This window comes from Williamsia sterculiae, assembly GCF_900156495.1.
In the GTDB taxonomy this organism is placed as follows: domain Bacteria; phylum Actinomycetota; class Actinomycetes; order Mycobacteriales; family Mycobacteriaceae; genus Williamsia_B; species Williamsia_B sterculiae.
Genome location: NZ_FTNT01000014.1, coordinates 57,672 through 115,342 on the forward strand (window position 1 = coordinate 57,672; position 57,671 = coordinate 115,342).

Consider the following 57,671-nt stretch of genomic DNA (forward strand, 5'->3'; position numbering starts at 1 on the left):
CGAGACAGCGATCGAGGGCATCGCCGACCTTGTCTACCGCGACGGCAGCGACCTGGTCATCGCCGACTACAAGACCGACCTGGGCGTCTCCGCAGCAACCGTCGATGCGTACTTCACCCAACTCGGCATCTACGCGTCGCTGCTGTCGAAGGCGACGGAGGTGCGGGTGGTTAGGGTCGAGTTGATCTTCTGTCGACGACAAAGTGCGGATGTGGTTGTGCGGCGATGAGTTGAGAGTGCGGTGAAGACCACGCAATCTGAATTTACACAGCGGCCTGAGTCATCTTTATCGAAGCCTCGGTCGCAAAGTGCGATGTCAGACCCCACGAACATACTGCTCTTGGTCTGGTTGACCCTCGGCCAGGCAGCATTGCGATGATCCAGTCTATTACAGGAGTGAGTATGCCCGTGTTGTTAACGATAGCTCCGCCACGTCGCTACTACTGGTGGTATCGAGTAGGCGCATACTTTCTCGCTCTTCCTGTGGCCTGTCTCGTTTTTATGTTTGGCTGGTGCTTCCTGGAGATGACGGGTCTGCTGGGACCAACTTCTGGAGTTGGACTCGTCGGAAACGCCCTATGGCTAGAGATGCGACTGTGGGTAATCGGGGCCGCGATCCTGTCGTGTTCTGGTTACTACTCCCTTATGGTGCACTCAATTGAATCCTTTCATAGGCCTGCAAGTATGATTAGATCTACAATACGGCTCGCCCCGCTACGCTTTGCCCTCGCTTTGATCGCCACGCTCGTCGTCATAAGACCCATTACTCTATTGAATAATGGTTACGTTGTTCTCGCCTGCCTCGCGTTTGGCTCAGCGGGCAGCGTGTGGTTCTGGCTACGGTTCCACAATGAATTAAGAGCTTCGTTCGCGGATAAAGTCGGAGTCACACGCTATCCGGATCCAACCACAACAGTTCCCGCGGACACCTGCGAGAAATGGCGGCGACACCAACAGAAGTATGGTAACGAATGGGACCTGCCGCAATGCATAAATGACCGCCAGACACTTACGCTGTACGCACGTGCAGCACACCACGTTGCGATGGTGCGGAAATTTTCCGGGATTGCGGCACAGATATTTTTTGGCGCTGTATTCGCATGGTGCTTTAATTCTTTTATGCATGCAAGCGCCGACGACGTTAAGTTCAAAATTATTCCAGTAACGATTGTTCTAGGCGTATTGATCGCAGCACATGAGTATCAGGGCTCGTGGAAGAAGTACTCACGTCTAGAGAAGAAGTATCGCAAACGTATTGATAAGCTGTAGGGCTTGCTTGAGGCTATCGCGCAGACGTACCCGACTTACTTCCTGTCCCCCAACCAACCGACACCCGCCCTGGCGCGAGCCGATGGCGATCGACATCATCGAACGGGAGACGAACGATGACGAGGGGTGAGCCAAGTGGACTTCACGCAGGAGCGCGCAGCGTTCTTCGCCGGCTACGGTCAGCCCGAGGAGCTACTTGAGGCTCTCCGCGACCAGACCCTGTACGTCCCGCTCGACGTCAACGACGAGTTCTTCACCCTCGTGGTCGACGACGTCCCGTGGAGCGTCGCATTCACCACCTGGAAGCGGGCCCAGGACTTCGCGCATGCCGCGGGTCGCGACCTGGCATCTGTCAAGGCTTACGAAGTGACCGGGGGTGTGTTCGTTGCTAGCGTGGTCACCCAGGGTCCGGTCCCTACGGGGCTGGTCGTGGACGCACACCAAGCAGACGTGATGGTGTTTCCACCCGACGTACTGAAGGGGATGTGATGGACGTCGATGTACAGCCCGCCGTCCTCAAACAGGCGGCTGACGGCATCAACGGGGTCATCGGCGGCTTGTCGGGGGCGCCGGTCATCGGCTCCTACACCGGTCAGACGGGCCGCGGCTTCAGTGAGCTCCAGCTCACCGGCGAGCAGATGAGCCGTCCGAACGCCAAGGCGGCGATGGACGACTTCTGTCAGCGGTGGGAATGGGGTATGCGTGCCCTGGTCAGGGCGGCCAACGACATCGGCCACGCCCTGCACCTCGGTGCCGGCATGTACGAGACCCAGGACAAATACGCCAGCGACACCTTCAAGGACTTCGCGAACGACCTGGTCGGCGACCCAAGCCTGCAGAAGGAAAGCGTCACGGACGACGCAGGCAACATCATCACCAGGGGCACCGACGACATGTCCGCAGGCCAGCTGCTGAACCACAACGTCGACAAACTGACTCATCCCGACATCTCGCCGGAGTCGGTCCTCGCTGTCCGGGGCGACATCGAGAACAGCCTGACCTCCATGGGTGACTCGCTGCAGAAGGGGTACGAGACGAGCCTCGGTGGCCAGGCGATCAACACTGTCGCCGCCGCGTCGAAGTAGTCCGTGGGCCTCTTCGACAACATCGTCGACGCCGGGGAGGACCTTGTCCACTCCGGCGAGAAGGTGCTCGGAAAGGCCGTTGACGGCGCGACCGATCTCGTCGGTGATGGTCTCCGGGACGTAGGTCTCGACGGGGCCGCGAACGCCGTCGAAGACTTCGGCGATTACGTGGCCGACCAACTCGGGGCCACTCCCGACGAGAAGTCGCTCGACGAGACCGACGACCCCAAGGAACTCGTCCACGGCGACCCCGGTGCGCTCCACGACCGGGCGTCGTCGTTGACCTCGATGTCGGGATCGCTGGAACAGGGTGGTTCGGGTCTCCGTGGCATCTCGGTGGGGAACTGGTCGGGCGACGGCGCCGAGGCCTACCACCAGAAGACGGCGACCGAATTCCCCAAGTGGTTCACCGCTGCCGACGCCTGTGACGCAGCCTCCGGCGCCCTGACCGCACTTGCCGGTGCGGTGGAGGCCGCCCAGAAGCAGGCCGCCGAGGCCGTGCGTCTGTGGAAAGAGGCCCAGCGCCAACACGATGCGTGGGCGGCCGACGTCACCACCCGGACCAACTCGTACAACACCGCGGCCCGCGCATATAACGCCCGCGTCACCGACGTCCGGCCGACCGCGCCGATCTTCGGACCCGACCCCGGTCCCGCGTTGAAACAGCAGGCAAACGACGTCCTCAAGCGTGCGCGTGATCAGCGGAACGCCGCGGCCGACGACGCAGCGGGTGCGCTGCGCGGCGCTGCCGGACAGGCGCCACCGATGCCCGCCGCCGGTGAACGTCTGACCGACTCACTCGGGGATCTCTACACGGCCGGCAACATCGCATCGGGTCACTTCTCGGCCGGCGCGCTGGGCGTGGTCACCGACACCGTCAAGATGGTGCGCACCCTGAGTCCGCAGGATCCTTACAACGTCAGCCATCCCGCTGAATACGCCAGGAACTCCACCGCTCTCGCGGCCGGTCTGGTCAAGGTCGCGTCGGATCCCAAAGAACTGGGAAAGGCGTTCATCGGCACCGGTTGGAGTAAGGATCCCGCCCAAGCCATGGGTGCGCTGACCGCCAACGTCGCCTCACTTGCCGCCCCCGGACCCAAAGGTGCCGGCGCGCTGTCGGGTGCGGCGCGCGCCGCCTCCGGCGCCGGTCGTGAAGCGACCTCGATGGCCGGAAACGCGGCTCGCGAGGGGGCGACCGCAGGAGTCCGTGACGCGGCATCGGCAGCCGGCCACGGATTGTCGGACGCGCGCCCTACGGCGCCACACATCGGCGAAACCCCATTGGGGCAGGGACATGTCGCCACGGCGTCACACGAGACCCCACGCACCGAGACTCCGGTGAGTGAGGTGCACGACGGTCCACCGCCGTCACAGGCCGGCCACCCGGGACAGCCCGAGCCGCAACGCGTCGATGCGACCCCGCACGACTCCGGCCCACCGGGCCGCGACCCCTCCGGTTCGCCCGACGGACCGGCGACAACCGACCACGGTCCATCCGACCGGACTCCGCCGACCGACACCACTCCGCCCGCGCGTGATGGTTCGCCCCACCATGATCCGAGCGACCCGCCTGGTGCTCACGACGCTCCTGAGTCCAAGTCACCCGTCGGTGACCCGTCACCGACACCTCATCACGACGTCCCACCGGAACGCGAGACCCCGAACCCTGTTCGGGACGACGGACCGGATCCCGAACCTCACGACAGCTCCCGCGCGCCGGAGGACGGTGGCGCGCCGCCGCACGGACCCGATGGTCCCGGTGGGCCGCATGACCGGCCATCGCATACCGAGCCGCACGATCCACGCGCACCCGGTGATGTGACGAAACCGGACGCTCCCGACCGAACGCCCACACCCGACCGTGATGTCGACACCGCTCCGGCGCGGGACACACCCACCCCGCAACCATCGCACGCGCCAGAACCGCCACGCACGCCGGTCTCACCGACGGAGGCACCACCCCTCGCCGCGGCCACGCCCCATACCGGAACACCGGTGGGACCACCGCACACCGCGCCGGCCAACTCGTCGCCCGCGGCCGACGCCAGGGCGCCCGAGACGCGCGGACCGGTCCAGGCTTCGCGTGCGGACGCGGCACCCTCGAATCCTGCCAGTGCGCCACGAGCCGCCGACTCCGGTTTGCCCGAATACAGTTCCGGGGCACGGCCGGATGCGGTGTCCAGCACCCCGGGCTCTGGCGCTGCAGGTCGTGTCGCCGATGCTGCGGTGTCGGCGACACCTCGCATGGACCAACCGGCCGCCGGCATAGTCGGCAAGGCACCCGAACCGGTCGTCGCCGCACCGACGCGAGCAGCCGACACGGGCGGTGCCATTCCGCGCGACGCCACCACAGGCGGCACGCCGCACGGCGCCGGCGGTGGTGAGCACCCAGTCTACGAACCGACTGATCCGCACGTACCCGATGACCCTATCGATCACGAGCGCCCGCACGCGTCCACCGACCGCGAGTTGTGTACGGCCAGGGGCGAACCGGTCGACGTGGCGACCGGCGAATACTTCCTGCCCGCAATCGATGTCGACCTACCCGGCATTCTGCCGCTGCTGCTGGTGCGGACCCACCGCTCGCAGTTCCGGGGCGGGCAGTGGTTCGGACCGTCGTGGTCAAGCACGCTGGACGCGAGGGCTGTTGCCGACGACGACGGCGTCACCACGGTCGATCCCGACGGAGTGGTCCTGCGGTTCCCACCCGTCACCGAGGGTGAGACCGCGGTTCCGGAACGCGGGAGCCTGTGGCGCCTTGCACGCACACCCGTGGGCGGCTACGTCCTCACCGACCGTACCGGCGACCGTCACTACTGGTTCGACCCCAAACCCCAGCTCGGTGGCGCCGACATCGACGCCGGTGCCTTCACGGTCTCCGCCATCACCGATCGCAACCGCAACCGAATACTTTTCGGCTATAGCGACAAGGGTGTGCCGATCAGCGTCGAGCACTCGGGCGGTTACCGCATCTCCATCGACACCGTCGACGGTCGCGTCACTCGGTATCGCGCGATCACCGTTGACGCAATGGGTGTCACGTCGACCACCTTGCGCGAATTCGGTTACACGGAGGGTGATCTGACCTGGATCACCGACGCCGCCGGTGCGACCACGTCGTTCGGTTATGACGATCATCGCATGGTCCGGTGGACCGACTCCATCGGCCAGACGTATGAGAACACCTACGATGACGCCGGTCGCGTGATCTATCAGACCGGCACCGACGGGGTGTGGGCCGGGCGGTTCGACTATCGCGACCTGCCGGACGGGACCGGCACCGTCACCGCGTTCACCGACGCGGTGGGCGCCACCACCTACTACGCCATCGACGTGGACGGCCGACCGCAACGCGTCATCGACCCGGTCGGACGGGAGACCGTGACCCGCTGGGACCTGCGGCGCAACCCCATCAGCAGCACAGATCCGTCTGGCGCCACAACATCATTCGACTACGACGGCCGCGGTGACCTCGTGAGCGTGACCGGTCCCACGGGAGGCTCCACGTCGATGGCGTACGCGGCCCAGGGTCTGCCGTCGCGCATCACCCACCCGGACGGCACCACCGAGACCATCCGATATGACGAACGCGGCAACGCCGTGTCGGTTACCGATGCCGCGGGCAGCACCAGCAGCGTCGAACGAGCGCCTACGGGTGCTCCGGCTGCGCAATTGGATACCGACGGGCGTCGCGTCACCATGGATTCGAACGCCGCCGGTTTGCCGACACGGGTCGAGGACGCGATCGGATACGCCACGCAGATTGAGTACGACCCGCTCGGCCGGCCCGTGCGCGTGATCGCCGCGGACGGCGGGATCACGCAGCGCCGGTACGACCCCGAAGGTCGGCTGCTCGCGGAGGTCGCGCCCGACGGCGCCGAACAGCGCTGGACCTACGACGGTGAGGGTAATCGGCTGTCGCACGTCGACGCGGTGGGATCCGAAACACGTTGGTACTACGGCTTCTACGACCTGCCGGTGACGCGTATCGACGCCGACGGTGCGATAACCGTGTTCGAGTACGACAGCGCTCGACGGTTGATCGGTGTGGTGAATCCGCTGGGTCAGCGGTGGGGCTACGAGTACAACCCTGATGGACGGGTCGTCCGCGAGGTCGACTTCTCCGGTGCAGCAACGATGTTCGGGTACGACGAGGTCGGACGGTTGGCATGGAAGATCAACGGTGCAGACCAACGGATCGACTACACCTACGACGTCTCGGGCTGTCTGGTGGGGGAGCGCTCGGACGAGGAGATGGTCACCTACGAGCGTGACCCTCTCGGTCGGATGGTCGCCGCGCAGAACAGCTTCGGACAGACTGAATTCGAGTACGACGCGGTCGGTCGGCTGGTGTCGGAGTCGTGGGATGGCGCCGCGGTCCGTTCGGTGTGGAGTGCGAGCGGCACCCTGCTGAGTAGATACACACCCGCAGGCGCGTCGACGGGCTACACCTACGACATTCGCGGTGCGGTGGCTGGGATCGACGTCGACGGACGGTCGATCGATCTCTCGGTGGATGCGCTCGGCCGTGAGACTCGACGTGGCTTCGGCACGGTGGCCATCGACTCATCCTGGGACGCCTCCGGTCGGTTGGCTCGTCGATCCGTGGTGGGTGGTGTGAAGGATCCGCGGCGGCTCGATCTCGGGATGGGTGTTCAGCAGACCGAACGTCTGTCCGCGTCGAGTGCGTTTGCGTACCGGCCCGACGGTGCACTACAGGCGGTGACCGGTGAGGGCCCGGCACGCGAAGGACTGGGGAAGACCGCACGGTTTGACCTGGATGCGCTGGGACGGGTCACGTCGGTGTCCGACGTCGACGGGGCTGCCCGGGAGTCGTTCGACTACGACAGCGGGAACAACATCGTCGCCGAGTCGGTGGCGGGGGAGCGACGCGGGTGGACCTATCGCGATGGTCGTCTCGCCGATGACGGCAGGTGTTCGTACTCGTACGACGGGGCCGGTCGTGTGGTGCAGGTGGTGCGGCGACGGCTGAGTCGTAAGCCCGATGTGTGGGAGTACGGCTGGGACGCGTGGGATCGTTTGCGGTGGTTGGTGGATCCGGCGGGACGTCGTTGGGGGTACGAGTACGACCCGCTGGGGCGTCGGGTTGCGAAGGTCGCGGATGACGGCTCGAGGGTGGTGTTCCGGTGGTCGGGGACGCAACTGGTCGAGCAGGTAGATGAGGCGACGGGCGCCGTGTTGTCATGGGTGTACACCCCGGGCGGCCTCGTCCCGGTGGGACAACTGGCGGGCAGTGTTGGCGATACGGCGGCCGGTGGCCTACTGAATCTGACCGATGAGGACGACCCGGTCAATGCGCGGCCGCAGGACGAGATCGACCGACAGTTCTTCGCGATCGTCGCCGACCAGATCGGTATGCCTGTCGGTCTCCTGGACCCCGACTCGGGTGCACTGGTCGGCCGCGCCACGACGACGCTGTGGGGTCAGTCATCGTGGTCGGGCGAGTCGACCCCGCTGCGATTTCCTGGCCAGTACGCCGATGAGGAGTCGGGCCTCTTCTACAACCTGATGCGCTACTACAGCCCTGACACCGGTCGCTACCTGACACCGGACCCGCTCGGCCTCGCACCCGCCCCCAATCCGTATGCGTACCCGATGAATCCGACGGTGGTGGCGGATCCGCTGGGGTTGATGCCCGTGGATTGCGATAGCTTCCCGGGGGGATCGCTGCAGGCGCATGAAGATGCGGGTGGCCACGCCATCGAGAGGCATGTTGGTAAGAGTGACGAGTACCTGAGAAGTCGATTCGTTGGAGCGAGACCGTCAATGCAGGCGGCATCTACCTTCTTTGATCTGCCGACGGCGGAGGCGGCGGTGAAGTCTTTGCTACGTTCACACAGTACGGATATTGAGACTTGGCTTGACAGTGGAAAGCCTCAGCTACGTCTCGAGGGTGATGTGGGAGATATTGTTGGCAGAACCCTATTCCGTAACTCGGGCAATACGATAAATGTATCACAAATACGCGTTATTCTCCGACCTGGGGGAATAGAAGATCTCGGCTACTACGTGGCTACCGCATTCCCTGCAATTCCGAGATAAAGCGGTGTATATCTTATCCAACAGATCGGAGGAGATTATGAATTATCTCGAAGAATTGGCCAAAGGTTACCTACACCAAGACTACGACATCTATGGTGGCGACGTTTGGGATGCGTTACAAGCGTTCCTTGATGACAACGGCGGGCGCGCGGCCGCGGTCGGTCTCACAAGGGAGATCGACGAACTTTTCCGTCGCACTGCAAATGACGACGGCCGAGTCGCGGCGGAGCTGCTTGCTCTAGGGATACAAGTCGGGCCTACATCGGAGGAAGAGACTTTTACGCAATTCTTGCAAGGGATTAGGAAACGCGCGATACGCGTTGCATCTGATTGAGGTCGGCGTTTAATGTAATGACTTTGGTGTCAACCCTGAGTCCTGCTCCCTGAGTCGGTCAACGTGCGCAGATCGTGAGTCGTGACGGAGGCTGGGACATCCGAGTGCGGAACGACGCGGGCAATTATCTCGATGAGTACGGCAACGTCGTGCAGCCCAGCCTCGCGCACGGAATTGAGGTCATATCCAAATGATATCTTCGGGGCTCATTGATATTCAGAAGGCCCTTACCGCCTTGGATCATCTTTCTGAAGGTCTTCTCAACCATTTTGAGTTCGTCAACAATGGTTATTCGGTCTTGCTCGCTTTCGGAGTGTTCTCTCGCCCAGCGAGCGGGCCGTATGCAGATGTGAGCGAGATGTGGATCTGCCTTGACGCAGTAATGCGGCTGAGATTCGAAGGTGCACTGACCAATACGATGGTACGGGCACCCGACCGTATCGATGCAGGACTTACTGAAGTCGCGCTCGTGACCGTCGATCCAGTCGACGGCGCTGTGGTGCTTCGCTGTCAATGGGAAGGGGCACGCGAGGTCGAGATTCACAGCGCAAGGGTTTGGGTCAGTGACTCATACAATGAGCTGAAGGAAGTTGTGCAACTATGATTTCTTGCGAGGCAACGTCACTGGCCAGGTTCGGTCGGTGATGGAGGCGGTGTTATTGGATCAACGCCTTCTCCCCAAGCGATTCAAGTATCCTCCGGAGTTGTTGCGTCTGGCCGAGCTCGAACTGCTCTTCTTTGATCCCTGGGACACCATGACCGGCGAGTCGCTTGAAGTTCGAATGAGTGGTCTCGCTGACCGTTATCCCGACCGAAATCTTGTCCCCTTCGCGAGGCGAGAGGACAACGATGACGTGGCTTGCTTTGAAATTCTCAATGACCGACAGATTGTGGTCTTAATTCATGACTTCGCATCCCCTGGTTGGGAGGGGAGGCGCGAATTCGACAGCTTTCGCGAGCGGTTTCATATCGCAGTCGAAGAAATGTTCGACTCCTCTGAACTGAACCGTGTGATCTTGCCGCGCGCGAATGCCGGCGACCTGCTGACGAAATTTAGCATCAACGGTTCATACTTCAACGCCCCGATAACTGTGGTTACCTCGACGCATGTACGCGAAACGCTCCACCCGGTCCGACGCAACCAGCGCGGTGTGACCCGTGCCGATCACCATCCCGCCTGATCCGCAGTTCGTCACCGGTAGCGAGGAAGCGGTGTGGAAGCGGTTGCATCAGCAACTGATGGACGAGGATCTGCTGATCAGCGGTCAGCGGGTCACCGACCGCGACAAGGATCACGAGATCGACTTCGTGGTCGCCATCGAAGGAGCCGGCATCGTGTGCCTCGAGGTCAAGGGCGGGGACGTGTGGCACGACGGCACCACTTGGCGGCAGGGGTATCGAGGCAACCACAAGTCGATAGACCCCGTCACCCAGGTGCGCGGCAGTTGCTATGCACTGCGCAGCTTCGTCGAGTCCGATCCCCGGTGGACGCAGGGTCGCGTGCGGTGGACGCACATGGTGGTGCTGCCCTACGCCGAGATCGAGGATGACTTCGAACTTCCCGACTGCCCGCGGTGGAAGGTGATCGACCGCAACCAACTCGACCAGTTGCTGCCGCTGATCCGGGCCGTGTCGCTCAAGCAGGCCGGCGGCCTGCCCCATCTGAGCACCCGAGGTATCACCCAACTCCAGACAGTGCTCGGCGGACGCGGCCTCCCGCAACTCGACGTGGTCGCCCGCGCACTGGAGCACAGTGACACCGCAGACGCCCTGACCGCTCAGCAGTCGGTGATCCTCAGTGCAATCCGCGAGCTCAAGCGAGTCGAGATCAGGGGAGGAGCGGGTAGCGGCAAGACATTTCTGGCCGTCGAGCAGGCGAGACGACTGACCAAGAGTGGTCTACGGGTTGCGCTGATCTGCTATTCCCACGGACTTGCCTCCTACCTCGAACGCGTCACCGCTGGACTGCCTCGCAAGGAACGACCGGCGTACGTTGGCGAATTTCACGAGCTGGGTAAGCGGTGGGGTGCCGCCGACGGGCCAGACGAGAGCATCCGTGACTCGACGTCGGCGAATTTCTGGGAGCATCAACTACCCCGGCAGATGGCCGATCTGGCTGAGGAGTTGGCCCCGGGACAGCGGTTCGACGCCGTTGTCGTCGACGAGGCGCAGGACTTCGCCGACGAGTGGTGGAAGCCGACGCTGGCGTGTCTGAAGGACCCCGACGACGGCCGGGTCTATGTGTTCAGCGATGAGGGACAACGGGTATTCGACAGGCACGGGTCGCCACCCGTTGATCTGGTTCCGCTGATACTGGACAACAACATTCGCAACACCCGGCAGATCGCCACCGCATTCAAGCCGCTCGTCGGGCACAGCATGCAGGTCAAGGGATCCGACGGACCCGAGGTGCGGTTCGTCGCATGTTCTGTCGACGACGCGTTGGACGTGGCCGACGAACAAGTTGATCCACTGCTGGACGAAGGGTGGCGGGTTGAGGACATCGCGCTCCTGACGACGGGGAGCCGACATCCCGTGCAGGTGGAACGCCAGGCGGCGGGTAACGAATCGTATTGGAACACGTTCTGGCAGAACGACGACATCTTCTACGGTCACGTGCTGGGCTTCAAAGGCCTCGAGCGCAACGTGGTGATACTGGCGCTGAACGAGACCAGTGGCCGCGATCGGGCGCGTGAACGACTGTACGTGGGGCTGTCCCGTGCTCGCGATCAGTTGGTGGTGTGCGGCGACCCGCAGTTCATCCGCGATGTGGGGGGACAGGATGTTGCAAAGCGGCTGGGCGTGTGAACATCGCGGCCGCGAGGCTCATCACCGATCTCCATGCCCATGCGCCCCCATGTCCGGAGAGCCGCCCATCATGCGGAGCATCCCCACACCGCCCGTGCGAACGAACCGTACGACGAGCACGGCGGCCACCACCGCGGCAACGATGTTGAGCCACGTGGTGTAGTTCCAGCTGATTCCGGCGTCGCCGGTGAACGCGTGCCCGGGCGCGGGCACGAGGTGCAGGAGTCTGAACAGTCCCTCCACGACGTAGCCTCCGGCCACCATGCTGAGGTAGAAGGCCGCGACGATGCGCAGGGTGACCGCCCAGCCGTAGTACTTCCGGTAGATGGCGATGATCGGCAGAATCAACAGGTCGGCGAACAAGAACGACACCACCCCGCCGAAGCTGATGCCGTCGTTCCAGAGGACGGCGGCAAGTGGAACATTGCCGATGGAGCAGACGAAGCTGGCGATCGCGATGATGGGGCCGACGATTGGTCCCCAGAACACCGACAATGCGGGGTGACTACTGAGAAACAGACTCTGCCAAAATGTCTCAGGTACCCATGCGGCGACCGCGCCGGCGATCACCAGTCCGATGACGATGTCCCGCAGGACCGCTGCCCACTCCATCACGAAGATGTGACTGACGGATGTCAACCCACGCCCGCTGAACAATCGTGACCAGATCGACCCCGCGCCACTCACGGACATGTCCATGGCGGCATGGCCTTCCATCGACCCGGCCACCCCTTTGTCAGCTTGCGCGCGGGCGTCGGCGATCAACCTCTCGCGCAGGACCACACGAAATGCCAGAGCCACCAGAACGATGATGATTCCTCCGCCGGCGAACTCGGCGAGCGTGAACTGCCACCCGAGCAGCAGCGCCAGGATGATTCCGAGCTCGACGACGAGGTTGGTGGACGAAATCTCGAACACCATCGCGGACGTGAAGCTCGCGCCCTTGCGAAACAGGGACCGGGCCAGGGCCACCGCGGCATAGGAACAGGATGACGAGGCCGCACCGAGGCCGGCCGCTTTGACTATCGTGGCCGGCCGGTCGTCGCCGAGCGTGCGCGATACGCTATCGCGCCTCACGACGGCCTGGACGACCGACGCGAGAAGAAACCCGAGGACCAATGACCAGCCGATCTGCCACGCCATCGTCCCGGTCATCCGCAGCGCGTCGATGACTGCGTTCACCATGGCTGCACGTCCCCTTCTCAGTTGGCAGCCGTCATCTCGTCCTCGACAACCCACTTGTGGTTCTTCATCGTCATGCCGTCGGACTCGTAGTCGACGACGTACACGGTCTGGTCTGTCGAACTGTCGATGGTGGCGGCTGCCCCGTCCATGCCGTCCATGTGGTCGGCCGTGAGGACAACTTTCGTACCGTCGGCGAGACGCCGGGGACCGGCGTCCCGAATCTCCTGCTGCACCACCCATTTGTGGTCGACGATCTCTGCGCCGCCGGTGGTGGGGGTGAAATCCACCGCGTAACTGTAAGTGGAGTAGGCGCCGACCACCGTCGCCGGCGCACCGTCCATGCCGTCCATGTGGTCGGCGGTCAGCGTCACCTTGCTGCCGACCGGGAACTTGGGGTTCGACGCCGTGCTGATCCCGGCCGGAACAGGGCCATCGTCGGTGCGGTGTTGCATGGACGTCGACGACCCCATTTGCTCGTGACCCGCGGCGGTGTGGGAGGCGTCGTTGTGGTCGTCGGAACCACTGGAACAGGCCGTCATCGTGGCGAGACACAACGCCGCGGCGCCCAGAGTGAGTCGGCGCACGCGGGGCTGATGTCGGATGCTCATGGCACCACCCTATACCCCTAGGAGGTACCCGTACATGTCTGGATTACCCCAGGATCGTCTTCCGGTCGGTGTGAAAGAAAGTCACCAGTGTGGTGACACCACAGAGGGCCGCCGCGGCGAACAGGACGTATCCGCCACCGACGAAAGTTCCGATGATGCCGCCCACGACGGCTCCGCCGATGAACCCGGCGTACAGGAGCGCATACCCGAGCCAGTCGTAGACCGTTCCGCCGCCACGGGCGTGGCGTTCGATTCCCTGCCCGAGCTTGACCAGCGTGCCGGTCACGTAGCTCAGCGGGATGGAGACCTCACCGTTCTTCACGAACGCGGCGTTGAGGGCGCCGACGGAGAACGCGACGATGATGATGGGCACATAGGTGACGTCGTTGGCATCGAATCCGTTGAGCGCCAGGTCCATCGCGCCGGCGACGAACAAGCCGATGGTCGTCAACACCGTTGTCCCGTGCGGGTGGTTCGACCAGAAGCGACGTCGGCAGTACATGGCGACGGCGACCCCGGCCACGAACGCGACGATCAAGAACCCCGCATTCAACGCCGTCGGCCCGATGATGCCGCGGTCCTTGGTGGTCCCGAAGCCTTGGAGAGCCGCACGTTCGGTGTTGCCGGTCATGAACGTGACGAAATAACCCTGGGAATCGAGGAATGCTGCCGCACCGATCATCCCGGCCACGCCGGCGAGAAGCCACGAGAGTCGGGCCTCGGGTCCGACGGCGTCTGCTCTGGTGATACGCATATTGCACAGTAAACGAGTAGTAAAGAAACCGCCGCGCACCTGGGTTCGGGATGGCGGCTATGACCGAATGCGAGAACAGTGGCCGACTGCATCTGCTGGTCACGGCGCTGTGGTGATGCTCGACACACTGGCTGGGGACCGGCGTCAGCCGGAGGGGCGGGTGCCCTTGTGCTTGGTGGTCTTGTCAGGAGGATTCGGTGCCGCCTCCATGTCGCGCACGAGGTGAAAAGCGGCCAGCAGGCTGTGGGTGAGCGTTCTCCACGTCTCGGCCTCCCGCTGATGGGCGAAGTACTCGAGAGTGTCGTCGTTGGCGCCGGCAGTCTTGGCGGTCTTGACGTAATGCGCATAACGCCGTGCAGAAGCCTTGACGTGCTGCAACACGGCGTGCGAGTCGTACCCACACAGCATTGCGATCTCCTCGACGTCGAGCCCTACGCCGTACGGCGCCTTCTTGAGGAGCAGTGCCAGCGTGTCGTGTATTGCGTTCAGGCTCTTCTTGCGGCCCTTGGCAGTACGATGCTTGATCTGACGACGGATCATCGGTACGTCGTTGCAGAAGGCGAGCCAGGTGGCCACCGCGGCGTCCAGATGGCAGTGATGAAAAACGCCCAAGGTGACGCGCATCCGTGCGATCACCTGTCCGTGGTCGAGGCACAGATTGATGTCGGGCCATCGGTTGGATTGGTGGATCAGGTACTCACCTGCGGTGGTGAGGTCCGAGACCGAACCGAGAACGACGGCGGAGAACTCGATGGCCGGCCCCGTATGGGGCACGATCATCCGTCCTTCGACGTGCATTGTCGGAAGAGAGATGTCTCCCACCGAGTTGACCTCCGGGTCGAAGCCCAAGATGTCAGGCATGGCCCCGAGTACCAGACCCAGTAGTTCGTCCCGGTCTTGGGGACAGACGCCGAGCTCGAATGCTGATTCTGGCCGGGGCCGAGGCGTCAGCGGGTCATCAGAGCCGTCATTGCACGTCAGAAAGGCCGGGTCCACGGCTCCCCACGCCTCGCGGAATACCCGAACGGTGGCGACAGCGATCTCGTCGGCGCGTTGTCGTACGGCACCGAGGATGTAGACGCCGCGGTTGGTGGGCTTCCAGCCTGCGACGAACAACGTTCGCACCTGGGGTGCCCAAACGTCGAACTCGGTCGGTAGATCGTCACCGTCGACGGTGGCGCGAACACGACGCGAGCTGGTGAACGTGAACGTCACCACGCCGTGCGGACCGCTGCCGGAGTCGGCCTGCTCGACCCGGAGCTCGACGCCGCGTCCGAGCGTGGCCAGGCGGTCGGCAAGACGGATGCGGAAATCGCGCCAGGCGCGTTCCACGGCGTCGTCGAAGGGATCTGTATCCATTGCTTCGTCCTCGCGGTGCTGAGGGGAGCCGATGGGAAGGGCTCGACCCTGGGAAACGCAGCGTACGAGGAGGGTGTGACATCGCCCGGATCGCGCGGCGACGTCAACACGCGGTACAGATACAGGTGTGAACATCGGAGCGGACAGGATGAGCCGATGGCTGCGCAGTGTGTTCACCGGATCGCAGTTGCCCACCGCGCATCCCGTGGATGACAGCGGGGAGGGTGCCGAGAGCCTGATCGGCTTCGTGATCGCTGCCGCGGTGGTCGGCGCGCTGACGGGACTCGCGGCCGCGAGTTTTCGGATCATGCTCGACGACGCTTCGGCCTGGCGCAGCTCGCTCGCCTCGTGGGCGCACGGCAGCTGGTGGGGTCTGCTCGTGTTGGTGGTGACCTGCTCGGTGTCCGTCACCGCGGCTGCTGCACTGGTCCGGCGTCTGGAACCCCACGCCGAAGGGAGCGGCATTCCGCGAGTCGAGGCCGTCGTCGCTGGACGGGCTGAACCGGATCGGTTCCGGATTCTTCCGATCAAGTACGCCGGCGGACTTTTGTCGATCGGCTCGGGATTGGCCCTAGGTCGGGAGGGTCCGTCGGTTCAGATGGGTGGCACGATCGCGGTGATCGTTGCCACCGTGACGCGGCGCCCGCTTGCCGATCTGCGGATCCTTATGGCGGGCGGTGCCGCTGCCGGATTGGCGACTGCGTTCAACGCACCCATCGCCGGCGGGGTGTTCGTCCTCGAAGAGTTGGTCAAGAGATTCGATCCACGCACCACGGTGGCCACACTGGTCGCCTCGGCATCCGGGTTCGCGGCTGCATACCCGTTCACCGGTTCTGGCACAGACTTTCATATGCCACCGTTGCACGATCCGCACATGGCAAACGCCGGTTGGGTGTTGGCGGTGGGCGTTGCGACTGGACTGTTGGGTGTGTTCTACAACAAGGCGGTCATGATCGGGCTGTCGATCGCCGACGCGAGCCGACTGCCCGCGGAGGTTCGTGCCGCATTCATCGGAATAGTTGTGGGCGTTGTGGTCTGGTGTGCACCGGATCTTGCAGGTGGCGGCGACAACCTCACTCAGCACGCGCTCCTCGGGCACGGAACCATCTGGGCTGTGACCGGTGCGCTGGCGTTCAGGTTCGTATTCGGAGTCGTGTCCTATGCAGCCCTCACTCCCGGTGGCCTGTTCGCCCCGATGTTGGTCCTGGGCGCGGACGTCGGTCTGATTGTCGGGCTGGTGGCGAGAGACCTGGCGCCTCATAGTGCTCCGGACCCGGCTGCGCTCGCACTGATCGGCATGGCAGCGTTCTTCACCGCGAGCGTGCGTGCTCCCGTCACGGGCCTCATCCTTGCCACTGAGCTCACCGGGACCACGAATCAGCTCCTGCCCATGCTCGGCGCGTGTGCCGTCGCGATGCTGGTCGCGCTCACGCTCCGGTCTCGCCCGATCTACGACCTGCTCACCGACCGGGCGGCGAAGAGCGGCGCGAGTCGTTCTCCCTGAGGCATGTTCGTTGTGTGGCCACGCGATGGATGTTCAGAACGGTGGTGGGTCGGTCGTGTCGTCTTGTTCCCGTGCGCAACGGTTGCGTTCGCGTTCGGTGCGGCGTCGGACGTGTTTGTCTTCCAGGCGGGGTCGGCGTCTGGTGGGTGGCTCCGGCGTCGATGGTGGTGGCCCGTTGGGTGGGGCGGTGAATTCGATGTGGTCGAGTTGCGGGTGCAGGTCGAAACCGGTGTGGGCGGGCCCGTCGACGGTGACCCCTTCGGGGGTGGTGATGGTGACCTCGGGGCGCCCGTGGTCGTCGATGGTCTGGTCGTCGAGGAACTCGGAGAACGTCTTCACCCCGTGATGGAACGGGCACTTGGAGTTCATGTCCTCCGGGGTGGTCTGACCGCCCCGCTCGGGGTTTGTGTGGTCGTATTCGGTGACGTGGTCGGCTTCGCACCGGATGGCGGGCTGGTTGCAGCCGGGCCACACACAGTAGTGGTCGCGTATCCACAGGAAACGTTGCAGCGCAGCTGATGGTCGGTACGGGTCGGCCGGTTGCGCTGCTGGTGCTGTCGTCGGGAGGGGTCGGATGATGGTGTCTGGCCGCTTGACGAGGTCGCGGACATGCTCGGCGGAGACGACGCCATGACCGGGCATGAATCCAGGCTTACCGCCGTGCTTGAGGTGGGCGGTGGTGTCGGCGACGACGTGCACGACCACCGAGGTGCCGGGCCCGGTCGGGGTTGCGTCCCAGCCCTGGGCGGCGGTGCAGTCCGGATCACCGCACAGGCATTCCCACGGGATGCCGGTGGTCAACGCGACCAGCGCGTCCGACCTGCGCGCGGCCGTGGTGCGCGGGTCGTTCTTACAGACGTGGTCGGCGGCGGCGTGCACGCGTTGGGCCAGGAGCAGGGTGTTCTCCGCGGTCATGCTGGCACCTACGGTGCCCATGCCGTCGGCGTCGTTGTCGGTCCAAAACGCGCGGGCGTCCTTGGCGACCTGCCGGCGTTCACGCACCGCGTCGGGGTCGTGGGTGTAGACGGTGCGGTCGACCATGTCCCGCAGCCGGTTCGGCGACCACGAACCCCTGCGTCGCAAACACTCTGCGATTTCCGCATCCACCATGGCGGCAATGGTCTCGTCGGTGATCAGGTCGGTGCGCGACACGATCGTCCGGATGTGCTGCGGAGCGACCTTCCCGTCCCGCAGGCACAACAACACCTGCGGCAACCGATCCCGCAGTGCGACTGCCCGTGCCAGCAGTCCCTCCGCAGCCACCTGGCTGATCGACAGGACTGTCGCGATACGGGCGGCACACAACGCGGTCGAATCGATCATCCGATAATCGGTGAGCACCTCCTCACCCACCAACTGTGAATCCAACTCGGCGGCAATGCGGTACCGCTGCCACTCCAGAAACGACTGACCCGCCGTGGCGTGCACCATCTCCGCAAGAAGGTCGTTGACCGGGGCACCCTCGACGTCGCCGAGCAACCCGAATGCTGCCGGTGACTCACCCGCCCAACGACTCTCGCTCATGGGTTCGATTATAGGGACGAGGCCTGACATCGACGATGGCTCTGTCCTATGGAAGCTCGCGCCGACAACTTTCCATACTCGAGACTATCTTCCTTGCCAATCGCTCTGGTTCACCGCTCTTCTCAACGTGAGCCGGCTCTGTGGATCTTGGATCGACGCAGCGATGCTCGATCTGTCGTCGCGGCGACACTCAGCAGCAGGTCCAGCTAACCGCTTATCTCAGGACTGGCAGAGGACTGCAGAATCAGGTGGTGGTGTCAGGGACTGACAAACCCAGACTGGGGACGTCAAAGCTAGCCGAGTACATGTCGTTGATATCACGAAAAGACCTCACGATGGTATGAGATGTGCGGGTGTCGCCGGTGCGTGTCATGTAAAACTCTTGAGGGTCAGACGATTTGAAGTACACGGTCCTGGGGAAACCGTTAGTGCCGGATGCTCTTCGCGAAGTCCAGCCAGGTGCCAACCCCGCGGCGTCAATGGACTTTCTTAGTGAGTTCCATGCGGTGGGGTCAACCAAGGTAAGTGTGATCTCAGCAACCTGCCTGAAGAGGAAATACTTTGACGCAAAGATGAAGGAACCAAAGGACGCATCTACTATATCGTCGAAATTGCTTCCACGGGTTTGGCCCGATTCTCGAATCGAGAACGAATCCTGCTCCTGAAGAATCGAGTAGTCGGTAAACCCCTCGCTGGTGCGTCGGCGAGCGGGACCACTGGGCACTTGCAACCGAGGCCCGTCGAGATATGGACTACCGAACAGCAGGATCTCGTCGGGGAATCGCATTCGCGGAGCAACGCTAGCTTGGATTCTTTGCCAAAACGCCATCGACGCGAGGAAGTCTGGCAATCCGTCCCAGGACTTCCTTGAATCGGATGGGGCATCGCTGTCTGGCAACTATTTCACCTGCCTGATTACTCCTGCGCGAAGCAGGTCTTCCACCGAGACTTGCGAACTTGTCTCCTTATCGTATACGAGCCACTGGTGTCCACCACCTTCTTTTCCAAATGCTGGAGCTATCGAGTCATCGCGAACCTCGAGGTTCGGCGGCCATGGTTCATCCGTAGCAATGTATTTGTGGTATGCGCCCGCGTTACCGGGCGCGAGGGCGCGTGCATCGTAACTAGCCCCGTCATTGCCCATGAATTTTCCGCTGGGTCCGCCGAGCCTATCGAGTTCTGTTCCCGCAGGAATTCTATCGCTGACCGCGGGAGGGCCCAGAAAGCCGTCATTGGGAGGGTACTTCCAGCCGCCCTTGTCGGCGTCCCAGTACTTGTCCAGGATCTGATCTGGCGTCATATTCCGATATGGGTTGTTCGCGACCGCTTCGTCTGCCATCTCACGAGGTACACCGGCGTCGAGCAGCGACTGATGCAACTTCGCGGGGTCAGCCGCATTCTCCAGTTCCCCGTGCGCCCAGTCCGGAATTCGCTTCAGCGCACTGGCCAATTCCTCCGCACGGACTGCGCCCTTGCCCAACTCCATACCGAACACGGTGGCCCGGCTCCCCATGAGCGCGCCGAGGTCCCCGGCGGCCGCACCGACCGGGTCCAGCAGGTATGAGGCGGGTCCCACGATGCGCCCGACGGCCGCGCCGAAAACACGGATCAACGCGGCTATGCGAGCCCCGACCTGCGTCGCACGCGCGGCTCCGGCCGCCGTCGCGAGGACGTCACTGAGCCCCGCGGTCACCAGGGTGAGCAAGGCTCCGATGACGAGCCCGCCGACGAGTTCGCAGGTGAGTTCGGTGACTTCCTCGGAGGTCTTCTCGCGCACCTCCTTGATGTGAGTCGCGTACTCATTGCACATCTTTGCTGCGCCGTCGAGCGAGTCCGCCAGACCGCCCAGATGCCCCGAGATGAGGCGCGCCTGATCCCGTGCCGGTCCCACCTCGACCGATCGCTCCTGCTCGACCGGCGCGATGGCTTTGTCAACGTCGCCCTGGCGGGTGCGCACACAGGTAGCTGCCGAGGTCCACGCCTCGGCGGCCGCCTCGAGCTTGGCGGGATCCCCGTCGGGGAAGACCTCGCCCTGAAGGAATTCCTTGATCTTGTCCCAATTCGACGGTTCACCGGGGCCGCCGAATGAGCTGCCGACCGAGACAGTGGGGATGGTCTCCAGCGCGGTGGGACTGCCGGACGGGTTGGTAGGGGTACACAGGGCGAACCCCTGGTCGGCATTGGCATGGTTGATCGCCGAGGCATCGAGCAACTCCGACATCTTGCCGCACGCGTTTCCCAAGAACGCGATACCGCCGAGCAGGCTCTTGTCCCCGTTGACGAGACGGTCGTACGCGGAGCTGAATGTCCTGCCACTGCCGTCTGAACCGGCCATTGAGCTCGTCGACTGGAGGCTGAAATACAGCTTGTCCAGGTCACCGCGAAGGCCATCGCGCACACCCGAGAAGCTGTGCGCAGCTTGGGTGAATGCGGCAGGTCGGACCGCTACGGTGGTGGGCGTCACGGCCACATCTTCTGATGAAGTTCCTGAACCCCTGTGTAGGCGCGGTGCGAGTGGTCCGCGGATCGCGCGATGTCACTGATCCCGTCGCGTAGATGACCCATCCCCTCGACCCAGCGCTGATGCGCGTCGCGGTGTGCTTGAGCAGCCTCGCCGCGCCAGGTGATGTGCAGGCGGTCGATGTCCTTGTTCAGCGCATCGACCTGGTCCTGCGCGCGGGACACGAATGCGCGCAGATCGTTGACGAACTGTTCGACCTCGCTCAGGTCGACCCGGAACGCGCCGTCAGACATCGAGATTGAGGTAGCTGGTGGTCGCGGAACCCTGGATATCGTCTGCGCTGTTCGTATCGCTGGACCGGAATTGCGCTCCCGACTCGTGGAGCGCGCGCCCGAGATGTTCCAGGCTCGACAGGATCTCCTGGAAGCCTTCTTCGCACTCGGACCACGGCCGCGTGTAGGACTTGGACGCAGTACCGGTCCAACTCCCTTCGAACAATGACCGTGCTCGGTCGCGAATCTTCTCCCAGTCGTCCGATATCTGCGATCGCGTTCCGTGCACGCGCTGCGCGGCGGTGGACAGGTCGCCGAGGTCGACGGTCATGTCGTCCCGATCAGATCCCACGATCACCACCCGCTTTCCTTCTCGCTGTCACCCACCGTCGTTGTCGTTGCTAAATACTAGGGGTCGAGGTTGCCGACCGGTGCGCAGCCGTCGTTCGCTCGATCGACGCGATCCGACTCTGCGCACCGGGATCGCGAGGACAGGTGACCACCCTTCGGTTCACGCTGATCGTTAGTCTGGCCGACCTGCCCGATTCGCCGGTAACTTCTGCGGGTCATGGCCCTTTCCTCGCCCGGATCCGTGACCGCTGTACCGCTGCCGCCGGTCGAGAGCGACGCCGAAACCCGCGCACGCCTGCGCACGGTCACCGCGGCAAGCCTGCTGGGTACCACCGTCGAGTGGTACGACTTCTTCCTCTACGCCACCGCCGCGAGTCTCGTCTTCAACAAGTTGTTCTTCCCCGACCAGAGTTCGCTGGTCGGCACGCTGCTGTCTTTCGCCACGTTCGCGGTGGGCTTCGTGATGCGGCCGATCGGTGGTCTGGTCTTCGGGCACATCGGCGACCGCATCGGACGCAAGCGCACTCTCGCGCTGACCATGGTGCTCATGGGGCTGGCGACCACATTGATGGGCGTGTTACCCACCGCGGCGGCCGTGGGGGTGGCCGCACCGATCCTGCTGTTGGTGCTGCGCATGATCCAGGGATTCGCGTTGGGCGGGGAATGGGCGGGTGCGGTCCTGCTGGCCGTCGAACACAGCCCGGCGCGCAAGCGCGGGCTGTTCGGCAGCATCCCGCAGGTCGGGCTCGCCCTCGGACTCGCGCTCGGCACGGCGGTGTTCGCACTGCTGCAGGTGGTCCTCGACGACAAGGCCTTCCTCGACTACGGCTGGCGAATCGCGTTCGGGATCAGCTTGATCCTGGTCGTCGTGGGACTGGTGGTGCGGCTCAAGGTGGACGAGACCCCCGCCTTCCGGGAACTGGACCGGTTGTCGCGCAAGGCGAGCGCACCGATCAAGGACGTGGTGATCCCGCCGAACACGCGCAACACCGTCCTCGGCCTGCTGTCCCGCTGGGGCGAGGGCGCGGCGTTCAACACCTGGGGCGTGTTCGCCATCAGCTATGCCACGGGTTCTCTGGGTTTGCATCGGGTTCCGGTTCTCGTGGGTGTCAGCATCGCGGCCGTGGTGATGGCCCTGTTGCTGCCGGTGTCGGGGATCCTGACCGACCGTCTCGGCGCAAGGCGGATCTACACCATCGGTATCGCCGCCTATGGCGTACTCGTGTTTCCCGTGTTCGCACTCTTCGGCACCAAGAACCTGATCTGGTTCACCATCGCGATGGTCGCGGTGTTCGGGGTGGTGCATGCGCTGTTCTACGGCGCCCAGGGCACCCTGTACGCGTCGCTCTACCCCACGGAGATCCGGTACACGGGATTGTCGGTGGTGTACCAGATGTCGGGCATCTATGCCTCCGGTCTGACACCCCTGATCCTCACCTCGCTCATCGCCGCCGGCGGTGGGACACCGTGGATCGCGTGCGCGTATCTCGTGGGCACCGCGGTGATCAGCGTCATCGCGACGTCGCTGATCCGGCGCAGTGACGTGCATTTCGAGTGACGGTGGGTCGTATCGCCACCGTCCTCACCGCCGACGCAGCACCTGCCACAGCACCGCCAGTGGTCGTTCGTCCACGCGGCGGACGAAGGGGGTGGGGCGCTCACCGCGGATGACCCGGACGAGGTTGGCGAAGGCCGTCGAATCCGGATGGTTCCAGTACTCGCCGTGGCCAGAAGGACCCTGCACCAACTCGTCTCGCGACCGATCGTCGTACCACCCCGTGTCCATCCGGAACACGCCGGGCATCGAATCGGGCTTGGCGCCGTGCGGGTTGGCGGGCAGCCAGCGGACGTACTGGATCAGGTCCCCGGGTGCGGTCATGGAAAAGCGCTCCACTGTCGGATTCGGGTTACGCCACCCGCCGTCGAGTACCCCGGCACCCGCGGACGACGCGTGCACCACCCGGTCGGCGCGCAGCCCGAGTTGCTCCGCGGTGCCGACCACGGACCCGCCGTACGAGTGACCGATGACGGTGGTCCGCGTACCCGGACAGTGTTCGGCGATCTCCTGGTCGAGCTGACGAGCGAATTCGACCAGCCGAGGCGCCATCTCGATCGCGTAGGTCGGATCCATGGCCGACTCGGCCATCGAACCCAGGACGCGACGGATGAAGCCGCCGACTCCTGAGACGGTCCCCGTGAACCATCCGATCGGACCGACCGCAGACGTCTCGGCGCGGGCGTACGACCGCAGTGCCCGGAGCAGCGTGGTGTGACCCATGTCCTGAGGCAGATCGCCGTCCATGAACAAGAACACCGGACCACCCGTACGTCGGGCCAGGTTCCACGCGGCCTCGTGGTTCCGCACACTCTCGTCGAGGCGGGTGCCGGTTCCGGGTACGTACACGGCCGCGGTGGTGGTGGTCGGCGTGAACTCGCCGGCCATCTCGATCACCCGGCCAGCCGCTGTGTTCGCAAAAGTGATGAAACGACGCTCGCGGCGGTGCTCGGGGGTGAGCAGCACACGCAGGCTGTGCGCGCGGACACCGTCCGATCGGCCCTGCCGCACCTCGTCGGCCACGGCGTCGCGCAGGTTGTGGGCGTTGGCTGCGATCCGAACGCGGAAGGGAACACCGTCGGTGTTGCCGATGAACGCGGGATGATCGTCGATCATCTGCTGTACCCGTGCCTCCGCCATCGCGGCGAACGCGCGACGCAGCGCGACGGGGGACAACTCCCGCAACTCGTCGACAGTCATATCGTCGTCGGAGCGCACGGCCACTCCCTTCGTAGTTCGTTACCGCGCCGTTATACGTCGTCGCGGTTCCGTTGCAATGGCTTCCGGCTCCTTCCGTGCCTCACCACGAGTAACTAGCGTCGATCACATGGCATTCACAGCACCAGGACTCACCGCAGAAGCCGCCAACGAGGTCACCGGGACCCTGCAGGAACGCCTCAGCGCTCTCAACGACCTGCACCTCACCCTCAAACACATCCACTGGAACGTCGTCGGACCCAACTTCATCGGCGTCCACGAGATGATCGACCCGCAGGTGGAACTGGTCCGCGGTTACGCCGACACCCTCGCGGAGCGCATCGCGACCCTCGGCGGCTCGCCGCGTGGCACCGCGAAGGCCATCGAAGCCGACCGTAGCTGGGACGACTACTCCGTGGACCGCGACACCGTCCTGGCCCACCTGGGTGCGCTCGACCTGGTCTACGACGGGATCATCACCTCGCACCGGGCAGCGATCGAGAAGGTCGGCAAGGTGGACCCGGTGACCGAGGACATTCTCATCGGCCAGACGGCGGAGCTGGAGAAATTCCAGTGGTTCGTCCGTGCACATCTGGAGAACCAGACCGGTGACCTGAGTAATCAGGGCGCCGCCTCCGAAGAGGACGCTGCGGCCAAGAGCCGCGGCTAGCGCCGTGACCGACAACGGCGTGACGCCGTGATGCCGCATCATCCGGCGTCGCGGTGTCACGCCGAGGCGCACGTCGTACGTCTCGGGTGCCGTGCACGTCACAGTCGCCGAGGTTTCAACCCCGTTCATCGCCGAGCTCAGCAGAGAAGAGTGCGATATGTCCGCTTCCAGGATCGCGGTCTCCAAGCTCGGATCGAACGAAACGCCAGGTCGGTCGTCCGAATCACGGTTCTTGACCGTTTGCGTCGCGGTCGCGGCCCTATTGACGTTCTCGGTGATCGTCACATTGCCAATAGTGAATTCATTGTGGTTTGTTGGATTCGCGGTTGTCACGGTGGTTACGATGTCTGTTGGGTCGGTCCTCGCGCTGGCTCGCACCTGACGACCCGGCTCTGTAACCCATCGGAGCAACCATTGCGACGACAGGGGAACCCGTGGCCGAATACCGAGTGCTCAACCCGACCGGCGACGTCGTCGACCAGAAGGACTTCGACAACGCGGACGACGCGTACGCGTGGTTCCGCGACACCAAGGCCGCGAACGACGACCTCGGCTGGCGAATCGAGGTCAACCAGGACGGTTCCTGGGCGTTCTTCGACGACAGCGAGGGTGGATCGGTGTCTGGAGGCGGCGGCGCCGTACCCGGCGGGCCCACGTCCTGATCGCCGGCCGCATTCCAGTGGACGCGACAACGCGCGCCGGTGTCCGCACCCCGGCAACAGACACCGTGTTCAACGGCGTGGAGGTGCGCATGCAGTTCGCGCCCGTATGCCGTCTCAGTGACGGGGCTCTGGCCGCCGCCGAACTCCAGTTGCGGGGTCCCGACGGTAGCGCCATGGCAACCGCGCGAGCGCTGCAGCGCGCAGCGCGAATGATGCAGGAGCAGGCGGCGATCGACGACCACAAACGTCGGTTCGCCACGTCGGACGGTGCGCGGGCGGTCGCCGAGCTGCTGCCGCTACTCGTCCGTTACGACCTCGACTCGGTCTCGGAGCTCAGTTCGGACGAAGCACGGGTGCTGGAGCGGCAGGTCACCTCGGTGTTGCCGGAGACGGTGGCCCGCAGTCCGCAGCGCGCGTTGGCCAAGGTGGCCAAGGCGCGTGCGGCGGGCAACGTCATCTGCGTGGACGGCTTGGGCGACACCGAGCAGACCGCGACCCTGCTGTCGCTCATCGAGCCGGATCTGATCGTCACCGACTCAGACATGTTGCAGCGCAACTCGGATCCCGACATCGCCCGGTTGGCGCATGTGCTGGCCGCACACGTGGAACGCACCCACGCGGTGGTGATCGCCGAGGGGGTGGACAGCGAATCTTTACGCTTGACCGCACAGACGATGGGTGCGAGCTTCGGGATCGGCGCTCTGTATCCGCCGGTCGACGACCCAGCCGACCTGGAGGGCGTCGACGTGGTGCCACTGCCGGACGCGCCGGTCTGGTCGACACCCGACCCGGATCTGAACACCCCGTACGCCATCGCCAGTCGGATCAACGAACCCCGTCGTGGCACCAAGCGTCTGCTCATCGAGATGAGCAAGGCGCTGGAGGAGCAGGCCATCCACGGCGGAGCTGCGGTGGTACTGGGCACTTTTCAGCATGCGCAGTTCTTCACCCCGCTCACCGCCGAGCGATGGACCGAGGTGTCCGAGCACACGGGCCTCACCGGGGTGTACGGCGTGGGCCTGTCCCCGATCCAGGAGGGCAGGGTGCATCATGCGCCGCTGTCTCCCGACGACGACCTGGTCAACGAGTGGAATGTGGTGGTCATCGGACCGCACTTCGCCGCGCTGCTGTCGGCGCGCGACCAGCACAGCGGTCTCGACGACATGGACCGCACCTTCGACTTCGTGCAGAGCTACGACCGGGTGACGGTGACCCAGGCCGTGCATTCCATCTTGGACAGGTTCACCGGCTGACCGTTGGTCCCCGGTTGACCGTCGGTCGTTGATCCGACAACCCCGCCCACGACTTTTCGATGTCGTCGGGCGGGGTTACCGTATGTGCACATACGCAAGACGTTTTCCGGGGGGAAGATGAGTGTGGGGGTTGTAGGTCTGTCGGGTGAGTTCGGCCTGGACACGATCCGGACGTTGATGAGTTCGCTGGGCGTCGCCGTGATCCTGCACGGTGAACGGCATGTGGTGGACGATGCGAACGACGAGTTCGCGGCACTGCTCGGTTACGAATCCCGCAGGGACGTCATCGGATTGCCGCTACGTCGGGTGGTGGGTGCCGTCCAGGGGGAGGCCGATACCCGGCCGTACGGTGACCTGCCGCCTGCCATGTCGACGCGCACGTTGCTGCGGGCCGACGGATCCACGGTGACCGCACGGGTGCGGCGAGCGGTGATCGCTGCCGCAGGCGGGCCGCAGGAGATCACCGTGGTGGACCAGGTGATCGACAACTACGAGCGGGTCATCGACAAGCTGCGCTGGCAGGTGCACCACGATCAGCTCACCGGCCTGCTGAACCGGGGCGGTTTCGCCGAGACCCGGTTGACCAACCGATGGCTGTTCCCCGGGCACGTCCATGTTCTCGACCTGGACCGGTTCAAGCAGATCAACGACCGGTTCGGGCACGTCATCGGTGACGAGGTGCTGGTGGCGGTGTCGTCGCAACTGTCCCAGATCGCGGAGCAGACCGGGTCCGTGGCCGCTCGCTGGGCCGGCGACGAGTTCCTCCTGTTGTCGTCGGTGTCCCAGCACCAGCAGCTGGAGAAGCTGCTGCACGACCTCGCCGTCGACCTCGAGGCGGGGGTGGTCACGTCCATCGCGGTGAGCGTGTCACACGGATGGGCGCTCGCGTCGTCCGTCGATGACTTCCCCCTGGCATTGTCGACCGCCGATGCGCGGATGTATTGCGCGAAAAGGCACGTCTGACTACTCGGCGATCCGGCGGGCCCGCCGGATCAGAGAGCCGGGGCCTGGAACGTGGGCAGCAGATCCACACCCGGCTTGGGTCGGCCGTAGAGGTAACCCTGGAGTCGTCCACAGCCGAGACGTTCGAGGATCGCGGCTTGCCGAATGGTCTGCACGCCCTCGGCGACGGTGCCGAGCCCCAGGGCTTCGGACAACGCGATGATCGCCGCCACCATCGATTCGACCGGTTGCGATGTGCCCAGATCGGCCACGAACGACTTGTCGATCTTGACCGTGGTGATGGGCAGGGTCCGCAGACGGGTCAGCGACGAGAGGCCGGTGCCGAAGTCGTCCATCGCGATGTTCACCCCCAGATCTGCAAGGCGCTGCAGCTGTTCGGCGGCCTCGGAGAGCGTGTCCAGAACGGCCGTCTCGGTGAGTTCGATGGTCAATGCCTGTGGCGGGAAGCGGTGCGTCGAGAGCAACAGTTCCACCTGGTGGACCAGCGTGTCACCCCGTAACTGTCGAGCCGAGATGTTCACGGCGACACCGACGTTCGGTTCGGAGGCGCGCCAGCACGCAGCGTCGGAGAGTGAGCGCTGCAGTACGAACTCGCCGATCTCGGCGATGATGTCGCTGCGCTCGGCGAGCGGTATGAAGATGTCAGGTGGGACGGTCTGCCCCTGATATGTCCAGCGCAGCAACGCTTCCCGGTCGACCACCTCGCGAGTGTGGGCGTTGACGATGGGTTGGTAGTAGACGTCGAACTCGCCGCGGTCCACCGCACCGCGCAGACCGAGGGTGAGTACTGCCTCGTCGAGTACCCGCGCGCGCAGCGACGTGTCGAACAGCGAATGCAACCCCGAGCCGCGGGATTTGGCGCGCCTCATCGCGGTGTCCGCATCGTGGACCGCCTCGTCGATCCACGTCGGTGTGCCGTCGGCCTCGGCCAGGGTGATGCCGGCGCTGGCGGTGACCTGCAAGGTGAGTCCGTGGGTCCTGAACGGGACCTCGATCGCCGCGAGGATCCGCTGGGCCAGGGCCTCGGGGCGGACCCGGATGCCGTGCGTGAGCACCACGAACTCGTCACCGTTGTAGTGGACCGCGAGGTCGTCGGGACGCAGCACGTCGGTGATCCGGTGGGCCGTCTCGGCGATCACCAGATCGCCGATCTGATGACCGTAGGAGTCGTTGATGTCGTTGAAGTTGTCGAGGTCGATGAACAGCACCGTCACCGGACCGCTCTCGAAACCGGGCGGTGACTGCTGCAGGACCAGGCGGTTGGGCAGGCCGGTCGCCACGTCGTGGGTGGCCGCGTAGCGCGCTTCCTGCGCCTGCACACGTAGGTGACGGATGGCGCGCTCACCGCGGACGAACAGGCCCATCAGGATCAGGCCCACCAGCATGCTGCGAACCACGAGGTCGGTGGGGCTGTGCGGATGGGTGAGGGTGGGCACCAGCGCGCACACCAGCAGCATGACCGCGATCAGGACCAGGCCGGTTGCCCCGGGGGCGGGAGCAGGGGCCGGCGCGTGGCAGGTGGTGATCCCCGGGCTCGCGACGGCCACGGCGGCGAGACCGAAGGCCAACAGGTACGCCGCGGCCATGAACGCCGTGGGCGGTGATGCCTCGAAGCTGTGCGCGATCGATCCGACCACGTCGCCGACGGTCACCATGCCCAGTGCGGCGACGCTGAGCCGTGGGGTGTTGTTGCGCCAGTTGATCGAGCCGGAGAGCTGCGCGAGGAGGGTCAGCATGATGATGTCCGCGGCGGGGCACAGCCCGCTGAGGGCGGCGTCGAGTCCCGACACGCCGGGTCGTGCGGTGGGCACGATCAGCAGGACCCACTCGGCGAGGAAGGCGCCCACGACGATGACGAACAGGTCGATGAACGCCGGGTTGGGTCTCAGCCGTCGGCCCAGCGCCACCCGAACGCCACCGGCCACCATCGCGATGTTGCCGAGGGTGGTCAACGCCAGAGCCACGGTGAATCCGTGGCCGGGGGTGCGGAACGGCTCACCACGGAACGCGAATCCGGCGGCGAACAGTGCGACCGCGGCCGCGATCGCCCACCAGCCGAAGGCGTAGGCCGGCCGGTACCGTGCGATCCAGTAGGCCATGGTGACCGCGGACAGCAGTCCGACGGCAGCAACCAGCCCCGCACGTGCCGCGTTGCCTGCGACGACGTCCGTGATGATCGCCCCCACGATCACCACTGCCCATGCGATGAGGGTCAGACGGTGCTGAGCTCCCTGAACACGCACGTCGACCGTTGCCATGATGTGTGTTCCCCCAGATCGATCCGACCGAATCGGACACGAATGGCTTCACCATAGCGGAGTGGTACGCGGGTACGCCGCCTGACCTGGGTCGCGACTTGGTAAACGGGGCGAGCGGAACATCACGGGTTGACATCCGTTCGCACGCATGTTCGACTCGTGGCATGCGCTGGGCGGGGCAGGACATCGACGTCGACGACGGCGCCCTGCCGGGGCTCGGGCGCGCCGGACTGGTGCGCACGGTGCAGACCCCGGAGTTCGAGGGCATCACGTTCCACGAGGTGCTGTGCAAGTCGGCGCTGAATCAGGTGCCGGAGGCGTCGCGGCTCCCGTTCGAGTTCACCGTGAACACCTTTCGTGGCTGCAGCCACGCCTGCCGGTACTGCTTCGCGCGGCCCACTCATGAGTACCTCGACCTCGACGCGGGTAGCGACTTCGACACTCAGGTGGTGGTGAAGCTGAACGTCGCCGCGGTGTTGCGCAAGGAGCTACGCAGGCGGTCGTGGCAGCGAGATCCGGTCGCGTTGGGCACCAACACCGACCCGTATCAGCGGGCCGAGGGTCGCTATCGGCTCATGCCGGGGGTGATCAACGCGCTGACCGAATCCCGCACCCCCTTCTCGATCCTGACGAAGGGCACGCTGCTGCGTCGGGATCTGCCGCTGCTCCGGCAGGCGCGGACCCAGGTCCCGGTGAGCATAGGTATCTCGCTGGCCATCATCGACGACGACTTGCAGAAGCAGATCGAGCCGGGGACACCGTCGCCGCGGGCGCGGTTGGACCTGATCCGGGCGGTGGCCGACGCCGGTTTCGACTGCAACGTGATGGTCGCGCCGGTGATCCCGTACCTGACCGACTCGGTGGCGCATCTCGACGAGCTGCTGTCGCAGATCGCCGACGCGGGTGCGACGGGCGTGTCCGTGATCCCGATGCACCTGCGCAGCAGCACCAAACCGTGGTTCCTCGGATGGCTCGGCGAACATCATCCGGCGCTGATAAAGCGCTACCGGTTGCTCTACGGACGTGGCGCGTACGTGAGCCCCGACTACTCGGCGTGGCTCACCGACCGGCTGAACCCGCTCATCGCGCGGCACGGGCTCGGTGGTCGGGCGCGGCACCGTGACGTGGTGCCGAGCTCGTCGGTGTCGACGCGCGTCGAGGCGCCCGAGCCGACCCTGTTCTGACTGGTCGCGCGACGGCTTTCGGCCCGCTCGGTGTCGGTGTGGGCACGCTCGACGTCGTTGACGGCACGCTCGGTGCGGATGTGGGCACGCTCGACGTCGTTGACGGCACGCTCGACGGGGGAGACGTCGAGTGGGCTGTTGTTGCGGTCGAGTGGGCCGTCAGTAGCCGACGGAACGCATCGGGGCGGGATCCCAGAGGCCGGAGCGGGTGGCGTTGCCGAGTTGCAGCTGGGCCGTCGGTGCGGGCTGTAGCTGCGTGAAGCGTTGCAGCGCACCCCAGTCGCGGCCCCAGTCGTTGCGCAGGTAGGTCGGCAGCAACGTGGGCGACAGCATGGCCTCGGTCAGGCCGAGCGGGCCACCCGCATCACCCGACATCCAGGTCTGGCTGTTGCGACGGGTCGCATCCGCATCGGGCAGGATCCGCCACTGCGGGACCTGCACCACCCCGTACTTCACGCCCATCGGCCGTTGGCAGGGGAACACGAAGGCGGGCAGCCAGTCGATGAGCACCGGGTCGGTACGACCCACCACGTCCTCGAGGGTCCGCATCGTGCTGATCCGCGGTGGGGTGACGGCCAGCCACTGGTTGGTCGACGTGCCGGTGTCGGACGCGACGATCCGCACCACCGACGACCCGCGGGGGGAGCGGTCCAGCGGGAACCGCAGATTCCGCCAGGTGGGCTGCGGGCCGATGTCCAGCGGCGACATGGTGCCGGTGGGTGTCACGGCACCGTCGGCGCCGACGCGGCCGAACTGCATCACCAGCTTCTGACCCGACTGCGCGACGCCCTGACCGTTGACCGCCTGCACCGCACCGGCGACGGACACGCTGAGCAGCGGCCGCGAGGCGTCGGCGGTGGGCATCTGGTACCAGTCCGACGTGAGCGAGCCCGCCGACGAGCTGCCGTAGCTGCCCAGCACCGGCGTGCGCGCCGGGGACAGGCCGAACGGCAACCGGGCGGTGGATCCGTTGACGCCGCGAGCGCCCTGACCGCCATTGATACCGCCCTGCGAGGACTCCGACTCGGTGTCCGACGACCCCGCGCTGTTCTGCGCGGTGTTCTGGGCCTGGCTGGTGGAGTCCTGATCGACGGTGGAGTCGAGCGAGAGGTCGTTGGGGATGCCGTTGGGGGTGAACCCGGTCATCGACGCCCCGGCCAGCGCGTCACCCGGAGTCGGGCTGTTCTGCCCGGCGACCCGGGCCGGTTGCAGCAGCCCGGCGTTCGGATCCCGCTCGACGAGCACGTCGTTGGCCAGTCCGCAGACGTTGCCCTGCAGGGCGCGGACATTGGACGTGGTCCAGGAGAAGCTGTGGCGCTGTACGTAGGCGCCCTTGGCCAGCGACAGCACCTCGAAGGCGACCACCAGTGCGGCGACGACGGCCAGCGGCGACACATGCACCCGACTGAGCAGGCCGGTCTGTCCGTCGCGGACGTCCTGGTCGACGTAGTCGTCACGGAAGTGCTGCCACAGACCGACCAGGGCCACGATCACGCCGATCACCATGATCGCGTTGCCGAAGCCGATGCCCCCCAGTGACGGCGGCCGGTCCCACCACGGCACCCCGTAGCTGCCGACGAACCACCACACGTTCTGGCCGGTGAACGCCAACCCGGTGATGAACAGCACCGCGGCGGCGAAGAAGGTCCGATTGCGACGACGACGCAGCATGGCCGGCGCCATCATCGCGCCCGCCGCCGCGGCCAGTCCCGCGCCGACACACGCGTACACACCGAGGTGATGGGTCCACTTGGTCGGCGTGAACGCCATGAAGAACATCGTCCCGAACATGACCGCGATGAGACGCCAGATGGGTCCCTTCGCGACACCACGCGGCATCCGCCTGCGCAACATGGTCAGCAGCACCACCGCCAGGCACAGGAAGACGATGAGCACGCCGAACCGGCGGGCCAACGAGCCGTCGGCGGTGGGCAGCATCAGATAGTAGAAACGGATCGGCTCCTGCCACCACTCGAGGGTGGGTCCCACCTGGCTGGCGACCTTGTAGGCGGTGAGGATCGTCGACAGCGTCTGGTCCCCGAACACCAGGAACAGCACGGCCGTACCGGAGGCCAGCAGCGGGGCCAACAGCGGCAGCAGGCCGTCGCGTTCGCGGCGGGCCATCAACCGGGTGAGGAGCGGCCGGATACCGGCCAGCAGAGCGGCCACCGCGATCAGCCCGCCGGGAGCCAACGCGAGGGTGAACGCGGCCGAGATGGTCGCCACCGCGAGCGGCAGGAACCGTCCGGTGGCGACGGCGCGTTCCACGCAGCACCAGGTCAGGATGGCGCCCACCGCGATGAACGGTTCCGGACGCAACCCGTTGTTCAGCGGCAACCAGACCGCCAGCATCACGAACGCCGCCGACCACAGGGCCGGGGTACTGGCGCGCACGCTGTTGCCCAGGCGTGGGATCACCTCACGGCTGATCAGCCACCAACCCAGCACGCCCAACAGGAACGCGGGGAGCCGCATCCACGGCGCGGCCAGGCTCACGTGCGTCATCAGCGAGAACAGCTGCGAATGCCAGCCGAACGGATCCTGCGGGACGCCGAAGTAGCGGTAGTAGTTGTCGGCGTAACCGGCGTCGGACGTGATCCGGGCGACGGTGAAGATGTAACCGTCGTCGGAGGTGTTGGCGCCGATCAGCCACCACGCCGCGAGGATGACGAACACGATCGCGTCGAGTGGGCGGATCCGCCACCATCCGACCGGTAGGAAGCGCTGGTGCCGACGGCCGTCACGGCTGTCGAGTACGGCCAGCGCGACCAGGGAAATCAGCGTGGACACGATACCGATGACCAGCGCCCAGAACTTCAGCGTGGTGGGCGTGGTGACGTAGCGGGTGTCGATGGTCGCGTGCACCGACATCGCATCCGGGGAGGTGGTCGCCGGGAGGTCGGTGTAGACGCCGGTGATCTGCGGACGCAGGTTGGGGTCCTTGACGTCGAACGACGTCTGGTCGGATCCGTCGGAGCCCGCGCCGACACCTTGGACCGAGGCCCGCATTCCGGTGCCGTCGGCGTGCACGACGATGGTGCACCCGGGTGTCGATTGCGCTTCCGCGCGCGGGATGGTCAGCAGCACCACGTCACGCACGGTCAGCTGCAACCGGTCGGTGGTCGTCTTGACGAACAGTCCGCGAGAGCTGGCGTCCTGGCCGTTCTTGGGCACGGTGGACAGCAGCACCCCACCGTCCCTGCCGGTCTGCGCGGCAGGCGCACAGGCGGTCCGCACGTCGAGGTCGATGGGGACGAATGCGGCCAGCGGCGCGTTGACGCTGCCGATCCTGCCCTGCTGGGGCCACTGCAGATCGGCGGTGGACTGGTTCACCGGCAGCAGCGGACTCAGGCAGGCCAGCAGCAGACCGAGTAAACCGGTGACGACGGCAACGATCTTGGCCCACCGGAACCGGACGTCCGATGGTGGCCGACGGAAGACGCTGGACGACGTCGCGGGCGGTGGGGTCGCCGGCGGCGGGGTGGTGGTCACGCTGTCAGTCATCTGCGCGCACCGCCCTGATCGCACCGTTGCGGGTCCAGCCCCACGTTGTCTCCGATCCTGTCCTGATGGTGGCGGCGGGTGCATCACCCGTCAGCGGGGTCAGTCGCTGCAGCGAACCCCAATCCCGGAACCAATCGTTGCGCAGATAGGTCGAGACGGTGTCGGCGCTGGTGGTGGAGCCGGAGATGCCCAGCAGGCCACCGGCGTCGGCGTCCATCCACGACTTGGACTGCGACACCGCGGTCACCCGGTCGGGGAGGATCCGCCACTGCGGGACCTGCGACACGCCGTTGCGCACCGACACCGCGTGTTGGCAGGGGAACTGTGCCGCGACCGCGAAGTCGATCAGGGTGGGGGTGGAGTCACCGACCACCTGCTGCAGGGTCCGCAGGTGTGGCGCCCGCGGCGGGGTCACCGCCAGCCACTGCTTGGGGTTGAGATTGGTGTCCTTGGCGACGATGCGCATCGCGGTGGCATCGGCGGGCACGTCGGCCATCGGTACCCGCATGTCGCGCCACGGCCGGTTGGGGGCGTCGGGACCGGGGTCGATGGGGGTGACCGGTTGGCCGATGGGGCTGAAGGCGCCGCCCGAACCGGCGCGCCCGAACTCCACCTGCAGGCTCTGACCGAACTGCGGTACGCCGTGGTCGTCGACGGCGAAGATGGACCCCGCGGCGCTGATCACCAGCAGAGGCGAGCTGCTGCGGTCGGGCAGCTGGTACCACCCGCTGGTCAGGTCGGCCTCGCCTCCGCTGTAGCCGTAGCTGCCCAGCACCGGGGTGGTCTCCGGGTCGAGCCCGAACGGCAGTTTGACGGTGGATCCGTTGACGGTGGTCGGGCCGAAACCACCCAAGGTGCCCGCGCTGCCGCCGCCGACGACGAACGAGTTGCCGCTGGACCCGGCGACGTCCTGGACTCCGGGGCGCAGCGAGTCGTACTCGGGGCTCAGATCGGACTTCACGCCGTTGGGGGTGAACCCGACCGACTTGTCACCGGCCAGTGCCTCCGTGGCGGACCCACCGTTGGTGGGTCGCAGCATGCCCGTGTTCGGGTCCTCCTCGACGAGCACGTCGTCGGCCATCGCGCAGCTATTGCCGCGCAACGCGTCCAGGTTCGCCGACAGCTGGGTGAACTCGTCGTGGCGGCTGACCGCGGCCTTGGCGAAGACCAGGACCATGCAGACCACCATCAATCCGGCGATCAGCGCGATGGGGGTCGATGCGGCGGTCAATCGCACCCGGTCGGCGCGGGTCCCGGATCGTTCGACTCCGCCGTGCGCCTCGTCGTGGGCGAGTCCGGGGTTGGCGACGAAGTCGGTGCGCAGGTGCTGCCAGGTGGCCAGCGCCGCGGTCAGCACCGCCAACGCCAGGAAGATCGTCGACACCTGGATGCCGGCCAGCACCGGGGCGCGGTCGAACCAGGAGATGCCGAAGTTGAGCCCCCAGGGCCAGGCGTTGTAACCGGCCATCGCGGCGGCCAGCGCGAACAGCAGGCCGGAGACGAAGACGGTCAGGTTGCGGGTGGACCGGGACGCGGACTCGGCGACGGCGACCGTCGCGGCGGCGGCGATGGCGGCGGCCACACCGGCGAACACGCCGAACTGGATGGTCCACTTGGTGGGGGTGAACACCCACAGCACCAGGGTCACCAGCACCGCGCCCAGCGCACGCCAGATCGGTCCCGGCACGAGCTGACCGATGCGGCGACGACGCAGCAGCACGGCCAACACCACCAGCAGCGCGCCGAACAGCAGCAGCACCGGCACCCGGCGGGTCAGCGACCCGTCGGGGGACGTGACCGCGATGAAGTAGTAGCGCAGGTACTCCTGGTTCCACAGCATCACCGGTCCGGTGACCAGGCGCACCCGCACGGCCTCGGCCACCGCCGCGGCGGTCTGGTCGCGGAACGCCACCACCAGGACCAGCAGCCCCGCGGCCAGGACAGGCGCCAACAGTGACAGCAGACCCGTCTCGCGCCGTCGGGTGATCAACAGCTTGAGCATGGGGCGGGCGCCGACGATGAGGACCGCTACCGCCACCAGCCCGTGCGGGGCGGCGGCGAGGGTGAAGCCTGCGGCGGTGGTGGCCAGAGCGGCGGGCAGCAACCGCCGGGTGGAGATGGCCTGTTCCACACCCCACCAGGTGAGCAGCGACCCCAGGATGATCACCGATTCGCTGCGCAGTCCGCTGGCGAACGGCAACCAGAACGCGGTGAAGACCGCGGCGGCGGCCCACAGGGCCCACGCGCTGCGGCGCACGGCGGCGCCGAGCCGGGGCAGCAGCACACGGCTGAGGATGAACCAGGAGATCAGCCCGGCCAGCAGGGACGGGATGCGCATCCAGACGCCCGCGGTGGAGATCTCCGACCACTGCGACAGGAAGCTGTAGTACCAGTCGAACGGCGCCTCGGGGATGCCGAAGTAGCGGTAGTAGTCCATCAGGTACCCGGACTGATGGCCGACGCGTCCCATGGTGAGGATGTAGCCGTCGTCGCCGGTGCCCGCGCCGAGGAAGTGCCAGACGATCAGCGTCGCGGTGACCGCGAGGTCGGTGGGACGGGGGAGGAGCAACCGTCGCCACCAGGTGCCGGACCGTGCCCCGACCCGACGGTGGTAGCCGCCCGCGCGGTCGAGGAGTCCGAGCGCGACCAGCGCGACGAGGGTGGCCAACACGGCCAACACGATGGCGGTGATCTTGATCGCCGACGGTCCGGTGGAGAATCGGCTGTCGATCTCGACGTGCACCCGCAGACCATCTGCGGCACGGACGTCGGCGGTGCTCAACGCGCTGTAGATGCCCGACACCTGCGGCCGCGAGATCGGGCCGAGGTGTCCTACGGGACCGAGCCCGACGAACTGGGCCGACGGACCGGTGTTGTCCGACCGCAGGATCAGCGAGCGACACCTGGACGAGGCGATGTCGGCGCGGGATGCGGTGGCGGCCACCCCGTTGCGAAAGCTGACGGTGACCGTCGACGCGGACGCGGAGACGATCAGCGCTCGGTCGGCGGCGTTCTCCGCACTCGACGGCATGGTCGAGAGGAGCACTCCGCCGTCGGCGGGCAGGCGTGCGATCAGCGCGCAGGGGATGGTGGCGTCCAGTGCAGCGGGGGTCTGCTCGATGAGCGGGGCGACCACCGACGAGGTGTCGCCCGCGAGGTCGCGCTGCGGCCAGTCGAAGGACGCGGTCGTCTGGTTCACCGGCAGGAGCGGGGTGAGGACCGCGAGCACGGCTCCGAGCAATCCGGCGACGACAGCGACGATGCGGAGGGTCCTCACCGGGAGGACTCGGGCTGACGTCGGCACGGGCTCTGATGTTAGGCGATACTCCTGTGACTTCCGCATCCGCCGAGCCGTGGACCGCGCCCCGACCATGTTGACCTGGCAGGTGTGCGGTCGACCGGCATCCCGCGATCGGGGTCGTCGATCAGTACCGGATGGGTGCGGGACTCCACAGTCCCGACCGGGTGGCGTCGCCGAGTTGCAGTTGGGCGCGGGTGCTGACGTCGCCGAACGGCTCGTAGCGTTCCAGGGATCCCCAGTCGCGACCGATGTCGCCCTGCAGGTAGCTCGGGATCGCGGTCGGGTCGAGGGCCACCTCGATCCAACCGAGTGGCCCGCCGCCGAAGCTGTCCTGCCATGCCGAGACCGCCGCCGACAGGTCGGCACCGGGCATGATCCGCCACCGCGGGACCTCGGCGACGCCGTAGCGGTGGTCGAACGGGCGCTGACAGGGGAACGCCAGCCCCGACGTCCAGTCGATCTGCACCGGGTCGGAATCGCCGACCACCTGCTGCAGCGACTCCAGCCGCGGGGCCCGCGGCGGGGTGACGACCATGAAGCGGTCCTTGGCCAGGTTGTCGTCCTTGGCGACGATCCGCAGCGCGGTCGCGTCCTGCGGTACCGAACTGCGGTAGATGCGCAGGTTGCGCCACGACGGCTGTGGACCCGGGTCGATCATGTCGACGTTGCCCGCCGGAGTCAGCTGGGCGTCCTTGGTGACCCCTGCGCTGACCGTGTCGGTGCTGTACTGCAGGCGCAGATCCGAGTTCTGGAACCGTCCGGCCACCGACATGGTGATCAGCGGTTGGTCAGACTGCTTGGGCGGCAACCGGAACCAGGACGAGGTGAGGTACGCGGGCACCTGATTGTCGTCGGAGTAACTGCCCAGCACCGGGGTGGTCGCCGGGTTCAGGGTGAACGGCAGCTTGGCGCGGCTGCCGTTGACACCCGGCTGGGAGGTCTCGCCACCGCCGGTGCCGCCGGTGTTGGAGTTCAGCACGTCCGCCGACGCGGCGACGTTGGAGGAGAGCACCCCCAACGAGTCGGCGCTGGCGCTGGAGTCGAGGCTCTCCGGGACGCCGTTGGGGGAGAAACCGACCGTCGGTTGGGGGACCAGCGAATTCGACGACTCGTCGTCACCGGAGGAGGACAGCGGTTCCTGCGCCTGTTGCACCGCGGGACCGCGCAGCGGGTCCGCCGCGGCGGTCGGGTCCACCGGGGCGAGCATGCCCGCGCTCGGGTCGCGTTCCACCAGGACCTTGTCGGCCATCCCGCAGGTCTGACCACTCAGGTTGGCCAGGTTGGACGACTGCAGGGAGAACGACCCGCTCTGATTGGTCCCGGCGATCACGGCGGTCGCGATCTCCAACGTCACCACCGCGGCGGCGGCGACCGCGAGCGGAGACGCGACCAACGGCCGCAATCGGCCGAGCCGGCCGGCCGAGCGGCCCGTGCGGGAACGGCCGGCGAGGGTGCCGTCGAACGGTTCCCGGAAGTGGAACCACCCGGCCAGGAGCAGGGCGACCGCCGCCGCGTACAGCAGCAGACTGCCGAGCGCGACGCCGATCCGCACCGGCATCGTCCCCCACGGCATCCCCCAGTTGGAGTAGTAGAAACCGGCGTTGGGGGCGGTGAAGGTGAGTCCGGTGATGAAGAGGACCAGCGCGATGAACAGCAGTCGGTTGCGGCGCGAGTGCAACGCGTCGGAGGTGACGGCGACCGCGGCGATGGCGGCCAACGCCGCGGCGAGACCGGCGAACACCCCGAAGTGGTGGGTCCACTTGGTGGGGGTGAACATCAGGAAGATCAGCGACGCGAAGGTGATCCCGACGATCCGGCGGGTGGGTCCGAGTGCGGTCCCGGGGATGCGGCTCTTGCGGATCAGCATCGCACCGGACACCACCAGCCCGACCAGCATGGCCAGTACGGCGAACCGGCGGCCCACCGAACCGTTGGCGGAGAACTCGAAGAGCGCCGAGTAGCGGTTGATCTCGTTGTACCAGTGCAGCGACGGCCCCAGCGCGGTCTTCATCTTCGACGACAGCACGAACGACGAGAGGGTCAGGTCGGAGAACACCACGAAGATGACGAAGGTCCCGGCGGCGAGGATCGGCGCGAGCAACGCCGCATACGAACCGCGGATACCCCCGGGCAGCGCGCGGGCGCGCTTGATGAGCGCCATCACCATCGGCCGGGCGCCGGCGATCAGGGCCGCCACGGCCATCAACCCGGTGGGTCCCGCGGCCAACGAGAACGCACCCACCGTGCAGGCCACCGCGGCGGGCAGCAGACGTCCGGTGGCGATGGCGCGTTCCACCGAACACCAGGTCAGCAGGGCGCCGAGGCAGATGATCGGTTCCGGGCGCAGCCCGTTGTTGAACGGGAACCACGACGCCAGGAACACGAACGCCGCGGTCCAGGCGACGGTCTTGCTGGTGGTCGCGGCCCGACCCAGCCGCGGCAGCACCTCGTGGCTGATGATCAACCACACCAGCACCCCGCAGAGCAGGGCGGGCAGCCGCATCCACGTGCTGGCGGTGGTGACGTGGCTGAGCCAGCCGAAGACCGCGTAATACCAGCCGAACGGTGCCTCCGGGGCGCCGTACCAGCGGTAGTAGTTCGCGGTGTACCCGGCGTGTTCGGCCAACCTGGACATGGTCAGCAGGTAACCGTCGTCGGAGGTGTTCACCCCGATGAAGTGCCACACCACCAACGCCGCGACCACCACGCCGTCGCGGATGTTGAACCTCCACCAGCGGGCGGGCAGGAATCGGCGGTGCCGTCGGCCGTCGGTGGAATCGAGAACGGCCAGCGCGATCAGCGACAGGACGGTGCAGACGATCCCGATGGTCATCGCCGCGGTCTTCAGCGCCGTCCGCGAGGTGCTGTAGCGGTCGTCGACGGTGGCGTGAGCACGTAGTCCGGCGATGTCGGTCGCGGGACCGGACAGATCGGTGAAGATGCCGGTCATCTCGGGACGTTGGTCGCCGTCGGAGGTGGAGGCCCGCAGCGGGGAACCGTCGGGTCCGGTCATCCCGACGAATTCGGCGGTCACCTCGGACGATGTCGCGGTCACGTCGATGCTGCGGCATCCCGACGACTGGAGGGCCGCCACCGTGGTGCTGACCACCGGCACGTTGCGGACGACCACCTCCACGGTCTGCGCGGTGGTCGGGCCGGTCGGATTGCCGGAGCGGCGGATGAACAGCCCGCGCTCGACGGCCTTCTCGGCCTGCTTGGGGGTGGTGGACACGAGGACCGAACCGTCGGCGCCGAGCCTGCCCACCGCCGAACAGGGCACCGAGACCTCGAGGTCGACGGGGACGTAACTGACCAGCGGTGACAGTACGGACGAGACCCGGTCCTGCTGTGGCCAGTCGATGGCCGCGGTGATCTGGTGCACGGGCAGCAGTGGTGTCGCCAGCGCGAGGAGCATCCCCAACAGGCCGGTGACGATGGCCCCGACCTTGGCGACGCGGATCCGGTCGAAGCGGTCGCCCGCCGCGTCGTCGGAACCGACACCGGGTGCGGTCAGGGCGACGCTGCGTTCGGGCACAAGGTCAGATGTTAACGCCGGGGGTGCGGGCTTCCGTGCGGCCGGTTGTCGCGACGCCCGTGTCGTTGACCGGGCCCATACTCTGGTGCCATGTCAGCGCCCGCACCGATCCTGCTGCTCAACGGCCCCAACCTGAACACGCTCGGGGTCCGGCAACCCGATGTCTACGGGTCGGCCACTCTCGACGACGTGGTGGAGGCGAGTGCCGCGGTGGCCGCGGAGGTCGGGCTCGAGCTCGTCGCCTTCCAGACCAATCACGAAGGGGACATGCTCGACCGCATCCATGCCGCCCGCGGCGCGGTCAGCGGGATCGTCATCAACCCGGGAGCGTGGACGCACACCTCCGTGGCCCTGCGCGACGCGTTGGTGGTGCCGGAGGTGCCGATCGTGGAGGTGCACATCAGCAACGTGCACGCCCGCGAGGAGTTCCGGCACCACTCCTACGTGTCACCGATCGCCGCGGCGGTCATCGCCGGATGCGGCATCGCCGGTTACGGGTACGCGGTGCGGACCCTCTCCGACCTCGTGGGGGGGATCGGCTGAGCCGACCTGTTGGGCGCGGCCGGCTGAGCGGATGTGCACGGACCCGCGTGTCGCACCTCGTCGAGATCATCCTCAAGGGGGATATTCATTCGGTACTCACGTACGGTTAACCCGGCATTTTCGCAGTTCACGCGTCCAGCGGGTCGTTCGCGGGACTAAGTGACCATCCGAACTGGTTAGGATCCTGGGAATACGGGCCGTACCCTGGCCCGGAACGATGACGGAGAGGCGGGTCGTGCGACGCCGCGCCGGCGGGTGAACCCCCCCGGCAGGCGACGGGGAACAACGATCGGCACCGGCGCCCGACGACGCGACCAGGTGTCCTGGCATCGGGGTGCGACGAAGGGATCTGGTATGCGGGAGTGTGCGTATGGCGACCGCTGAGCTTCCCGACCGCGATCTTCCCGCGGCGGCGGAATCGCGAGCCCGCGAAGGTCTGACCACCCGGGAACCCGACGTGCTCTCCGAACTCGAGACCGAGTTCAAGCACACGCGTGCCCGCGTCTTCGCGATGGTGTTGCGCTACCTCGCCCAGCCCCGGTGGTGGGTCGAGCTCGCGATCATCGGTGGCCTCTACGCCGGTTATTCCGCGATCCGCAACAGCGTCGGCGAGGTCACCAACTCGGCGTTCGCCAACGGAGTGGACATCCTGCGCCTCGAGGACGACTGGCACATGGCCCTCGAACGGCCGCTGAACGACCTCCTCGTACACACCCGATGGCTGGCCGACGTCTCGTCCCTGCACTACGCGTCGTTCCACTTCATCGTCACCCCGGCCGTGCTGATCTGGCTCTACGTGTGCCACCGCACCCAGTACCGCCGCGCCAGCTCGATCCTCATCGTCACCACGCTGCTCGCGCTCATCGGTTTCTACCTGGTCCCCACGGCGCCGCCCCGGATGCTGGGACACCAGGGGTTCGTCGACATCATGTCGCTGACCTCCTCGTGGGGTTGGTGGCCCGCCTCCGGCGCGCCCGGATCCGACGCCATCTCCAACCAGTTCGCGGCGATGCCGTCGTTGCACTGCGCCTGGGCCACCTGGTGCGGGGTCACCGTCTATCTGTTGGCCCGGCGCAACTGGGTGCGCATCCTGGCCGCCTGCTACCCGTTCTCCACGTTCTTCGTGGTCATGGGCACCGGCAACCATTACCTGCTCGATGTGATCGCCGGGCTCGTCACCCTGGCCGCGGGAACCGCGATCATCTACGCACTCTGGTACGCCTGGCGACGATCGGTGTTGGTGGCCGAAGAACGCGTGCGACTCGGACAGTGATCGCGGCTCGGCCGCGCGTTCGCCCGCTCTCGAGGCGGATCTGCGGATCGTGTCGCGTCATGATGGATCTGCGATGAACGCCACCGACATCCTGAACCGGCCGTCCCGGTTCGACCAGCTGCGCCGCCTGCCGCTGCTGCAGTTGCTGGTCGCCGCGATAGCCACCGGGTTGCTGTGGGCGTTCAGTCCCACGCTGGGCGATCTGCAGGCGGCCATCGCGCGCGAAGAGGCGGCCAGGTCCGGGGTCGGCATCGGATACTGGTTCGGGTGGTACGGCGGGGTGTCGCCGGGTAGCTATTCGCTGATCGTTCCCGCGCTGTCCGCGGCGGTCGGATCGTTGGCATTGTTGTGCCTGGCCACGTTCGCCATCGCCGCGCTGGCGCATCCGGTGTCCCGACGGGCCGCACATCCGACCGCGTTGTCCTGGGCCATCGTGGTCGCGGCGATCCTGAACATGATGTCGGGGCGGGTGACCTTCGCGGTCGGTGCCGCGTTCGCGCTGGCCGCGCTGCTGCTGATGCAACGCCGATACGCGTTCGGATGTGCCGCGGTGCTGCTCATCTCGGGTCTGGCCAGCCCGCTCGCCCCGGCCTTCGTGGGGTTGGCCGTGGTGCCGTTCCTCATCCACCGGGGCACCCGAGGGCGCGCGGTGTGGACGGTGACCGTCGGCGCCGTGTTGGGGGTGGCGGTGCCCTTCGTGCTGTTCGGGGCGCCGGGAGCCCAGGGGTTCCCGTGGACCACGTTGTTCTGGTGCCTGCTGATCGCGGCGGGAGCGGTGGTCGCCCTCACCGAGACCCCCAGCCGGTGGATCCCGTGGTTGGCCGCGGTGGCGGTGCTGGTGATCTTCTCGTTCCCCAACGGGGTGGGTTCCAACATCAGCCGCTTCTTCTGTCTGGTGCTGCCGTGTGTGTGCCTGTACTTCTCCCGCCGCTCACCACGGGTGCTGGCGTTGGCTCTGGTTCCCGCGCTCGTCTATGCAATGTTCGTGGCCGTCACCGATCAGGTGGCCGTCGCCGACGCCGGGGACACCGCGCAGGACTACGGCCCACTGAAGAGCCGGTTGTTGGCCACCGACGACCTCGACAACCACCGCGTCGAGATGGTCGACGGCGGCACTCACGCCGGCTCGCATCTGCTCGGCAGCACGGTGAAACTGGCCCGCGGTTGGGAGAACCAATCGGATTCCCGGTACAACCCGATCTTCTACGTGCCCGGGGCGCTCACCCCGGACACCTACCGGGACTGGTTGCGGGAGAACGCGGTGGGCTATGTCGCGGTGTCGTCGGATCCGTTGCGGCAGTTGAAGAAGGAGGCGGCGTTGGTCAACACCGGGCTGCCGTATCTGACCAAGACGTGGTCCAATCGGGACTGGACGCTGTACCGCCTCGCCGACGCGCGTCCGATCGTGCCGCCTCCGGTCCGTCTGGTCACCGATTCACCGTCCCGGCTGGTGGTCGACATCCCGGCCGGTGGTCCGTATCCGATGCAGATCCGGCCCAACCGCTACCTGGTGGCCCGTAACGTGGCCGACCCGTCGATCTCGGCGTGTGTCGCCGAGACCCCGCAGGGCTGGATCACCATTCGCGCCCTGACCCCTGGTCAGTACACGTTGGAGGGGACCATCTCGGTGCGGGGGGTGCTGGCCGAGCAACCGCCGGTCTGCGGGTAGTCGGGTCACGCCCGGGGAACACCACACCATCGGGGATCGTTGAGTCACCGTGAGTGCTGACCACACTCCTGCCATCGCAGCCAGCGATGAGGACCCCCGAGGAGGGATACCGTGTCGCACGACTACAAGAAGGACCCCGCGGCGATCGAGAAGCTGAACCCCTCGCAGTACGCCGTGACGCAGGAGTCGGCCACGGAACCGCCGTTCCGCAACGAGTTCTGGGATTCCCACGACGCCGGCCTCTATGTCGACATCGTCTCGGGCGAACCCCTGTTCACCTCGTTGCAGAAGTTCGACAGCGGTTGCGGATGGCCGAGCTTCACCAAGCCGATCGAGTCCGACAACGTGCAGGAGAAGGTGGACAAGAGTCTGTTCATGCAGCGGACCGAGGTGCGGTCGACGCATGGGGACAGCCACCTCGGCCACGTCTTCGACGACGGGCCCGCCGATCAGGGCGGGCTGCGCTACTGCATCAACTCGGCGGCCCTGCGGTTCATCCCGGTGGCCGAGCTGCAGGCAGAAGGGTATGGCGACTACGTGACGTTGTTCGACGATCAGAACGAGGAGGCCAACCGATGAGCACCGAGAAGGCGATTCTGGCCGGCGGTTGTTTCTGGGGCGTGGAGGAACTGGTCCGCAAGCTGCCCGGCGTGACGAACACCCGCGTCGGGTACACCGGCGGCGACGTCCCGAACGCGACCTACCGCAACCACGGCACCCATGCCGAGGGTTTGGAGATCGAGTTCGACCCGGACAAGACCAGCTACCGCGACCTGCTGGAGTTCTTCTTCCAGATCCACGACCCGACGACCAAGAACCGTCAGGGCAACGACGTGGGCACCAGCTACCGTTCGGCGATCTTCTACACGAACGACGAGCAGAAGCGGGTCGCCGAGGACACCATCGCCGACGTGGACGCCTCGGGTCTGTGGCCCGGCAAGGTGGTCACCGAGGTGACGCCCGCGGGCCCGTTCTGGGGGGCCGAACCGGAGCACCAGGACTACCTGCAGAAGTTCCCCGGCGGCTACACCTGCCACTGGGTACGTCCGGACTGGAAGCTGCCCAAGCGGAGCGAAGCGAGCGCTTCCTAGGGGTGCAGCGGAGCGAAGCGAGCGCTTCCTAGGGCGTCTGCGGCTTGCGCCGGATTCGCACCAGTTATGGCGGTGCGCAGCTGTTGTAGTGGGTGCGGATGGCCGAAACTGGTGCGAATCAGCGCCGGTCCAGCGCTGCTCGCGCCGCGTCGCGAACCGGTCCGTGGTGGATCGGTCCGTGACCCGGGAAGATGACATCAGCGTCGAGACCTGTGAAGGTCTCGACGCTGAGTCGTGTCCGGGCCGGGTCGTGGTCGAAGGTGCGGGAGATCAGCTGCGGCCCCACGGTCGACACCGTCGGGTGGGCGGTGATGAGCGAGTCGCCGGTGACCAGCACGCGACCCCCGGCGACCAGGTAGGCGACGTGACCGTCGGTGTGGCCGGGGCTGCGAACCGCGACCGGGGCGCCCGGCAGCCGCGCCAGCTCGTCGTCGGTGAACGCCCGGACATCGTCGATCCCCCTGCGGGACAGCACCCCCAACCGCAGCACCCGACTCAACCAGCCGAGCGCCGACGGCCGACGGGCGATCATCGCGGCGATGTCCGGCGGGGTGGCCTGTTGCAGGTGCTCACGTCGGGCGTGAGCGACCTCGTCGGCGCCGGTGAGCACCTCGAATCCGTGCTCCCCGGCCAGTACCGCCATCCCACCGATGTGGTCCACATGGGCGTGGGTGAGCAGTCCGGCGCGGATGTCCGACATCTGCCCGCCGATCGCACGCACCGAGTCGGTCACGTCGCGCGCGTTACCCGGGTACCCCGCGTCGATGAGGGTGATCCCCGCATCGTCCTGCAGCAGGATCCAGTTGGTGGCGTACGTGCTCACCAGGTGGGCTGCACCGCCCGGGTGAGCGACGGTATCGATGTGTGTGGTGGTCATCGACGCACCACCAGGACGAACGGCCCCACCTCGGTGACGGTGAACCGGGGATCGGCGAACAGTTTCTTGTCGTAGGTGACGGTGTACCGCTTGACGTTCGGGTCGTTGGGGTACACGTCGGACGCCAGCCGCAGGGTGTACCCGTCGTCGCCGTAGCGGAACAGGAACACCGTGGGCGGTGCCCACGGGGAGTGGTCGAGCGCGTCGAGAAGGTCAGCCGCCGAGCCCAGCTTGGACCATGCCTCGATGGTCGCGGCTCGTTTGTCGAACTCGGCCAACGGGTTCGCGTAATGCGAGGTGAGTCCCTGGAGTCCCCGATAGGGGTAGATCGACAGGAATCCGTAGTCTGCGGTGAGCACCACCGTCTGGTCACGGGGAGCCCGGGTCTGATCCCGGATCAGCGCGTCGATGGCCGGGAACTGGGCCTCGGCCCCGGGCGGTCTCTTGTCGGCACGGACTCCGGTGCCGTCGGTGTCGGTGTAGGCCAGGGTGATCTCCGACGACAGGTGACTCGGGATCGACTGGCCCACGAAGATGGCCGCGGCGACCGCGAGTACCCCGATGACGGTACGGACGTCACCGAAACGTCGAACCGCGACCCCGGCGAGCTCCGAGACACCCAGCACCCCCGCCGAGGCCAGCAGCGCGATGAGCACCGGTTCCAAGCGGAACGACAGCAACGTGGTCCCGATCGCCGTCACCGCCATCGACAGCAGGCAGAACAAGTAGACGGTGACCACCGAGATCATCAGGGCCAGAGCGATGGTACGACGCGAGCAACGCAGGATGAGCCAGACGGTACCGACGAGGCACAGCGCTCCGACGAAGGAGAACTCGAACATCGGCAGCGGCAGCGTCGAACCGCTCACCGGTAGATAGTGTTCGGCGGTACCGCCGCTGGCCGGCTGGTTGGTGAGTCGTCTGACGAGGTACGGCGTCCACACCACCAGTGCGATCAGAACGGCGATGACCGCGACGATGCCGAGACGCAAGGCCAGTCGGACGAGCTCGCGGACGCGGGTGGCCCGGGTGGTCGCGGTGGGAACCGCGGGATTCGCCGCCGCCCGCCAGGCCGTCACCGCGAGCCAGAGGGTTATCATCACCGCGGTCAGCGCGAACACCCCGGTGAACAAAGTGTAGAAGCTGGCGCTGATGCCGAGGAACACCCCGCCGACCACCAGTGGTGGCACGCTGCCGCTCCGCAGGCCGTGCAGCAACATGATCAGTACCGGTGGCCCGACCAGCACCAGCACTGCCGAATACGGTTCGGTCGCAGCGAACATGAGTGTGGTGACCGTGGTGGCCAGGGTGAGTGCGACGGCGCGGTCGGTGCGGACCATCCTGGTCCACAGCACCATCGCCACCACCGAGGCGACGGCCAGGGTGATGATCGACCACGGCTTGAACGCCTCCCAGCCCGCCTGTCCGGTGAGTGCGGCATACCGTCCGCCCAGCCAGAACCAGCCTGCTGGGTAATAGGGCGGCAGACCGAGATAGGTCATGTCCGCCAGGTGCGGGCTGTCGGTGAGTCGGGTCAGGTACTCGGTGCGGAACTGCTGATCCACCGAGATGCCGAACAGATACAGCTTGGATGCGCCCAGCGGCATGGCCAGGGTCACCGTGGTGAACCCCGCGATACCCAGCCAGGTGAGCGGCTCCACCCAGCGACCGAACCGTCGGGCGCGATACGAGAGGATCGCGACCATCAGCACCGCCACCGCGACCACCTGACCGGTGGTGGTCAGGGCGCCGGTCACGTTGGACGACGGGAAGGCGGGCCACTGCACCCGGGCGATGGCGGCCAGCGCCACCACGGCGACCACCCCGGCCACCACGGCGGCGGCGACCAGCTTGCCCGCCGTGACGAGCTGAGAACGCCTGCGCGCCTGTGTGGTCGGGGGACCGGGTTGCGTGTTCACCGGGGTCTGGCTCACCGCGTGTCCGTCGACTGCACCGATGGCGCTCAGATGGGCAGGCGACGGAAGATCGGGCGCGGGATGTGCCGCAGCACCGTCATGATGAACCGGAAGGGTGGGGGCGCCCACACCAGACTCTTGCCCTTCTCCGCCGACAACACGGCCAGTTGTGCCACGTCCTCCTTGTTCACCGTCAGCGGCGCCTCCTTGACGTGTGCCGACAGTCGGGTGCGGACCTGCCCGGGGCGGATCACCAGCACGTGGACGCCGTCATCGGCGAGGGCCTCGCCGAGTCCGAGATAGAAGCCGTCGAGTCCGGCCTTGGAGGAGCCGTAGACGAAATTGGAGCGGCGGACGCGCTCGCCGGCAACCGAACTCATCGCGATGATCTGTCCGTGGCCCTGGGCCCGGAGTCTCTCGCCGAGCAACACACCCACCGACACCGCGGCGGTGTAGTTGATCTGCACCTCGGTGACGGCCTTGCGCTGGTCCTGCCAGACCTCTTCGTCGTCGAACTGCACCCCGAAGGCGACGATGGCGACATCGATGTCCCGCTCGGCGAAGGCCTCGGCGATCACCGCGGGATGGGTGTCCGTGGCGGTGGCGTCGAAGTCGACACGCCGCACCGACAGTGCTCCCGCGTCGGTCATCTGCTGGACCGCCGCGTCACCGGTGGGGTCACCGGGGAGGATGGCCAGCACCACGTGCATGGGCCCCTTGCGCAGGTACTCCTCGCAGATGGCCAGGCCGATCTCGGAGGAGCCGCCGAGCAGCAGCAGGGATTGCGGGACGCCGACGGCGTTGAGCATGAGAGTCCTTCTGTCGCGGTCAGTGGTGTGCGGTGCCGATGCCGGTCTCCGACGAGCGCTGGGTCAGACGAGTTCCAGTCGGCGCGCCATGTCGGAGACGAACACCCCGGTGGGGTCGACGCGGCGCCGGGTTGCGACCCATTCGTCGATCCGCGGGTACATGGCGTGGAACGTCGCGGCCGTGGTGCGGGAGTCCTTGGCGGTGTAGAGACGTCCCCCCATGGCCAGCACGCGGCGGTCGAGGTCGGTGAGGAACTCGTGCAGGCCCGGCTTGATGGGAAAGTCGACACAGATGTTCCACCCTTCCATGGGGAAACTCAGCGGCGCCTGGTTACCCGGTCCGAACACCTTGAACACGTTGAGGAAGCTGACGTGTCCGGAGGCCTGGATGTCGACGATGATGCGCTTGAACTCCTCGATCGCCTCGATGGGGACGATGAACTGGTACTGCAGGAATCCGTTGGACCCGTAGGCACGGTTCCAGTCCCCGAACAGGTCCAACGGGTGATAGAACTTCGTCAGGTTCTGGATCTTGCCGGTGTAGTTGCCACCCATCCGGTAGTAGGCCTCGCCGACGATCGCGAAGTCGAGCTTGTTGGCCAGGCCGTTGGGGAAGACGTCGGGGAAGCGCAGCAGGGTCTTGCCGGTGAACGCCAGCGGGTTCTTGGCGAACTCGTCGGGCAACTGGTCGAGGCGGGCCAGCGACCCGCGGGAGAACGTACCGCGCCCCAGCTTCGGTGGTTTGCTGATCGCGTCGAACCAGCCGGAACTGTAGGTGTAGTTGTTCTCGCTGCCGTCGGTGTGCAACGCGATGGTCTCGTCGAGGCTGCGGGTCACTGCACCGTCGGCGATGAAGTACGCCGTCTCGGTGTGGGTCATCACGATCTTGGCGCGCAGGATCAGTCCGGTCAGTCCGATGCCGCCGACGGTGGCCCAGAAGATGGACGCGTCGGGGTCGTCGTCGGTGCCGGTGGGGGACACGGTGATCACTCGGCCGTCGGCCAGCAGCAGGGTAATCTCGACGACGTGGTTGCCGAAGCTGCCCGCGCTGTGGTGGTTCTTGCCGTGGATGTCGTGGGCGATGGCGCCACCGACGGTGACCTGACGCGTACCGGGAAGCACCGGTACCCACAGTCCATACGGCAGTGCCGCCTTCATCAGCGTGTCGAGGTCCACCCCGGCGTCGACATCGGCGATGCCGGTCTCGTCGTCGATGCGGTGAATCCGCCGCAACCGCGTCATGTCGATGGTCAGCCCACCGGAGTTCTGGGCCGACTCGTTGTAGGAGCGGCCCAGACCGCGGGCGATGACGCCGCGCTGCAGGTACGAGGGTTTGTCGGCGTTGTCGTCGGCGACCCGGGCGACCGCATCGGCGATGACCTCGACGTCGGGGGTGCTGAGCACCTGTCCCTCGATGGGGGTGGTGCGTGACCACCCCACCAGGGTGCGGGTCTCGATGGGGAGATCTGTAGTGGACATCGCTGGTCACCCTACCTGCCGTGGATTGTCATCCCGGCTGTGTGAAGGCATCCGGCGGGCCGTGCCGTTCTGGTACGACTATCCGATGACCACCAGGACTGTCTTCATCACCGGTGCGGCCGCGGGAATCGGCCGCGCGACCGCTCTCGGCTTCGCCAAGCGGGGCTACACCGTCGGCGCCTTCGACATCGACGACGCGGGACTGGCGACGTTGTCCGCGGAGATCGAGGCGCTCGGCGCCACCGCCGTGGTCGGGCACCTCGACGTGACCGACGCCGAGGAGTTCGCCACCCGGCTCCGTGAGTTCGTGGCCCAGGCGGGTGGACGGCTGGACGTCCTGGTCAACAACGCGGGCATCCTGGTCGGCGGGCGATTCGAGGAGATCCCGGTGGAGAAGCTGCATCGGGAGGTCGACATCAACTGCAAGGGCGTGGTGAACGGCCTGCACGCCGGGTTCGAGCACCTGCGCGCCACCCCGGGTTCGGTGGCCATCAATCTGGCGTCGGCGTCGGCGATCTACGGTCAGGCCGAACTCGCCGACTACAGCGCCACCAAACACTTCGTCCGGGGGATCACCGAGGCTCTGGACATCGAGTGGGGCGCGTACGGCGTGCGGGTGGTGGCCATCTGGCCGTTGTTCGTCCAGACGGCGATGACCACCAACCTCAAGACCAACAGCACCGAGCGGATGGGCATCAAACTGGGCCCCCAGGACGTCGCAGACCGGATCCTCGACGCGGCCGAGCCGAACCGCTTCAGCAAGGCCATCCACCAGGTGCACTACACGGTCGGCAACCAGACGCGCTTCCTGCAGGAAGCCGCCCGGTTCTCCCCCGTCTACCTGACCCGGGTGGTCAACAGGGCGATCGCCAAAGCCCACTGAACAACGGCCCGTTGGGCGTGAACAACGGCCCGCTCGGCGTACCGACACCCGTCGAGTGGGCCGACATCCCCGTCGAGTGGGCCGACATCCCCGTCGAGTGGGCCGTTGTAGGGCTCGAGTGGGCCGTTGTCACCGGAAGATGCGGTTCAGGAACGGCGTCGAATCGGCGACCGAGGCCAGCACCGTGCCTGCGTGGTCCTGGTTCGGGTAGACGTGCAATTCGACCGGCTGATTGTTGGCCCGCAACTGTGCGTACAGCGACAGCGCGGAGGGAGCCGGGACGTCACGGTCGAGCAGACCCTGGCCGAGGAAGATCGGCCGGTCGTACCCGGTGAACGGGGTCATGATCTGGTTGCGCAACGCGGTGGTCGCGCCGGGGACCGATGACAGCGGCCGGGTGAACAACCTGCCCAGGTTGACACCGTCGGCGAACGTCGAGAGCTCCGCGTAACACAGCGTCTCGGCCTTCGTCACCAGATCCCGGCCCTGTGCGGTGAGGATGTCGTTGAGCTTCAGCTCGGGATGCGCGTCGCGCAGACCGGCGAAGATGTACAGCGCGTAGGTGTTCAACGACTTGGTCAGCGGCACCGGCGGGAACGACGGGCCTGCCAGGTTGACGATGAGTTCGATGTTGGCAGGCGTCCCGGTCGCGACCACCCCGCGGTAGTCGAGGCCGGACCCGCGACTGAACTCGGTGGCGTAGCGCGCGCCGTTCATGGCGGCACCGGCACCCTGCGACTGCCCGACGATCCCCCACCTCCGCGACAGCGGCAGCCCCATCTGCTGCGATGCCTTCACGGAGTCGACGATCGAATGCGCCTCCACCTTGCCGTTGAGGTAGCTCATCAGGCCGGGGGTGCCCTGACCGACGTAGTCGGTCCCGACCACCGCGTACCCCAGCCGCAGGAAATGCGACAGGTAGGCGGCATCACGGTCGGTGGCGGGTTGCGCCGACGGCGTGCAACCGTCCCCGAGACCGACGGTGCCGTGCGCCCAGCCGATGACCGGCCACCCGCCTCTGGGTGCCTGTCCCGCGGGCAGGAACACCTCGGCCGTGCTCACCGCGCGTTTCCCGAACTGATCGGGTGTGGAGTAGAGGATGCGCCGCGACACGGCGGCGTTCGGCACACCGAGTCCGGCGGCCAGCGTTCGGTCCGCGATGAGCGTGCCGTCTCGCACCGGGATCGGACCGGAGTAGTAGCGGACGTCGAGACCCGACCAGTTGGGCGGTCCCGTGGGTGGTGCGGCCACCGCCGGTGCGGCCAGGATCCCGGCCGCGACCATCGTTCCGACCAACACCCCGACCACCCGCATACATCTCATGCGCTGACCGTAGACCCGCTCGCGACCGTTGAGTGGGTATATGCGAGTGAGCGGGCGCGGTCGCGGCAGAATGCGGTCGACTAGGGTGTGGGCCGTGACCGACGAGGCGAGAGATCCCCATCACCATCACGAGGACTTCGCCAGTCCGCACGCACCCATGCCGATCGAGTTGCCCCTCGACGACCAGGAGGCGTCCACCGACGTCGATCTGAGGACCCAGCTCATCCGGTTCGTCATCACCGGTGCCGGGTCCGGTGTCCTCGACTTCGGGTTGACCCTGATCGTCCAGTACGGGTTCGGCGCACCGGAGTGGTTGGCCAAGGCCATCGGTTTCATCGCGGGCACCACCACCGCCTACCTGGTCAACCGACGCTGGACCTTCCGCGCCGAGCCCAGCACCGCGCGCTTCGTCGCGGTGGCGCTGCTGTACCTGGTCACGTTCGCCGTCCAGGTCGGTATCTACACCGGCCTGTCACGGGTGTGGCCGGAGGAGTTCCTCTACAGCCTCATCGCCTACGTCATCGCTCAGGGCACGGCCACCGTCATCAATTTCGTGGTACAGCGCACAGTCATCTTCCGTATCCGCTGACCTGCGGCGTCGCGAACCTGTGCGCGCGACCAGCGCCCTCACAGGTCGATGCGATCTCGTCGGAAGCGAATCGCAAGGTGGTGTCAATACTTTCATTCATGTCAGGCGGTCATCCCCGACTGCCGGCGGTGAAATGAAAGGCAAGACATATGAATTGGCTGTACACCATCTTCCCGTGGCTCGCGCCGAAGGCTCCGATCAACAACCGTCGTCGGCAGCAGCAGCCCACCGCGCCGCGTGACAACCGGAACCAGCCCGGACGTCGCTGAGCGACACCCCACGCACCCACCGGGCCCGGTGACATCACATGTCACCGGGCCCGTGCCGTGCCCCGAGCGGTGAACCGTCGCAGGAGTCGACGGTCGTCGAGACTCACACGGCCACAACACGATCGTCCATCCTCCGAGAGGTTGTCTGCCGGTGTTCGCACCCCGCCCCATGACGCTGCGCAGCGCGCTGCGCAGATTCGCTCCCTATCTGTCCGGCTTCCGATGGCGCCTGGCTGCCGCGTCCGTGTTCGGCCTCGTCGCAATGGTCTGCGACATCCTGGCCATCGCGGTCTTCGCCGACATCATCGACCACGCGGTGGTGGGTGGTCATGTCGACCTGTTGCTGCGGTCCGGCGTGGGATGGCTGCTCATCGCGATGGTCGGACTGGTCGCCGGTTGGGTCAGCCGGATGATCGCCACCACCACCGCCGAACGGGTGGTGCTGCGACTGCGCGACGACCTCTACGGCCACATCCAACGACTCGGCGCACCGATGCGGGCGCGCTTCGGTACCGGCGATCTGGTGGCCCGACTGACCGCCGACACCGAGGAGGTCGAGTATCTGATCAGCACGGGGATCCTGCGCGGGGCCATCGCGGCGGTCAGTGCGGTCGGGTTCGGCCTGGCCGCATTCCTCGTCAACTGGCGCCTGGCCCTGCTCGCGGTGGTCATGGTGCCCGTGCTGGCCGGCATCTCCTCCGGTGTCGGGCGGTTGGTGCGGCGGGCGTCGCGCGCCGAACGTGCCCACAACGGTCACCTCACCGCCCTGCTCACCGAAGGCGTGGAGCACGCGGAGGCCATCGCCGCGGACAACCAGTCCGACCGACACCGCACGGTGGCCCACGGAATCGGTGACCGGTTGCGGCGGGCGCGGGTGCGGGCCACCGCCGCGGGGGAGACCTACGCCGGTCTGACGACGATGGTCGAGATGGTCGGCGTGCTCGGGGTGCTGGCCGTCGGCGTGTGGCAGATCTCCACTGGTCAGCTCACGTTCGGCGGCCTGATCTCGGTGGTCGGGTTCCTCGGCTATGTTTTCCCGCAGTTGCGCGACCTCGGCGAGCTCGTCGTCGCGATCACCTCGGCGACCGCGTCGGCCGAACGGATCGCCGGCGTGCTGGACACCCGCGTCCCGGTCGGCGATCCCCTACCCGATCCGCTCGCGCCGGATCCGTTACGGGGCGCGCTGCGGTTGCGCGAGGTCACCCTGCGCAATCCGGGGATGGCTGCGCCGGTGGTCGACCGTGCCGATCTCGAGATCCGGGAGGGGGAGGTGGTCGCGATCACCGGGGTGAGCGGTGCGGGCAAGTCGACGCTGGCGAGCGCGTTGTCCCGGCTGATCGACCCGGTGCACGGGTCCATCAGCATCGGCGACGTGGACCTGCGGGCGGTGCCGGTGCGCACCGTCCGGGACAGCGTCGCCCTGCTCCCGCAGCGCTCGGCGATCCTCGCGGGCACGGTGGCCGAGAACATCGCCTTCGGCCGCCCCGAGGCCACCGAGGACGAGATCCGTGCGGCGACCGCTCTGGCCGGCGCCGACGACGTGGTCGCGGGCCTGCCGCGGGGGTATCGAACCGACCTCACCACCGGTGGGGGCAGTCTGTCGGGTGGGCAGCGGCAACGGATCGCGTTGGCCCGGGCGATGTTGCGCGACACCCCGATCCTGGTCCTCGACGAGCCGACCACCGGTGTCGACGACGGCCATGTCACCGCGTTGACCTCTGTGTTACGGGGTATGAGCGGTGCGCGGACCGTACTGGTGATCACCCACGACTCCCGCCTGCTGTGCGGTGTGGACCGGGTGTTGCGATTGATCGACGGGCAGTTCGTCGACGGCACCGCGATGCGGGTTCGCCGGCTACCGGGGGAGGCTGTGCGCGTGGGTTAGTCTCGAAGCGCCCGTCCGTCGAGCGCAGAAACTGGGGTGTTCATGGTCACCGGTTCATCCACCGCCGTCGCCGCCACCGGCTCATCCGTCGAGGTCGGTGCCGAGCCGATCGCCGATGGTCGCCTGCTCGCCCAGCGCACGCTGTTCACCGGCCCGCATCGACGGGTTGCCGAGGGCATGTACGTCGCCGCGTTCCCCGGCACCGCACGCGCCACCCGCGAGCGCATCCGGTTGCTGTCGGGGACGACGGTCAGCACCAACACCTACTTCGGTCGTTTCGCGGCGAGCTTCTGGCAGCGGTACACCGAGGTGGACACGGTGCGGCTGGAATTCGACCACGAGTGCACCCCGGATGCCGAGCTGCGGGTCGCCGTCAACGCCTCGGACTCCAGTGGACGGCCGCGCCCCGTCGACGTCTACGACCTGTCCGGGACCGGGCACGCCGCCATCGACATCCCGTTACCCCGTTTCGTCGACGGCGGCGGGGTCTGGTTCGACCTGAACGTCTTCGCCGGTGAGGCGAGTGTCTCCGACGTACGGTGGACGGTCGCCGCGCCCGAGCGGTTCCGCCCGTCGTCGGTGGTGATCTGCACCCACAACCGTCCCGAGGACTGCCTGTCGACGATCACCGCTCTCGCCTCCGACCCCGTGGCGATGTCGTGTGTGGACGTGGTCTACGTGGTGGACCAGGGCAGCGATCGCGTCGCCGACAAGGACCGCTTCGAGCTGGTTCAGGGGTTGCTCGGCGACAAGCTGCGATACCTGACCCAGCCCAACCTGGGCGGGGCCGGCGGATTCAACCGCGGCATCTATGAACTCACGGCGGGTGGCCGCTGTGAGACCAACATCGTGGTCATGGACGACGACATCCTCTGCGAGCCGGAAACCGTGCTGCGGATGTCGGCCTTCGCGAACAAGACCGTGCAACCGCTGCTGGTGGGTGCGCAGATGCTGCTGCTGTCGGAGACCTACCGGGTGCACATGACCGCGGAGTGGGAGGCCCTGGACCAGTTGCGGGCCGGACGCCCGACCGCCTATGCGTACCAGGGGCGCAACATGCTCACCCACCAGCAGGATGCGCGGTCGGTGGCCGGGTGGAACGGGTGGTGGTCGTGTCTGCTCCCCGCCGAGGCGGTGACCGCCGAGAGCCTGTCGATCCCACTGTTCTTCCAGTGGGACGACATCGAGTTCGGCATCCGCGCCCGGTTGCACGGGTTCCCGACCGTGACACTGCCCAACGCCGGCGTCTGGCACGCGGATTTCCACCTCAAGGATTACGACGACTGGTCGCGGTATTTCAGCTGGCGCAACGCGCTCATCGTCGCGGCCATCCACACGCCGTTCGACGGTGCCCACTTCGCCAAGGTGGTCGCCACCGAGATCGGCAGCCACATCGTCTCCATGCA

At 66.4% G+C, this 57,671-nt stretch carries 44 protein-coding genes (2 of these 44 cut by a window edge); 25 read left to right on the forward strand and 19 right to left on the reverse strand.

The window, feature by feature from the left end:
* From BW971_RS19080 to BW971_RS19115, 9 genes are all read left to right on the forward strand, one after another.
* Window positions 1-229 carry the final stretch of a UvrD-helicase domain-containing protein gene (locus BW971_RS19080; protein WP_076482726.1) on the forward strand. Its footprint begins 2,990 nt before the window's first position, so only the last 229 of its 3,219 coding nucleotides appear in the window; the start codon falls outside the window, past its left edge; its stop codon occupies window positions 227-229.
* A 173-nt stretch (window positions 230-402) separates the two neighbouring features.
* Window positions 403-1,269, forward strand: a complete 867-nt coding sequence (locus BW971_RS21355) for a hypothetical protein (RefSeq protein WP_143690472.1) — start codon at window positions 403-405, stop codon at window positions 1,267-1,269.
* Window positions 1,270-1,395: 126 nt separating this feature from the next.
* Window positions 1,396-1,758, forward strand: a complete 363-nt coding sequence (locus tag BW971_RS19085; RefSeq protein ID WP_083710404.1) for a hypothetical protein — start codon at window positions 1,396-1,398, stop codon at window positions 1,756-1,758.
* Window positions 1,758-2,354 carry a hypothetical protein gene (locus BW971_RS19090; protein ID WP_076482671.1) on the forward strand — a complete coding sequence of 199 codons (597 nt, stop codon included), beginning with the start codon at window positions 1,758-1,760 and terminating at the stop codon, window positions 2,352-2,354. Before BW971_RS19085 ends, BW971_RS19090 begins: the two co-directional genes overlap by 1 nt.
* Window positions 2,355-2,357: 3 nt before the next feature.
* Window positions 2,358-8,417 carry a putative T7SS-secreted protein gene (locus BW971_RS19095; RefSeq protein ID WP_076482672.1) on the forward strand — a complete coding sequence of 2,020 codons (6,060 nt, stop codon included), beginning with the start codon at window positions 2,358-2,360 and terminating at the stop codon, window positions 8,415-8,417.
* 37 nt (window positions 8,418-8,454) lie between these two features.
* The gene (locus tag BW971_RS19100) at window positions 8,455-8,751 is read left to right on the forward strand and encodes a contact-dependent growth inhibition system immunity protein (RefSeq protein ID WP_143690473.1); all 297 of its coding nucleotides are present in this window, start codon (window positions 8,455-8,457) and stop codon (window positions 8,749-8,751) included.
* Window positions 8,752-8,941: 190 nt separating this feature from the next.
* The gene (locus BW971_RS19105) at window positions 8,942-9,355 is read left to right on the forward strand and encodes a hypothetical protein (RefSeq protein ID WP_076482674.1); all 414 of its coding nucleotides are present in this window, start codon (window positions 8,942-8,944) and stop codon (window positions 9,353-9,355) included.
* Window positions 9,356-9,392: 37 nt separating this feature from the next.
* Window positions 9,393-9,932 (forward strand): hypothetical protein, encoded by a 540-nt coding sequence (locus BW971_RS21755; protein ID WP_200799476.1) that lies wholly within the window; start codon window positions 9,393-9,395, stop codon window positions 9,930-9,932.
* Window positions 9,910-11,559, forward strand: a complete 1,650-nt coding sequence (locus tag BW971_RS19115) for a nuclease-related domain-containing DEAD/DEAH box helicase (protein WP_076482676.1) — start codon at window positions 9,910-9,912, stop codon at window positions 11,557-11,559. Before BW971_RS21755 ends, BW971_RS19115 begins: the two co-directional genes overlap by 23 nt.
* A 21-nt stretch (window positions 11,560-11,580) precedes the next feature.
* On the opposite strand, the gene BW971_RS19120 is transcribed toward BW971_RS19115, so the two are convergent.
* The 4 genes from BW971_RS19120 to BW971_RS19135 form a co-directional block, all read right to left on the reverse strand.
* Entirely contained in the window at window positions 11,581-12,744 is a 1,164-nt protein-coding gene (locus BW971_RS19120; protein ID WP_076482677.1) for a permease, read from the reverse strand.
* A gap of 17 nt (window positions 12,745-12,761) precedes the next feature.
* Window positions 12,762-13,352 (reverse strand): YdhK family protein, encoded by a 591-nt coding sequence (locus BW971_RS19125; protein ID WP_234974499.1) that lies wholly within the window; start codon window positions 13,350-13,352, stop codon window positions 12,762-12,764.
* 43 nt (window positions 13,353-13,395) lie between these two features.
* A complete protein-coding gene (locus BW971_RS19130; RefSeq protein WP_076482679.1) occupies window positions 13,396-14,106 on the reverse strand; it encodes a YoaK family protein in 711 nt (236 codons plus the stop codon).
* A gap of 144 nt (window positions 14,107-14,250) precedes the next feature.
* A complete protein-coding gene (locus BW971_RS19135) occupies window positions 14,251-15,465 on the reverse strand; it encodes a TY-Chap domain-containing protein (RefSeq protein WP_076482680.1) in 1,215 nt (404 codons plus the stop codon).
* A 127-nt stretch (window positions 15,466-15,592) separates the two neighbouring features.
* On the opposite strand from BW971_RS19135, the gene BW971_RS19140 reads away from it, so the two are divergent.
* A complete protein-coding gene (locus tag BW971_RS19140; RefSeq protein ID WP_234974500.1) occupies window positions 15,593-16,969 on the forward strand; it encodes a ClC family H(+)/Cl(-) exchange transporter in 1,377 nt (458 codons plus the stop codon).
* 33 nt (window positions 16,970-17,002) lie between these two features.
* On the opposite strand, the gene BW971_RS19145 is transcribed toward BW971_RS19140, so the two are convergent.
* From BW971_RS19145 to BW971_RS19160, 5 genes are all read right to left on the reverse strand, one after another.
* Entirely contained in the window at window positions 17,003-18,493 is a 1,491-nt protein-coding gene (locus BW971_RS19145) for an HNH endonuclease signature motif containing protein (protein ID WP_076482681.1), read from the reverse strand.
* Between the two features lie 244 nt (window positions 18,494-18,737).
* Window positions 18,738-19,280, reverse strand: a complete 543-nt coding sequence (locus BW971_RS22025; RefSeq protein WP_234974501.1) for a hypothetical protein — start codon at window positions 19,278-19,280, stop codon at window positions 18,738-18,740.
* A gap of 111 nt (window positions 19,281-19,391) precedes the next feature.
* Window positions 19,392-20,957, reverse strand: a complete 1,566-nt coding sequence (locus tag BW971_RS19150; protein ID WP_234974502.1) for a TNT domain-containing protein — start codon at window positions 20,955-20,957, stop codon at window positions 19,392-19,394.
* Window positions 20,954-21,247 carry a WXG100 family type VII secretion target gene (locus BW971_RS19155; protein ID WP_076482683.1) on the reverse strand — a complete coding sequence of 98 codons (294 nt, stop codon included), beginning with the start codon at window positions 21,245-21,247 and terminating at the stop codon, window positions 20,954-20,956. The genes BW971_RS19150 and BW971_RS19155 overlap by 4 nt, the downstream gene beginning before the upstream one ends.
* The gene (locus BW971_RS19160) at window positions 21,240-21,578 is read right to left on the reverse strand and encodes a WXG100 family type VII secretion target (RefSeq protein WP_234974503.1); all 339 of its coding nucleotides are present in this window, start codon (window positions 21,576-21,578) and stop codon (window positions 21,240-21,242) included. The genes BW971_RS19155 and BW971_RS19160 overlap by 8 nt, the downstream gene beginning before the upstream one ends.
* Window positions 21,579-21,794: 216 nt before the next feature.
* On the opposite strand from BW971_RS19160, the gene BW971_RS19165 reads away from it, so the two are divergent.
* Complete coding sequence (locus tag BW971_RS19165; RefSeq protein ID WP_076482685.1) at window positions 21,795-23,135, forward strand: MFS transporter; 1,341 nt, start codon at window positions 21,795-21,797, stop codon at window positions 23,133-23,135.
* A gap of 24 nt (window positions 23,136-23,159) precedes the next feature.
* Here BW971_RS19165 and BW971_RS19170 read toward each other — a convergent pair whose 3' ends face one another.
* On the reverse strand, window positions 23,160-24,350 hold the full coding sequence (locus BW971_RS19170; RefSeq protein WP_234974504.1) for an alpha/beta hydrolase: 1,191 nt from the start codon (window positions 24,348-24,350) through the stop codon (window positions 23,160-23,162).
* A gap of 109 nt (window positions 24,351-24,459) precedes the next feature.
* Here BW971_RS19170 and BW971_RS19175 point away from each other — a divergent pair, with 109 nt between their 5' ends.
* From BW971_RS19175 to BW971_RS19195, 4 genes are all read left to right on the forward strand, one after another.
* Window positions 24,460-24,999, forward strand: coding sequence for a Dps family protein (locus BW971_RS19175; protein ID WP_076482687.1), 540 nt, complete (start codon window positions 24,460-24,462; stop codon window positions 24,997-24,999).
* A gap of 434 nt (window positions 25,000-25,433) precedes the next feature.
* Window positions 25,434-25,661 carry a hypothetical protein gene (locus tag BW971_RS19185; protein ID WP_076482689.1) on the forward strand — a complete coding sequence of 76 codons (228 nt, stop codon included), beginning with the start codon at window positions 25,434-25,436 and terminating at the stop codon, window positions 25,659-25,661.
* A gap of 89 nt (window positions 25,662-25,750) precedes the next feature.
* On the forward strand, window positions 25,751-26,914 hold the full coding sequence (locus BW971_RS19190; RefSeq protein ID WP_076482729.1) for a DICT sensory domain-containing protein: 1,164 nt from the start codon (window positions 25,751-25,753) through the stop codon (window positions 26,912-26,914).
* Window positions 26,915-27,031: 117 nt separating this feature from the next.
* On the forward strand, window positions 27,032-27,877 hold the full coding sequence (locus BW971_RS19195; RefSeq protein ID WP_143690476.1) for a sensor domain-containing diguanylate cyclase: 846 nt from the start codon (window positions 27,032-27,034) through the stop codon (window positions 27,875-27,877).
* Between the two features lie 29 nt (window positions 27,878-27,906).
* Here the strand turns inward: BW971_RS19195 and BW971_RS19200 are convergent, their stop codons facing one another.
* Complete coding sequence (locus BW971_RS19200) at window positions 27,907-30,135, reverse strand: putative bifunctional diguanylate cyclase/phosphodiesterase (RefSeq protein WP_076482691.1); 2,229 nt, start codon at window positions 30,133-30,135, stop codon at window positions 27,907-27,909.
* A 164-nt stretch (window positions 30,136-30,299) separates the two neighbouring features.
* Between BW971_RS19200 and BW971_RS19205 the strand changes: the two genes are divergently transcribed.
* On the forward strand, window positions 30,300-31,319 hold the full coding sequence (locus BW971_RS19205; protein ID WP_076482692.1) for an Rv2578c family radical SAM protein: 1,020 nt from the start codon (window positions 30,300-30,302) through the stop codon (window positions 31,317-31,319).
* A 159-nt stretch (window positions 31,320-31,478) separates the two neighbouring features.
* Here BW971_RS19205 and BW971_RS19210 read toward each other — a convergent pair whose 3' ends face one another.
* The 3 genes from BW971_RS19210 to BW971_RS19220 all read right to left on the reverse strand — a co-directional run bounded on the left by BW971_RS19210 (window position 31,479) and on the right by BW971_RS19220 (window position 41,539).
* Entirely contained in the window at window positions 31,479-34,823 is a 3,345-nt protein-coding gene (locus BW971_RS19210) for an arabinosyltransferase domain-containing protein (protein ID WP_083710407.1), read from the reverse strand.
* The gene (locus BW971_RS19215; RefSeq protein WP_083710409.1) at window positions 34,816-38,166 is read right to left on the reverse strand and encodes an arabinosyltransferase domain-containing protein; all 3,351 of its coding nucleotides are present in this window, start codon (window positions 38,164-38,166) and stop codon (window positions 34,816-34,818) included. The genes BW971_RS19210 and BW971_RS19215 overlap by 8 nt, the downstream gene beginning before the upstream one ends.
* A gap of 82 nt (window positions 38,167-38,248) precedes the next feature.
* Window positions 38,249-41,539 (reverse strand): arabinosyltransferase domain-containing protein, encoded by a 3,291-nt coding sequence (locus BW971_RS19220; protein WP_143690483.1) that lies wholly within the window; start codon window positions 41,537-41,539, stop codon window positions 38,249-38,251.
* A gap of 210 nt (window positions 41,540-41,749) precedes the next feature.
* On the opposite strand from BW971_RS19220, the gene aroQ reads away from it, so the two are divergent.
* From aroQ to msrA, 5 genes are all read left to right on the forward strand, one after another.
* Window positions 41,750-42,202 carry a type II 3-dehydroquinate dehydratase gene (gene aroQ / locus BW971_RS19225; protein WP_076482694.1) on the forward strand — a complete coding sequence of 151 codons (453 nt, stop codon included), beginning with the start codon at window positions 41,750-41,752 and terminating at the stop codon, window positions 42,200-42,202.
* Between the two features lie 370 nt (window positions 42,203-42,572).
* Complete coding sequence (locus BW971_RS19230) at window positions 42,573-43,475, forward strand: phosphatase PAP2 family protein (RefSeq protein ID WP_076482695.1); 903 nt, start codon at window positions 42,573-42,575, stop codon at window positions 43,473-43,475.
* A 73-nt stretch (window positions 43,476-43,548) separates the two neighbouring features.
* Window positions 43,549-45,144: a hypothetical protein gene (locus BW971_RS19235; protein WP_076482696.1), complete on the forward strand. Its 1,596-nt coding sequence runs from the start codon at window positions 43,549-43,551 to the stop codon at window positions 45,142-45,144.
* Between the two features lie 111 nt (window positions 45,145-45,255).
* A complete protein-coding gene (gene msrB / locus BW971_RS19240) occupies window positions 45,256-45,723 on the forward strand; it encodes a peptide-methionine (R)-S-oxide reductase MsrB (RefSeq protein WP_076482697.1) in 468 nt (155 codons plus the stop codon).
* Complete coding sequence (gene msrA / locus BW971_RS19245) at window positions 45,720-46,235, forward strand: peptide-methionine (S)-S-oxide reductase MsrA (RefSeq protein ID WP_076482698.1); 516 nt, start codon at window positions 45,720-45,722, stop codon at window positions 46,233-46,235. Before msrB ends, msrA begins: the two co-directional genes overlap by 4 nt.
* A 118-nt stretch (window positions 46,236-46,353) precedes the next feature.
* Here the strand turns inward: msrA and BW971_RS19250 are convergent, their stop codons facing one another.
* The 4 genes from BW971_RS19250 to BW971_RS19265 form a co-directional block, all read right to left on the reverse strand.
* A complete protein-coding gene (locus BW971_RS19250; protein ID WP_076482699.1) occupies window positions 46,354-47,112 on the reverse strand; it encodes an MBL fold metallo-hydrolase in 759 nt (252 codons plus the stop codon).
* Window positions 47,109-49,046 (reverse strand): galactan 5-O-arabinofuranosyltransferase, encoded by a 1,938-nt coding sequence (locus tag BW971_RS19255; protein ID WP_076482700.1) that lies wholly within the window; start codon window positions 49,044-49,046, stop codon window positions 47,109-47,111. Before BW971_RS19255 ends, BW971_RS19250 begins: the two co-directional genes overlap by 4 nt.
* A gap of 29 nt (window positions 49,047-49,075) precedes the next feature.
* A complete protein-coding gene (locus BW971_RS19260) occupies window positions 49,076-49,837 on the reverse strand; it encodes a decaprenylphospho-beta-D-erythro-pentofuranosid-2-ulose 2-reductase (RefSeq protein WP_076482701.1) in 762 nt (253 codons plus the stop codon).
* Between the two features lie 63 nt (window positions 49,838-49,900).
* On the reverse strand, window positions 49,901-51,316 hold the full coding sequence (locus BW971_RS19265) for a decaprenylphosphoryl-beta-D-ribose oxidase (RefSeq protein WP_076482702.1): 1,416 nt from the start codon (window positions 51,314-51,316) through the stop codon (window positions 49,901-49,903).
* Window positions 51,317-51,401: 85 nt separating this feature from the next.
* Between BW971_RS19265 and BW971_RS19270 the strand changes: the two genes are divergently transcribed.
* Window positions 51,402-52,199: an SDR family oxidoreductase gene (locus BW971_RS19270; protein WP_076482732.1), complete on the forward strand. Its 798-nt coding sequence runs from the start codon at window positions 51,402-51,404 to the stop codon at window positions 52,197-52,199.
* Window positions 52,200-52,328: 129 nt separating this feature from the next.
* On the opposite strand, the gene BW971_RS19275 is transcribed toward BW971_RS19270, so the two are convergent.
* Window positions 52,329-53,522, reverse strand: coding sequence for an alpha/beta hydrolase family protein (locus BW971_RS19275; protein WP_076482703.1), 1,194 nt, complete (start codon window positions 53,520-53,522; stop codon window positions 52,329-52,331).
* 157 nt (window positions 53,523-53,679) lie between these two features.
* Here BW971_RS19275 and BW971_RS19280 point away from each other — a divergent pair, with 157 nt between their 5' ends.
* From BW971_RS19280 to BW971_RS19290, 3 genes are all read left to right on the forward strand, one after another.
* Complete coding sequence (locus BW971_RS19280) at window positions 53,680-54,111, forward strand: GtrA family protein (RefSeq protein ID WP_327202004.1); 432 nt, start codon at window positions 53,680-53,682, stop codon at window positions 54,109-54,111.
* Between the two features lie 420 nt (window positions 54,112-54,531).
* Window positions 54,532-56,265, forward strand: coding sequence for an ABC transporter ATP-binding protein (locus BW971_RS19285; RefSeq protein WP_143690477.1), 1,734 nt, complete (start codon window positions 54,532-54,534; stop codon window positions 56,263-56,265).
* A 42-nt stretch (window positions 56,266-56,307) separates the two neighbouring features.
* Window positions 56,308-57,671, forward strand: the 5' portion of a protein-coding gene (locus BW971_RS19290) for a glycosyltransferase (protein ID WP_076482733.1). It continues 532 nt past the right edge of the window; 1,364 of the gene's 1,896 nt are visible here — the first part of the coding sequence; the start codon lies at window positions 56,308-56,310; its stop codon lies beyond the right edge, outside the window.

What these genes read in the sequence shown, in the direction of transcription:
- BW971_RS19270 (WP_076482732.1), top strand. Translation starts at nt 51,402, where the DNA reads ATGACCACCAGGACTGTCTTCATCACCGGTGCGGCCGCGGGAATCGGC.
- BW971_RS19235 (WP_076482696.1), top strand. Translation starts at nt 43,549, where the DNA reads ATGAACGCCACCGACATCCTGAACCGGCCGTCCCGGTTCGACCAGCTG.
- BW971_RS19275 (WP_076482703.1), bottom strand. Translation starts at nt 53,522, where the DNA reads ATGAGATGTATGCGGGTGGTCGGGGTGTTGGTCGGAACGATGGTCGCG.
- BW971_RS19265 (WP_076482702.1), bottom strand. Translation starts at nt 51,316, where the DNA reads ATGTCCACTACAGATCTCCCCATCGAGACCCGCACCCTGGTGGGGTGG.
- BW971_RS19260 (WP_076482701.1), bottom strand. Translation starts at nt 49,837, where the DNA reads ATGCTCAACGCCGTCGGCGTCCCGCAATCCCTGCTGCTGCTCGGCGGC.
- BW971_RS19105 (WP_076482674.1), top strand. Translation starts at nt 8,942, where the DNA reads ATGATATCTTCGGGGCTCATTGATATTCAGAAGGCCCTTACCGCCTTG.
- BW971_RS19125 (WP_234974499.1), bottom strand. Translation starts at nt 13,352, where the DNA reads ATGAGCATCCGACATCAGCCCCGCGTGCGCCGACTCACTCTGGGCGCC.
- BW971_RS19145 (WP_076482681.1), bottom strand. Translation starts at nt 18,493, where the DNA reads ATGAGCGAGAGTCGTTGGGCGGGTGAGTCACCGGCAGCATTCGGGTTG.
- BW971_RS19200 (WP_076482691.1), bottom strand. Translation starts at nt 30,135, where the DNA reads ATGGCAACGGTCGACGTGCGTGTTCAGGGAGCTCAGCACCGTCTGACC.
- msrA (WP_076482698.1), top strand. Translation starts at nt 45,720, where the DNA reads ATGAGCACCGAGAAGGCGATTCTGGCCGGCGGTTGTTTCTGGGGCGTG.
- BW971_RS19165 (WP_076482685.1), top strand. Translation starts at nt 21,795, where the DNA reads ATGGCCCTTTCCTCGCCCGGATCCGTGACCGCTGTACCGCTGCCGCCG.
- aroQ (WP_076482694.1), top strand. Translation starts at nt 41,750, where the DNA reads ATGTCAGCGCCCGCACCGATCCTGCTGCTCAACGGCCCCAACCTGAAC.
- BW971_RS19205 (WP_076482692.1), top strand. Translation starts at nt 30,300, where the DNA reads ATGCGCTGGGCGGGGCAGGACATCGACGTCGACGACGGCGCCCTGCCG.
- BW971_RS19250 (WP_076482699.1), bottom strand. Translation starts at nt 47,112, where the DNA reads ATGACCACCACACACATCGATACCGTCGCTCACCCGGGCGGTGCAGCC.
- BW971_RS19195 (WP_143690476.1), top strand. Translation starts at nt 27,032, where the DNA reads ATGAGTGTGGGGGTTGTAGGTCTGTCGGGTGAGTTCGGCCTGGACACG.
- BW971_RS19230 (WP_076482695.1), top strand. Translation starts at nt 42,573, where the DNA reads ATGGCGACCGCTGAGCTTCCCGACCGCGATCTTCCCGCGGCGGCGGAA.
- BW971_RS19190 (WP_076482729.1), top strand. Translation starts at nt 25,751, where the DNA reads ATGCAGTTCGCGCCCGTATGCCGTCTCAGTGACGGGGCTCTGGCCGCC.
- BW971_RS19215 (WP_083710409.1), bottom strand. Translation starts at nt 38,166, where the DNA reads ATGCGGAAGTCACAGGAGTATCGCCTAACATCAGAGCCCGTGCCGACG.
- BW971_RS19100 (WP_143690473.1), top strand. Translation starts at nt 8,455, where the DNA reads ATGAATTATCTCGAAGAATTGGCCAAAGGTTACCTACACCAAGACTAC.
- BW971_RS19135 (WP_076482680.1), bottom strand. Translation starts at nt 15,465, where the DNA reads ATGGATACAGATCCCTTCGACGACGCCGTGGAACGCGCCTGGCGCGAT.
- BW971_RS19090 (WP_076482671.1), top strand. Translation starts at nt 1,758, where the DNA reads ATGGACGTCGATGTACAGCCCGCCGTCCTCAAACAGGCGGCTGACGGC.
- BW971_RS19280 (WP_327202004.1), top strand. Translation starts at nt 53,680, where the DNA reads ATGCCGATCGAGTTGCCCCTCGACGACCAGGAGGCGTCCACCGACGTC.
- BW971_RS22025 (WP_234974501.1), bottom strand. Translation starts at nt 19,280, where the DNA reads ATGCGATTCCCCGACGAGATCCTGCTGTTCGGTAGTCCATATCTCGAC.
- BW971_RS19175 (WP_076482687.1), top strand. Translation starts at nt 24,460, where the DNA reads ATGGCATTCACAGCACCAGGACTCACCGCAGAAGCCGCCAACGAGGTC.
- BW971_RS19220 (WP_143690483.1), bottom strand. Translation starts at nt 41,539, where the DNA reads ATGCTCCTCGCGCTGGCGACACCACTGCTGCCCGTGCACCAGATCACC.
- BW971_RS19120 (WP_076482677.1), bottom strand. Translation starts at nt 12,744, where the DNA reads ATGGTGAACGCAGTCATCGACGCGCTGCGGATGACCGGGACGATGGCG.
- BW971_RS19155 (WP_076482683.1), bottom strand. Translation starts at nt 21,247, where the DNA reads ATGTCTGACGGCGCGTTCCGGGTCGACCTGAGCGAGGTCGAACAGTTC.
- BW971_RS21355 (WP_143690472.1), top strand. Translation starts at nt 403, where the DNA reads ATGCCCGTGTTGTTAACGATAGCTCCGCCACGTCGCTACTACTGGTGG.
- BW971_RS19210 (WP_083710407.1), bottom strand. Translation starts at nt 34,823, where the DNA reads ATGACTGACAGCGTGACCACCACCCCGCCGCCGGCGACCCCACCGCCC.
- BW971_RS19130 (WP_076482679.1), bottom strand. Translation starts at nt 14,106, where the DNA reads ATGCGTATCACCAGAGCAGACGCCGTCGGACCCGAGGCCCGACTCTCG.